This window comes from candidate division KSB1 bacterium, from assembly GCA_034506255.1.
In the GTDB taxonomy this organism is placed as follows: domain Bacteria; phylum Zhuqueibacterota; class Zhuqueibacteria; order Zhuqueibacterales; family Zhuqueibacteraceae; genus Coneutiohabitans; species Coneutiohabitans thermophilus.
The window spans coordinates 1-41386 of sequence record JAPDPX010000018.1 but is presented as its reverse complement, the minus strand read 5'-3'; the positions used below and the strand labels follow the sequence as shown (position 1 = coordinate 41386).

Annotated in this window: 33 protein-coding genes and 1 tRNA gene; 5 read left to right on the top strand and 29 right to left on the bottom strand. The window is 59.1% G+C overall.

The window, feature by feature from the left end:
- The 15 genes from ONB52_22195 to ONB52_22125 all read right to left on the bottom strand — a co-directional run.
- Positions 1 to 242, bottom strand: a 242-nt coding sequence (locus ONB52_22195; GenBank protein ID MDZ7418845.1) for a hypothetical protein, incomplete at its 3' end; no start/stop codon positions are given.
- A 1004-nt stretch (positions 243 to 1246) separates the two neighbouring features.
- Positions 1247 to 5833 (bottom strand): hypothetical protein, encoded by a 4587-nt coding sequence (locus ONB52_22190; GenBank protein ID MDZ7418844.1) that lies wholly within the window; start codon positions 5831 to 5833, stop codon positions 1247 to 1249.
- Between the two features lie 941 nt (positions 5834 to 6774).
- Positions 6775 to 8418, bottom strand: coding sequence for a hypothetical protein (locus tag ONB52_22185; GenBank protein ID MDZ7418843.1), 1644 nt, complete (start codon positions 8416 to 8418; stop codon positions 6775 to 6777).
- A gap of 142 nt (positions 8419 to 8560) precedes the next feature.
- On the bottom strand, positions 8561 to 9397 hold the full coding sequence (locus ONB52_22180; GenBank protein ID MDZ7418842.1) for a hypothetical protein: 837 nt from the start codon (positions 9395 to 9397) through the stop codon (positions 8561 to 8563).
- A gap of 15 nt (positions 9398 to 9412) precedes the next feature.
- Positions 9413 to 9484, bottom strand: a tRNA-OTHER gene (locus ONB52_22175).
- Positions 9485 to 9593: 109 nt separating this feature from the next.
- On the bottom strand, positions 9594 to 10124 hold the full coding sequence (locus tag ONB52_22170; protein ID MDZ7418841.1) for a hypothetical protein: 531 nt from the start codon (positions 10122 to 10124) through the stop codon (positions 9594 to 9596).
- Between the two features lie 471 nt (positions 10125 to 10595).
- Positions 10596 to 12173, bottom strand: coding sequence for a pilus assembly protein PilM (gene pilM / locus ONB52_22165; GenBank protein MDZ7418840.1), 1578 nt, complete (start codon positions 12171 to 12173; stop codon positions 10596 to 10598).
- A complete protein-coding gene (locus ONB52_22160; GenBank protein ID MDZ7418839.1) occupies positions 12170 to 13174 on the bottom strand; it encodes a general secretion pathway protein GspK in 1005 nt (334 codons plus the stop codon). Before ONB52_22160 ends, pilM begins: the two co-directional genes overlap by 4 nt.
- Before the next feature lie 4 nt (positions 13175 to 13178).
- Positions 13179 to 13754, bottom strand: coding sequence for a prepilin-type N-terminal cleavage/methylation domain-containing protein (locus tag ONB52_22155; protein ID MDZ7418838.1), 576 nt, complete (start codon positions 13752 to 13754; stop codon positions 13179 to 13181).
- 294 nt (positions 13755 to 14048) lie between these two features.
- Positions 14049 to 14570: a hypothetical protein gene (locus tag ONB52_22150; GenBank protein MDZ7418837.1), complete on the bottom strand. Its 522-nt coding sequence runs from the start codon at positions 14568 to 14570 to the stop codon at positions 14049 to 14051.
- Complete coding sequence (locus tag ONB52_22145) at positions 14506 to 15009, bottom strand: prepilin-type N-terminal cleavage/methylation domain-containing protein (GenBank protein MDZ7418836.1); 504 nt, start codon at positions 15007 to 15009, stop codon at positions 14506 to 14508. Before ONB52_22145 ends, ONB52_22150 begins: the two co-directional genes overlap by 65 nt.
- Positions 14987 to 15442: a type II secretion system major pseudopilin GspG gene (gene gspG / locus ONB52_22140; protein MDZ7418835.1), complete on the bottom strand. Its 456-nt coding sequence runs from the start codon at positions 15440 to 15442 to the stop codon at positions 14987 to 14989. The genes ONB52_22145 and gspG overlap by 23 nt, the downstream gene beginning before the upstream one ends.
- Positions 15443 to 15592: 150 nt before the next feature.
- The gene (locus ONB52_22135; GenBank protein MDZ7418834.1) at positions 15593 to 16363 is read right to left on the bottom strand and encodes an A24 family peptidase; all 771 of its coding nucleotides are present in this window, start codon (positions 16361 to 16363) and stop codon (positions 15593 to 15595) included.
- A gap of 109 nt (positions 16364 to 16472) precedes the next feature.
- Positions 16473 to 17687 carry a type II secretion system F family protein gene (locus ONB52_22130; GenBank protein ID MDZ7418833.1) on the bottom strand — a complete coding sequence of 405 codons (1215 nt, stop codon included), beginning with the start codon at positions 17685 to 17687 and terminating at the stop codon, positions 16473 to 16475.
- A gap of 5 nt (positions 17688 to 17692) precedes the next feature.
- Entirely contained in the window at positions 17693 to 19228 is a 1536-nt protein-coding gene (locus ONB52_22125; GenBank protein MDZ7418832.1) for a GspE/PulE family protein, read from the bottom strand.
- A gap of 1236 nt (positions 19229 to 20464) precedes the next feature.
- Between ONB52_22125 and ONB52_22120 the strand changes: the two genes are divergently transcribed.
- Genes ONB52_22120 through ONB52_22105 form a run of 4 tightly spaced genes read left to right on the top strand, consistent with a single transcriptional unit; the run spans position 20465 to position 24267 of the window.
- Complete coding sequence (locus ONB52_22120; GenBank protein ID MDZ7418831.1) at positions 20465 to 21163, top strand: response regulator transcription factor; 699 nt, start codon at positions 20465 to 20467, stop codon at positions 21161 to 21163.
- A gap of 25 nt (positions 21164 to 21188) precedes the next feature.
- The gene (locus ONB52_22115; protein MDZ7418830.1) at positions 21189 to 22268 is read left to right on the top strand and encodes a hypothetical protein; all 1080 of its coding nucleotides are present in this window, start codon (positions 21189 to 21191) and stop codon (positions 22266 to 22268) included.
- A gap of 14 nt (positions 22269 to 22282) precedes the next feature.
- Entirely contained in the window at positions 22283 to 22789 is a 507-nt protein-coding gene (locus ONB52_22110; protein ID MDZ7418829.1) for a hypothetical protein, read from the top strand.
- An 11-nt stretch (positions 22790 to 22800) separates the two neighbouring features.
- Positions 22801 to 24267, top strand: a complete 1467-nt coding sequence (locus ONB52_22105) for a HAMP domain-containing histidine kinase (GenBank protein ID MDZ7418828.1) — start codon at positions 22801 to 22803, stop codon at positions 24265 to 24267.
- An 865-nt stretch (positions 24268 to 25132) separates the two neighbouring features.
- Here the strand turns inward: ONB52_22105 and ONB52_22100 are convergent.
- The 13 genes from ONB52_22100 to ONB52_22040 form a co-directional block, all read right to left on the bottom strand.
- Positions 25133 to 27244, bottom strand: coding sequence for an SIR2 family protein (locus ONB52_22100; protein ID MDZ7418827.1), 2112 nt, complete (start codon positions 27242 to 27244; stop codon positions 25133 to 25135).
- 57 nt (positions 27245 to 27301) lie between these two features.
- Positions 27302 to 28459, bottom strand: coding sequence for an SH3 domain-containing protein (locus tag ONB52_22095; protein ID MDZ7418826.1), 1158 nt, complete (start codon positions 28457 to 28459; stop codon positions 27302 to 27304).
- Positions 28460 to 28655: 196 nt separating this feature from the next.
- The gene (locus tag ONB52_22090; protein ID MDZ7418825.1) at positions 28656 to 30683 is read right to left on the bottom strand and encodes a serine/threonine protein kinase; all 2028 of its coding nucleotides are present in this window, start codon (positions 30681 to 30683) and stop codon (positions 28656 to 28658) included.
- Positions 30684 to 30712: 29 nt separating this feature from the next.
- Positions 30713 to 31501: a protein phosphatase 2C domain-containing protein gene (locus ONB52_22085; protein MDZ7418824.1), complete on the bottom strand. Its 789-nt coding sequence runs from the start codon at positions 31499 to 31501 to the stop codon at positions 30713 to 30715.
- A gap of 2 nt (positions 31502 to 31503) precedes the next feature.
- A complete protein-coding gene (locus tag ONB52_22080) occupies positions 31504 to 31818 on the bottom strand; it encodes an FHA domain-containing protein (GenBank protein MDZ7418823.1) in 315 nt (104 codons plus the stop codon).
- A 303-nt stretch (positions 31819 to 32121) separates the two neighbouring features.
- Positions 32122 to 32781, bottom strand: a complete 660-nt coding sequence (locus tag ONB52_22075; protein MDZ7418822.1) for a radical SAM protein — start codon at positions 32779 to 32781, stop codon at positions 32122 to 32124.
- Positions 32782 to 33246: 465 nt separating this feature from the next.
- On the bottom strand, positions 33247 to 35130 hold the full coding sequence (locus ONB52_22070; protein MDZ7418821.1) for an AAA family ATPase: 1884 nt from the start codon (positions 35128 to 35130) through the stop codon (positions 33247 to 33249).
- Position 35131: 1 nt separating this feature from the next.
- The gene (locus tag ONB52_22065; GenBank protein MDZ7418820.1) at positions 35132 to 36472 is read right to left on the bottom strand and encodes a gp58-like family protein; all 1341 of its coding nucleotides are present in this window, start codon (positions 36470 to 36472) and stop codon (positions 35132 to 35134) included.
- Between the two features lie 75 nt (positions 36473 to 36547).
- Positions 36548 to 36997 (bottom strand): hypothetical protein, encoded by a 450-nt coding sequence (locus ONB52_22060; GenBank protein MDZ7418819.1) that lies wholly within the window; start codon positions 36995 to 36997, stop codon positions 36548 to 36550.
- Positions 36998 to 37592: 595 nt separating this feature from the next.
- Positions 37593 to 38132: a hypothetical protein gene (locus ONB52_22055; GenBank protein MDZ7418818.1), complete on the bottom strand. Its 540-nt coding sequence runs from the start codon at positions 38130 to 38132 to the stop codon at positions 37593 to 37595.
- 94 nt (positions 38133 to 38226) lie between these two features.
- Positions 38227 to 38742, bottom strand: a complete 516-nt coding sequence (locus ONB52_22050) for a DUF2293 domain-containing protein (GenBank protein MDZ7418817.1) — start codon at positions 38740 to 38742, stop codon at positions 38227 to 38229.
- Positions 38743 to 38880: 138 nt separating this feature from the next.
- Entirely contained in the window at positions 38881 to 39486 is a 606-nt protein-coding gene (locus ONB52_22045) for a PD-(D/E)XK nuclease domain-containing protein (protein ID MDZ7418816.1), read from the bottom strand.
- Positions 39483 to 40595 carry an AAA family ATPase gene (locus ONB52_22040; GenBank protein ID MDZ7418815.1) on the bottom strand — a complete coding sequence of 371 codons (1113 nt, stop codon included), beginning with the start codon at positions 40593 to 40595 and terminating at the stop codon, positions 39483 to 39485. Before ONB52_22040 ends, ONB52_22045 begins: the two co-directional genes overlap by 4 nt.
- Here ONB52_22040 and ONB52_22035 point away from each other — a divergent pair.
- A complete protein-coding gene (locus ONB52_22035; protein MDZ7418814.1) occupies positions 40594 to 40830 on the top strand; it encodes a hypothetical protein in 237 nt (78 codons plus the stop codon). The two genes, ONB52_22040 and ONB52_22035, sit on opposite strands and share 2 nt — an antisense overlap.
- Before the next feature lie 263 nt (positions 40831 to 41093).
- Here ONB52_22035 and ONB52_22030 read toward each other — a convergent pair.
- Positions 41094 to 41386 (bottom strand): hypothetical protein (locus ONB52_22030; protein MDZ7418813.1); only part of this gene is annotated, 293 nt, incomplete at its 5' end.

Sequence of the window (41386 nt, the reverse complement as noted above, 5' to 3'; positions counted from 1 at the left end):
GAGGGCAAGACGCGCCGCGGGACACACCCGCCGTCTGCGAGACCACATGGGACTCCTCCTGGTGAATTTTGCGCAAAGATACGCAGCGATTCACCCAGAGGAAAGATGCGGTTCACCGAGGGGATACCAATCGGCACGCCTTGTTGCACACACAGGGCATACAATGTTTCGGTCAACACCTGCGGCGTGCGGCCCAGCAGCGCGACCAGGTGATGCCGGAGCTCCGGCACGGAACGGGACATTCTGTTTGGATGAACTGATGGCAATGAGAGAAAGTAATGCGTGATTTGTGCAATAAGCTGTGATGTGGAATTGGCGGGAGAATTTGGAGTGCGACGCAGGCAGCCCTGTCAAACCTGTCGCAAAATGGGCGATTTATGACGCGGAGACCTTTGGACATTCCGACCTCTCTGCTCAAGCGGGCTCTGAATTTGGTCGGGATGGCACAAGCGGACGGTCGCCAGAGAGGATACCGGGCGCTTCTGTTTCCCCATGAGTTGATCGAAACTCTCACTGTTTCGTCAATGACGCGGAACAATATACGGTGGCGCGGAAAAATTTCAAGTCAAAAAAACTGTTTGTCAAAAAAGTATCGTTCAGTGGGCCGGGACAGCGTGGTCTTCCAGCCGGCTGATGGCAGAGTGCAACGAGGAAACGCCATCGAACTCATGCCGGCGGCAATCACGAAAGTTGGCGCAGGCCCGGTGGGATCACTCGGGGCTTTGGCTTTTCACGACATTCAAATGGAATTGGTGTATAGATATAGCCACCAATCCACTTGATCGCAAAGAAATCGCGTGAATTGCCTTGCTGGTCAACATGACTTGTCGGGGATTGTGGGAGGAGACTTTGAGACAGTGGTATTTGGACATGAGCCCAAGTTCGCAACGCTGTGCCCCGCCCGGCCCCTTGTTCCATGGGCCGAAATGAAATCGCTCGGGGGACGTCTTCCGTTTTTCGGCTGATTGCGTAATGCCGGCCTGTGCCGGGGTTTTTGCAGCCGGTGTTGTTGCCGGCGACATGACCGGAAAGGGTTTTGAACAAATGCGAGTGACTTGTTGCCTGGAAGCCGGCCCGAGATAGGGCTGTCAGCAGCGATGGAGCTGCGGATCAGTTCACTGACTGTCGGACAAGTTCTGAGTGTGACAGGATTCCGAAGAGAGATACATGAACAAAAAGGGGCGGACCGAACGGCCCGCCCCTTTCGGGTGTAACGCCTCATACTCCGATTGGCGGAGAGCAAGGCCTATTTGTGCGACTGCACAGGCTTGGCAAGCTTGCCCACGCCATTTTTCGCCCTGGCAAAGGATTTCGCGCTCATGGCAGAGGTTGAATAGAGAGAGGTGCTGCCGGGCGTGGGTACCTTGACCATGCCCAAAATGCCGGTGGGAACGCGAACGATGCTGAGTGAGGTGTTGAACCACTCATAGGCACCCATATCGACCATGCCATGTGAGATCGTCCGCTGGCGGTTGTCCAGATCCGTCAGCGGCGCGCCGGAAGCCGTGGCCTGGCTGATCACCGGCGAGCCGGCCTGCAAATGCCAATCCAGTGCCGTTGGATTCACGAACAGGGGATCGACATTGAGGTTGCCCGCGCCGCTGGTATATCCGCCACGGATGTCGTTGTACTTGACATAGGTGAAGCTTTCCGAGTTGTTGTGGGTCTCCCAGGGCTGATTCAGCGCGGGATTATCCACATGCAGCTCGTCCGGCGTCCACACATAGTTCTCGCCCCAGGTGTAATCCAGATCTTCTTCTTCACCCCCTTCATTGGGCTGGCTGTATTCCAGGCGCCAGTTGTTCCAGATGATGTTGTTGTAGATCCTGGGATCACTGTATCCGGGAGCGACGTAGTAGGAACCGTCGGGATCGTTGTGATTGTACTCGTGTCCGTTGCGCTCGCTGGCGATGGCGCCGCCGGCGGGATGATTGTTGCCGGCAACAATATTCCCGACGAAGGTGTTGTTGTAGACTTTGCCGTAGAAGGTGTCGTCGAAGGCCAGGGCGCCGCCGCGGGCGGTGTTTTCGCCATGGTCATCGGCAATGTTCTCGGCAAAGAGGTTGTTGTAGATATTGACATGGGAGAGGGTGTCTCCGACGTCCTCGAAGCTGACGGCGCCGCCGTCGTCATAGCACCAGTTGCGCAGGAAGACGTTGCCGTAGAGCTCCACCGGCCCGCACTCTTCGAAGAAGATCGCGCCGCCATGATCCTCGGCCTTGTTTTCGACGATCATGTTGCCAAAGACAAAAAGCTTGTCTTTGATCTCGTACAGCGTGATGGCGCCACCGTAGTCGGGTGAGTAGTTGTGATAGATGAGGTTGTTGTAGATTTTGTACTCACCCTCTTCAAGCGGTTGTGCATAGAAGTCATCCTTGACGTGTTCCGGCTGGCTGTGCGGTTCTTCGTACTCATCGGGCTCGTCGTTGACACTGATGCCGCCGCCATAGCCGCCATAGTTGCCATTTTCGGCGATCATGTTGGAGAAGATCGAGACATTGTGGTTGGAGCGATGGAACCAGATGCCACCGCCGTAATAACCGCCGTTGCGGTAAATCATGCAGGTGTTGATGACGATTTTTTCGTTGTGATAGTCACCGAAAATGCCGGCCCCGATGTCGTCTTTCACCGTGCCGCCGGTGATGGTGAAACCGCTGATGCTGATGCTCTTCACGCTGCCGGTCTTGCCGTTGCCGATTTGGATGACCGGGCCATAGCCAAAGTTACCCTGAGCGCGAGGATGGGCGCTGGCCGTTTGCGCAGGATCCGGCAGGCCGCTGAGAATGGTCTCATGGGGGCCCGCGCCGATGAGATGGACATTATTCGCTTTGATCTTCGCGTGGACATTGTAGTAGGTGCCGGCCGCCACATAGACATAGCGCGGTTTCGCCAGGGGCAAATGGCTGAGCGCCTGTTCGATCGTTTTCCACGGGCGCAGCTTGCTGCCATCCGACACGCCGGTGTAATTGGCATCGACATACACCGAACGTGCGGACATGTAGGAGGCGCGACTGGGCTTGTAGTTGATCTCAACCGGCAGCGCATTGGAAATTCCGGTTGATGTCGCGACCACGAGTGGACCGCTGACCGCGCTGTTTGGAATGACGACATCGATGTAGGTGTCGGTCCAATTCTTGATGTTGAGCTTTTGGCCCGCCAGGGTCACGGTCGAATAGCCCTGGCGGTCGCCAAAGTTGTGCCCGTTGATCCGGTAGATTTGGCCCGGCGTCAGCGTAACAACGGAAGTCACTGCATGCCGGTCTTTCGTCGCTGCGCCAATCGGAGCCGGCGGCACGATAATCACCGGCTCATTTGGATTGATGAGCGGGTCAACATTGCATCCGCTGGTAAAGGGTGCGACCGCAGTGGGAATCAGCGACCAGTCCGCCTCGAACTTGTATTTTCCCTGGCCGAATTCATAAGGCAGAGCCATCGGCAGATAGTTCGGGCAATAGCCGGGCAGGGTTGGATCATTGCCCAGATAGCTGTGCACGCCCGGAGCAAAACGCCTTTCCACCTCGGGCTTTTGCACAGGCTCCTCGCCCGCCGGGCATTGGCCCGCCGGTGCGCCGGCAAAGCACAGGGGATTGCCCATATAGCCGGCACCCAGCCGGTAGCCGAGATGATCGTAAACACCGACCGGGGCTCCCGGAATTCCCGCCTTTTCCGCGAACAGCAAGCTTGTCGCATCGCCCGGATCCGCGGTAAACTCACCGCCGCGTCCATCAATGTTGACATCGTCGAAGACACCGCCTTCGATTTCGCCTGCCAAAGGCACCAGCGTGTTGATGCCGAAATTCTGCTCCGTGCCCAGACCACCGGTGACCGTCACTGTAACGAAGTCTGAGCCGACCGGTGAGGGAGAGAAACCCGCCGGCGGAATCACTTTCACTTTGTAGCTGCCCGGCGCCAATCCCCTGAACTCATAATAGCCGGGAAGCGGGCCGACGAACACACCGCCAATCTCATCGGGCGGCCAGGTGTAGGGTTCGTGCCATCCCTGGTTCAGGGTTGCAGTTTTATTGAACGCGCCCGTTGTCGTGGTTTGCAGCAGGGTCGTGCCCGTGGCATCCCACAACTGGACAGTCACGCCCTCAAAAACTCTCTCTTCGTCCTTTTGATAAACACCATCACCAACCCAGGTACCGGTGGCGAGATGGTCGTTGAAAACGAAGCCTCGGATGTCACCTTCGGTGGACGGAATCGGCTCCAGATAGAGATCAGCCTGGTAGTTTGCCGTCAACCACTGGACATAGCGGTTCATGGCATTGAAGGTCACGTTGATGGGAGGCTTGAGAGTATAGTTGGGGTGGCCCGGATCCTTCCCGCCTGGATAGAACGTCTCCGTTCTCATTGTCCCGCGATAATTGGCCGGCATTTCGACATCCACGTATCCGATCACCTCGATCTCCGGCATGTCGTCGTGATTATACCAGCCGTTGGCATCCGTGGTCTCGGTTTTCTGGATGCTGCCGTCCTTGTAGCGGATATGGACGTTCAATCCGGGCATGGGCAGGTTGGTGGAGTTGTCATAGACATAACCCCGAACCCGCGCAAAGAAACGCGGAACGAGCAAGGAATTGAGCGGGAAGGTCACGGCTTGATTCGGCGCGACCGTCACCTGCTGTTGCGTCCAGATGTAATCCAATGGCTTGTCAAACATCATCATCTTGTATCTGCCGGGCGGGACATTGACGAACGTGAAGTCGCCCGTCACCGGATCCGGTTCGACAGTGGCAACCGGATGCGGTTTGATGGTCTCATCATCGGTGAAGAGAATGACCAGGCCGTCGGGTACGCGATCATTCAGGGTCACGCCGGGATGGTCCTCACCCGGAATGGGAAAAGGCTCGGCGGGATCCAGGTTGGCCTTGTCCGCGTCAACCAGCGTGCCGCTGATGCTGCCCGCGTTTGCGAGCGTGGTGCTGGCGGGAAAACGTTTGGCAACGTTGCTGGCATTGATCTGGTCGAGCTTCTCAACGTAGCTGTGCCAAATCAGAAAGCCGCCGGCTTCGGTGCCGGGATCACCGGGCATCAATTTCGGGTCCCAGGCCGGCCCGCCCTCTTCGGTGTAGTTGAGGTACCAGCCGCGGGTCGCGTCATTGGGGTTGTCAAACGTGATGTGCGGATTCGCCGCCTGGGTCACCGTGGAGGGATCGGTCGTGACCACCACTTCACCCGGTGGCAGACCGGTGAAATAATAATAGCCGCGGGTATCCGTAATGACCACCGGCGGATTGTCGGTCGTTGTGATCGTGGCTTGTGAGCCGGTCACACCGGTTGCCAGAAGGTTGCCTTCCTCGTCCCTGACATAAACGGTGACACCATTCAGCGGCTCATCGCCATCACCCACGTCCGGTTCGCCATTAACGATGTTGTCATAGAATACGTAGACCAGCAGGTTTGCCAAAGGCAAAGGCAGGGGCGGGAGATAGGCATCCTGCATGGCACCGGTGCCGTTGGGGTTCGTCACATTGCCAGCCGCGTCCACTGTGAATTCGCGGCTGGTGTTGTCATGGCCGGGGGCACTGAACATCACGACGTAATCCCCGGGCGCCGGCACGGTGGCCGTCCAGGAATTGCCCGTGACGGTTCCATAGGTGATGAACGCGCCGCCCGAGTGCTGGTTTTGCACCATCACGGTGGCATTGGTGATCGGCGGGGTTGCGGGATTGGGCGCGTAGATCGGGTTTCCGCTCGCGTCCTTTGCCCCGGTGTAAATGTTGCCGCCGATGGTTACTGTCTGTCCATAACTGAGACCGGCAGTTGCGATCAATCCCATAATCGCACCAAGCAAACACCTGGAGGCTTTCTGAAAATGCTCGCGCCTCATAAGACGCTCCTTCTCAGTGTTAAGTGATGCGTGATTGGAAGATTGTCCGTTTCCAGTGTTGTGAATTGTCTCGCGCAACAACCTTTCCCCTGATGATGTGACGGACTTGAAAAGGTGTCAGGGCTTGTGTGCGGGAGTGGGAAACATCCAGCCTTCGGTCAGCCTGACAATAAAAACAGCGATTCCTGCCGGACGAGTCTTGGGCTGGCCCAATTTCAGGACTCGTCGCGTTTTGTTTGAAGCAATTACCCGGCACCTCCAATGATGTTGACTGTTCGAATGTCCCCCGCCAGCCGGGCGCGGGCAACAGTTATTTTCCGGCTGATGTATGAAAAGTCAAAAATTCGCGTGAGGTGTTGTGATGTCGCAGGGCAGTGAGGTGGGTAGCCCGTTGTATGACACGGTCAGATTACATGAGGTGTGGTGCGCGTGCGCGATTAATTCGTGTTCAAGTGGATTAAAATTTACTCAGGCATCCCCGCCAACTCACGAGATTGCGGGCACCCGGTGCGTGACGGCTGGGCAAAAATGCCCGCCGGCAACACGCTGTCTCTGCCAGTGCCCGGACACTCCTGCCCTCCCGCTGCACGACCTGTGAGCTCCGGCAAGCCGGGACTCCAAAAGTTGCCGGACAGCGCAGCTTAAAGCGCATGGCCAGCGAGACACCACAGCCAGACAGCCGCACCCGCGCCACGCCGCGATAAAACGCGGCCGTCTCCCGGTGTTGCCTGCCGTCCCCTGGCGGCAATCCCGTCCGGAAAGAACGTGTTGCGGAAGAGACTCGTGCTGACACGCCGGTGCGCGAGTCAGCATGCGCTTCGCATTTGCAGATGGTGTCCTCTTCTTTGGCACGCGAGAAGAATACGCGACAGCCCGGCTGGCTGCAACATTAATTCCTGGTTCACTGGATTAAAATTCATTCAGCCCTTCCTTTCGGACCGTCACTTTTTATTCCCGCCGGTTATGTTTTCGTCACCTGTGATGATCTGCGGTTGCAGCAGTATCACCAGCTCGGTTTTCACCAGCCGCGTGCTTTTACTGCGAAACAAAAAGCCCAGCCCCGGTATGCTTCCCAGCAGCGGGATCTGATTCTCACTCACGATTTTCTGATCCTTGATCAAGCCACCGATGACAATGGTCACGCCATCCTTGACCATGACCGTGGTTTCGGACTCTGATTTGTCGATCACCGGCAGATTGTCGATGAAACTGCCGACCTCGCTGACCTCCGGACGAATTTTCATGGTGATGAAGCGATCCTCGTTGATGATGGGCGTGACGTTCAGCTTGATGCCGACTTCCACGGTGGTCACTTTTTCAAAAGTTTTGAGCACACCCTGATCCTCGCGGGTGTCGATGGTTTTGTAGGGAATGGTGCTGCCCACCAGGATGCGCGCTTCCTCGCCGTCGACACAGGTGATGCGGGGATTGGAAAGCAAATCGGTTTTGCCGACTCCCCGCAGCGCTTCAATCAGACCGGACAACGTTCCCGTGTCGGAGGTGAGGCCGTAGGCACGTGCGCGCCCTCCCGCCTCGGTGTCCGCCAGAATCCGGAACGGCGACTCGAGCCTCACCCCGCCGATTTTCGAGCTGATGGCCTCCCAATCCACCCCCATTTTAAAATTGTCGTTCAAAACGACCTGAATGATTTTTGCTTCGATCAACACCTGCCGGGTTTTTTGATCCAGGGCCTTGATGAAATTTTCGAGGTGGGAGAAATTGTCGGGCAGATCGCGAACGAACAGCTTGTTGGTCGCCTTGTCCGCCACGACCGACCCCACACCGGGCGTCAGTTCTTCCTTCAGCTTGGCCGCCACCTCCTCGGCTTTGGCGTACTGCACAGTGAAAATTTGCAAATTATCGGCGGCTGGAACATCGGCCTCCTGAATAAATTCCGCCACCCGCTGCAGGCGCTCCGCGGCGTCAATCACCATGAGCTGATTGGCAGCCGGCGCCATCTCGATCCTGCCGCCGGCGGAAATCATCGTTTTGACGAGCTCGCCCACGCTTTGCACCGGTATGTATTTGAGATTGAACGTGCGCGTCTGCAGCGGAACATCGACCTGCCGGATCACCGAATCCATGTCGGCCAGCACCCCCGGCAGATCGACGAGGATCAAGCTGTTGCTGCGCGCATCGGCAATCACGTTGCCGTCTTTGGATTTCAGCGGATACACCGTTTTCAATGCCTGCTCGGCATTGGCGTGATGCAGCTTCACCACCCGGGTTTTGATCCGCTCCTTGAAGGGTTTGCCAAAACGGCTTTGGTATTCCTCCGCCGTGACCACGCGGATGATGCCGTGATCCTGATAGTAGGCAAAACCCAGCATCTCCACCACCAAATCCAGCGCCTCCAGCACACCGATATCCTCCACGAACAGCGTCAATGCGCCCTGCACCGCTTTGCTGGCCACGATTTTCAGATTGCCCTCGCTCGCCAGCAGCGTGAAAATGTCCTGCACATCGGTGTTGCGAAACTGCAGGCTGACTCTGTGCTGCCGGCCATTGGGTGTCTGGGCCGGCAAGACACCGGCGGCGACGAACAACAGGCTGAGAAGCACGACAGTGATTTTCCCGGACGCCATGCGCAGAGTCCGGGTGCTGGTAAGGTTCACAGGTATTCTTCCGTGTGTGGGGAGTCCACGAGATTGCATTTGCACCAACGCTCTCCGGAGCCGCCACACCCCGGTTCGTCAACGCCTGCCGGGGTTGCGGCAGGGTTTGCAGTCACATCTTCAGCTCAACCACCTGGCCATTCAACTCCAGGATGACGCGGTCCGCCAGGATTTCCTGCACGCGATAGCCATTCAGGCTCTGGCCTTTCGCAACGACCATTGCGCTGTTGCTGCCGCGGTCGCGGATCATGGCCCGGGGTGTTTGCCCCATCAGGATGCCGACGACGAGATAGCGCTGGGTCAGGTCCGTCGCCTCGCCGGCACCCAGCGGCGCCGAGGCCTGCGCTGCGACACCTGTGCGAAAAAAAGGCCGGCGGGCGGCGATGGCAGCGTAGGGGCTGAGCGGGGTGGCGACGACGGTCGGTTGGGGCAGCGCGAGTGTCGTGACGCTCACCTGCTCTGCGGCAGTGGAGGCAGAGTCGCTGTCTTCCTCCTCGGTCACAGCGGCGTTCATCATGGAATCGGCGGAGGAAGAAAATTCCTGATCGATCCAATCTTCACCGGCTTCTTCAGCGTCCGCTTCAGCCTCGGACGCGTCTTGCCCCTCCCCGGCTGCCGGTGATGCGCCGGTGGCGTCCGACTGGGAACGCGAGGCATTTCGCCCGCCCGCCGCCAGCGTGTCGACAACCGCGGCATCATACCACAACAGGTAAAACGGCGCGGCCAGTGTCAGCAACACACAGCCGAGCCGCAGGACCTGATTGAGGCATGTCAGCGGCGCCTCCCGCCAGGCACGTCGTGTAAACCAATCCGGTTTTGAAAATTTTGGAATCCTGCCGCCTTCTTTCCCGCCATTCGCACCCGCAGGCGTCAGTTCGCCCGCGCTGTCATGCCGGCCGTGATTCAAATTGGCGAGTAATCCCATCTTGCCTGTCGAAGTCTTTTTCATTCGGTTTCTATGTGTTGGACGATGATGGATTCGAACCATCGCCCCTGGTGGGTAAGCCAGTGCTCTGCCTGACTGAGCTAATCGTCCATGTTTTTTGGCGCTGCCCCGCGAGCCGGGGGAGGCAGCACCCAAAAGCAAAGGGCATGCAGCAAGGTGGCGGGGCATGCCAGTGCATGCAACCGGCGGTCAAAGCCGCTCACCACGCCACCATCCGCATGACGATGAGCTGGCAGTGAAGCTGGCCGCCGCTTTCCGGGGTCAGATAAAAATGTCGGAGGCGTGTGAGATCATTGCCGCTCTCCAGCCGCTCGAAGAACGCCATCAAATCCGGCAACCGCCCGGTGCAATCGATTTGCACCTGCAGATTGGTGAACGTGTCGGCGGCACGGTGCCCGTCGCCTGGCGGTCGCGCCATCGACGTTGCAGGCATCGGCCGCAAACGGCGAATGGCCACACCCTGCCCCGCACTTGCAGCAATGTCGCGCAGCAGCGCGACGATCGGGGTGTTGCCCGGGGTCATCTCGCTGCTTGCCGGGCCGGCATCCGTCATGTTTTCGGCCAGGCGCACGACGTTCCGCAGGTGTGTGAGTGCCGCGCGCGCGGCCGCCAACTCCAAATCGATGCTTTGCATGCGGTGGAGCAGCGGCGACAGGAAGAATGCCACCAGCAGATAAAGCGCAGCCATGCCCGCCGCCAGGCCGGCGAGCAGTTTTTCACGTGAGGTCAAAGGTCTGTGCATATCGGAAACGCTGTCACGGGCAGAATGATCACGGGCAAGTTGCACTGCCGCGGGTAAAATGCCAGACTGGCGCCCTCCTCTCAAATCATTTTACCCCGGGCGGACACATCACGACCCGGCAGAGACGATCATGAACGTGTGCCCAGGGACGTGCCGGGAAAGCAGCAGCCTTCATCAGTGTTGTGGCGCGGTTGAAAATATTTGCCGGAAGAGTTTTGCCATGCCGGAGGCTTGAACTGCCCCCACATCGACTCGATCCTTTTCACACCGGCAAACAATCGCAGAGAGAAAGCAAAAGCCGGCGTCCCGGAAATCAACCGGTCGGGACCGGCGCCTAGCGCAAGGGATGTCATCGCGCCTTTGCAAATATGCGCCGGGCCAACTTTCATTTGTTCCCGGGCGCTGCGCGTGGGCGGTTACCTGTGTTCCGCTGGCGCCTCTTGAACAATCGGTGTGCGCTCAAGGGGGCGGCAAATCATCCGGGTTGTGGGTTGCCGATTTGTCCGGAGTCTGCAAATCGATCTTCATCTCGAATTCCACGATTTCGGTTCCGTCGGTTTGTTTGCGACGGTTGGCGGAGTGAATCACGCATTCGCCCAAAGCCGGCTGCGGCGCCAGGAATTGCGGCAGATCGAACACCTCCGCCAGACTGCCGGCCGTCCCGCGCACGAGCAGGCCGTCGCCGCGTGCAAAGGTGAGCGAATTCAACTCGATGCCGGCGGGCAAAACTTCGAGCACTTGTGCGACCACGGCTGCGGTCAAATCCGTGCCCAACTGTTTGGCCATGGCTTCGCGCGCCTGCTGCCATCGCTTGATCGCTTTGACGCGCGGTTGCAGGGTGGCAATTTCCTGGCGAAGCTGCGCCAGCCTGGCCTCGCGCCGGTGCAGCGTCAGCGTCAGGGTGCCCCATATGAGCACGAGCAGGTAGACGGTCAGCAGCGCCAAATAGGTCAATTGCCGCCGCAACTCGCGCCGGCGCAGCGACTGGCGCTCTGCTTCCGGCCGCAAATCCATCAGCGACTGGCCGTTCTTCTCCACCATTCCCAACAGTGCCGCGATCGAGAACCAGCGATGCGTGGTGAGTTCCGTTTCGGTCTGCGCGGTTGCTGTCAGGGGAATGGTCGGATCGAACCAACTGACAGTGAGGCCGAGATGATCCGTCAACCGCTCGCCGATGGCCCGCACCTGCGGCAGCCAGCCGGTGAGAACCACATGCTGGGACGCCGCATGCCAACCATGTCGCTGAAATGCAGCGATGGTATCTGCCACGCCGCTGGCGAGCTCGTCGATCCACTCCACATACGCGTGTTTGGCGGACGGCCCGGTGAGGCGATCCATCAGATCGCTGACGCTTCGTGCCAGGCTGCGGCAAAACACCAGATTGCCGCGGTCGATGATGTTGACGGTGGTCGCGGCAAAATCCACATCGACCAACACCAGACACTGCGAGGCCAGTTCGGGCAACGCCTGCAAGGTCTTGCGAAATTCATGATAGGTGGCCTCGCCGCTCAAGCGCACGGCTTCCACCACCAAACCCACCTGCCGGCACAACCGTGAGTAATGCTCGACTTTCTGGCGGCGCGCCACGACCACCAGAATCCTGGTGTGGCCGTCGGCCTCCTGCGCCACCGGGCGATAGTCGAACACAATGTCCGCCATCGGCAGTGGAATCTCTTTTTGCAGGCGAAAGCGGATCATTTGGCGCAGCTCTGCGGGGTCCTGGCTGGGCAGCCGCCAGAGCTTGACATGCACGTCCTGCTGGGGCACGGTGATCGTGACGCGCGCGCCGCGCGGCAACCCCATCGCCTGCATGTGGGTGCGCAGGGTTTTGAGAATTTCTTCATGCTTGTCCGAGGAAAGAAATTTCACTTTCAAATAGCGCACCTGCTCGCGATCCGGACGGCCCGCGATCATGAGGAATTTCAACACCCCGCGTTCAAATTCAATCGCGACAAAACGCCGGGGCTGCGGCCACAACTCATGGAGTTGCTCCTTCAGCTCGTCGGGGAGCCTGGCGGTGAACGAGAAGGTCTTCACAGCTCTTGCCAGTTGAGAATTTTGACCCGCTCACGGTTCACCCGCTGCACCGTTGCGGTAATCCGTTTCCGGGCCTGTCCGTTCATCGTGACACCAACCACGGAAATGGTGAAATGTGTGGAAGAGACGCCCAGCAGTTGTTCGGCCACCAGCCGGTTGACCAGCATTTGATCCGCCGGTGTCAACGCCTCCTGCTGTTGCAAAACGCTGACGATGGCAGAGGCATCTTTGAAGATGATGTCGTCCGCGGTGCCGGGTTTGCCGTCCGCGCCGCGGCGCCGCTTCACGATTCTTTGTGCCAGCTCCCGCGGCAGGCCGAGTGCCTCCAAAACCGCCGCCGGTGCGGTATTGAGGTTGACCCGCCCGTCGCCGTAAACCGTGACCAGGGGCGACAGCCGTTGGACATCCTCCGCGGTGAAACCGCGCACCAGTGCCAGCTCCTCCACAAAATCCAAATCACCATCCTTGCAGGGGTAGGGTGAGGCCAGTGCCATGTAATACGAATCTTCCGCACCGCCCTCGTGCGGCAGGTTGTCCGCATCACGCCAATCGAGCAGTGCGGCCACTTTCTCCGGATTCATTCCCGGCAGGCGCAGGAGGATGTCGGCCGGCATGCGGTTGAGATTGAGTTTGCGGTTTTCGTCAACCAGACCGTAAACCGGCTTTCGCCCGAGCGAATCCTCCGGCGGCAGATGGGCGATTTCAAAAAATCCTTCGCCGCAGGCAACGTGCTTAAACAGCGCCTCATTCTGCGCCCAGGCGTCGCTCAGCGCGTCGCAGGAGGAGTCTTTTCTCGCCTCTTGCAGGAGTATGGCAATCGCGTGTTGCACGCCGGCGCGGGCGAGCCAGGCTGCCTGGGTGGCGCGAATCTCGAGCGTGTCGGAACGCACACCCAGCAGCGTGCTGCGCATCAAGCCGGCGGCCAACAGCGTGAGCAGGGCCAGCATCCACAAGGCGGTCACGGCAAGCGTGCCGCGCTCCTGTGCGAAACGGGAAGCCAACAGGTTATTGCGCCATCGTCCTGTCATGTGTGCGTATTGGATACGTGAGTTGCAGAGATTGGCCGCCGGATTGGCGGGTGAACTGGAGGCAAACCGCCGGCGGCAAGACACCGGCAGCCGGCCAGTTCTCGACCCAACGGCCACCACCTTTTTCCCGGCGCCAATAGCGGAACTGCAGCCCTGCCAATTCTGTCAACAACAGCCTCGTTTTTTTCCCGCCCAGAAAATCGGTGAGTGTGCGCACAAGCTGCCAGCCTCGCGACAAGGAATCGGGACGAACGCGGTAAACGATGCGGCAGAGCGCGGTGGTGCCGTCCGCCCTTTTGACCACCCTGGAAAAGCACAACGAGTCGGACGCGCCTTGAAAGGGCGCCAGCGCGAAGCTTTGTGCGCCGGCCAGATCGTTTTGGAGCAGCGTGAGAGATTGCTGCCGCTGCCGCAATTCTCCGGTGACACGTTCGACCGCCGTGTGCGCCGCCAGGGCGCGACTCAGCAGCGCGAACGCGGTGAGTCCAACAATGGAGAAGATGGTCAGCGCAACCAGCGTCTCCACCAGGGTGAAGCCCTGCGTGTTTGTCAAACGACCATGCAAATCGTGTGACGGCCTTGCAATAAACTCTTGGCAGAAACACGACTTTCTTTCAGCCACCGTGCAGCGGGCCGCCCAGCTCGGGGGCTGCTGATTCGGTTGCGGCGCGGGGGAGAGCAAAAGAAAAATCTGCGCCCGCAGCACGCGTCCCGTCTTTGCGGGCACCTTTCTGTTTGATGGCGATGCGCCCGCAAAGCAGCGTCCGGAGGATTCGCCTGCCGGCTGCAGCGTTTCAGCATTCTTTTCCTGTAGCGTTGTTGTTTTGGGCACTGACTATTTCCCGTCTCATTGATTTGCATTGACCGCATGTGCCTGCGCCCCAACGGTATCGGGTAAAAGCGTGGTGAGTGTCACGGTGCCGGGCTTGCCGTGATCCATCCAGCTCACCGCGACCCGCACTTGCTGCAACCCCGGCACAACCGGCCAGGGTGAGGTGCTAATTTGGCAAGGCAACCGGTTTTGTTCGGCCGACCAGGTCATGTTGTTTTCCGGAGTCGCAAGCGAGGCTCCCCGCTCCAAATTTGCCAGCACCTGCTCCGCCAATTCGCGCGCCGGCGTGAGACAGTTCCGGCGAAGCTGGGTGAGGCGCAACGCATGCTGAAACGCCGCCATCAGCGCCACCAGACCGAGCGACAAGATCATCACCGCCAGCAATGCTTGCAGGAGGGCAAAGCCGGCAGAGTTTCGCAGCCGCCTCTTGCCGCGCAGAAATTGCCGGCCGCACCCGGGGCTGTCACGGGAATCAGCGCCATGCCTTCTCGCCTGTGGGGTGCAGCGCAAGGCCGCTTTCTTCAATGCGGATTTCATAGGCATTTCCCTCTGCGTCGCAGACGCGCAGGCTCTGATGCGGCGTGACACCATCGGCAGTCCATTCAATCGTGAAGGCGACGGGCGCCAGATTGATCGCTGCGGGCAGGGTGCGACGGATGACGGGCTCCCATTCCGGCGCACCAGTCGCCGCCGTGGCCGGCGGCTCTGCAAACTCGCCACGGTGCTGGCATTCCACTGCATAGCTTTTGCCATCCGGCCGGATGATGAAACGCCAGGCTTGTTGGGAAATCTCGGCGCGCCTTTGAATCATGCGGATCTCGTCCGCAATGCTTTCCGCCGCGGTTTTCAATTGCAAGCGGCGATATGAACGCGAAAGACGCGGACTGGCGGCTGCCACGATCAAGCCGAGAATGAGCAGCGTCAGGCAAAGCTCGATCAATGTCAGCCCGCGCTCATTGCCGATTGCCCGAGTCATCCTGATCCCAATTGTTCACGTCATCACCACCGCCGCTTTGCCGGTCCGGACCAGTGGACGACAGATCGTAGCTCCCGGAATTGTGCTCGCCGGGGCAGCGATAAATGTAGGGCTGTCCCCAGGGATCGTTGAGCGCACCGCTCTTCTTCAAATAGGGTCCCTGCCAGGAAGGTGGCAGAGGCGGAATCTCCGGTGCGCGGAGCAATGCCGCCAGACCCTGTTCAGTCGTCGGATACACGCCGTTGTCCAATTGATACATCTCCAGCGCCGTGGCGAGATTGGCATTGATGTCAGCGGCCGCCGCGGCACGCCGCGCCTGCTCTGTGCGCCCGGAAAATTGCGGCACCACCAGTGCCACCAAAATGCCGAGGATGATGACGACCAACATGACTTCGATCAGCGTCAGGCCTTGTTCGTTTTGCCGGCTTTTCATCGTCTCCTCCGGTTTATGGTACCTGACTTTTGCTTCGGAACTGCGCGAAACCACAAGACAGGGGGTTCGGGTAATTGTTGCGGCTTGGCGGTTCAAAAAATCTTCGCGGTCATTCGCGGTTGCCGGATTGGGCTGCGGCAGAAAGCCGCGTTATGGCGAGACGGAAAAATACCACTGCCAGAACCTGGCGCCCCAGAGAAGATTGACCACGGCACCGAATGCCAGAAAGGGGCCGAAACGGATTTCAACCGGGCCATCTTGCGCGCCGCGTTTGATCATTTCCGCCAGGCCGAACAGCGCGCCGGCGCCTGCCGCAAGCAGTGTGGCGCTCAAGCCCTGCTGCCAGCCGAGAAACGCGCCGATCATCGCGGCAAATTTGATGTCGCCGCCGCCCATCGCGTTGGGCTTCTTGAAAATGTTCTCGACCAGAAACCCCGCCCCATAAAGCAGGCCGCCGCACAGAAAAATTCCCGCCAGCGCATCCCACCATGCCACCTGTCGCCCCAACAAGGCGAGTGCCAATCCGGCGCCGATGCCCGGGAGGGTGATTTTATTCGGAATGAGGCGATGTTCGAGATCGATCAACATCCCGGTGAGCAGCAAGGCAACAAAGAGAACAGCTTGCAAAAACACGGCGGCTTCCCTGCCGTGCCAGTACAACAACAACAGCAGCACACCGGAGGCGGCTTCCACAAGCGGATACTGCCGTGGAATCGGGCGCCCGCAGCAATGGCTGATGCCATGCAGCAGCAGAAATCCGAGCAGCGGCAGTTTGTGCCGCCACGCCAGCCGCGCCCGGCAGTGATCACAGCGTGAAACATCGAACACGACGGGCTTGCCGCGCGGCAGGCGATGCACACACACCCCGATAAAACTGCCGAGCAGCAGACCGAGGGTGAAAAGCAAGCACACGGACAGCATACCGGTCATTGCTCCACTTGGTAACAGGGTTTTGTCGTCATGTCTTGCGGTGCTTCTTTTCGCTGCGCCCGGATTCTGAGAGGATGCTGTGCAGGGGCGCCCGGCAAAATTACTGCACGACGAAATCCATTTGGAAAATCGGCAGCATCATCGCAAACACGATGAAGCCGACGACTGCACCGACGAGAATGATCATCGCCGGCTCGAGCAGGCGCGTGAACAGCGCCACGCGGCGTTCCACCTCCTTCGTGCCGGCGGCGGCAATTTTGCCGAGCACGGGCTCCAGTTGATTGGTGTCTTCGGCAATCGTGAGCATCTGTCCCACGATCGCGGGCCAGTGGCGGCTGGCGGCGAGGCTCGCGCCAATTTTTCCGCCACGCCGGATGGCTTCACCCGCCTGCTGCAGCTCACGCTGCAAGATCAGATTCTTGCAGGCGGCAATCACGACCTCGAAGGCCCGATGAATGGGCACGCCGTGCGACAGCAAAGCGCCCAGAGTGCGCGCAAATTGCGCCACCTCGGCCTGCACCAGCAGTTGGTTCCAAAACGGCAAACGAAGCTGCCAGTGGTCGAGCTTCTCCCTGAAGCCGGGATGCCGCCACATGCGCCGGAGGGCCATGAGCAACACCACCAGCACCACCGGCAATACCAGCCAGTTTTGGGCAACCAGGCTGGAAACGGCCACCAGGATCCGGGTTGGCAGGGGCAGTGCCTGCCCCATTTCATCGAACATGCTGACGAGGCGCGGGACCACGAAGGCGAGCAGGATGCCGATGGTGATCATGCCCAGGACGAGCATGAGCAACGGATAGGCCAGCGCCGCCTGAATCTGCTTGCGGACGTCCTCTTCCTTTTCGAGAAACTCCGCCAGGTGATCGAGCACCAGCTCCAGCATCCCGCCGGTTTCACCGGCACGAAGCAGGCTCACGTAAAATTTCGAAAAGACTTTGGGCCAGGCGGTGCAGGCTTCGGAAAAGCGCTGGCCCTCGCGCAAACGCGCCTCGAGATCGCGCAGGATGGGCTGCATGGCCTCCGCCGGCAACTGCGTGATCAGGAGCTGCAGCGCGGCGTGCAGCGTCATGCCGGCATCGAGCATGTTGGCCAGTTGTCGTGTCAGAAAAATGAGAGCGGCACGCCCCGGTTTGCGATTGCGCCTCAGGAGGCTGCCGTTTCGCACGGCATGTGCGTCCTGCGCCGCGATGTCAATGGGATAAAGCCCCATCGTCACCAGCCGCGCCGCCAGGGCTTCAGCGCTCTCGGCGGCCATCTCGCCGCGCACCGTCTCCGTCGGCGAAGCTTTGGCGAGGTAGGCAAAGACAGGCATGGGGTTCAGTCTCCCGCTTCCTGGGTCACGCGCAGCACCTCGTCGAGCGTCGTGAGACCAAGACGGATTTTTTCCAGACCGTCCTGTCGCAGGGTGATCATGCCCTTGTTGATCGCGATCTGGCGCAATTGATTGGCCGGTGTTTTTTTGACGATGTGCTCACGGAGTTCGTCATCAATCAGGAGAAACTCATAAATCGCCGTGCGTCCCCAATAGCCGGTCTGCTTGCAGTGGCTGCAGCCGCGCCCGTGATACAACAGGGCGTCGTGCGGGATAAGCCGGCGCACCAGCCCGCTCTTGCCGTTGTGTCCGACTTCCACGCTTTTGCATTCCGGGCAGATCACGCGCACCAGGCGCTGGGCGATGATGCATTCCACCGAGGCGGCGATGAGATAGGGCTCGATGCCCATGTTGGCGAGCCGCGCGACGGCGCCGGGCGCATCGTTGGTGTGCAGCGTGCTGAACACCAAATGCCCGGTCATGGCCACCTGAATCGTCACCTCGGCGGTCTCATGATCGCGGATCTCGCCCACCAGCATCACGTCCGGATCGTGGCGCAGCAGCGAACGCAGGCCCTGCGCGAAGGTGAGACCAATCTTGGGATTCACTTGCACTTGCGAGATGCCCGCCAGTTGATACTCGATGGGGTCTTCGACGGTGATGATTTTGCGCGAGCTTTCATTGAGCTTGTTGAGGCACGCGTAGAGCGTGGTGGTTTTGCCGCTGCCGGTCGGGCCGGTGACGAGGATGATGCCGTGCGGCTTTTGCAGCAAACGCTCCAGGCGTGCCAGATCGCGCGGCAACAGGCCGAGATTTTCCAGACCGAGGGTGACTTGTTGGCTGTTGAGAATGCGCAAATTCACGGTTTCGCCGAAGGGCGTGGGCAAAATCGAGATGCGCAAATCCAGCTCCCGATTGCCGGTGCGCACCTTGATCCGGCCGTCCTGGGGCAGCCGCTGCTCCGCGATATTGAGGTTGGCCATGATCTTGATGCGCGAGACAATCGCCGCGTGCAACCGCTGCAGGGACTCCGGCACGGGGATGTCGTACAGAATGCCGTCGATGCGATAGCGGATGCGCAACTGTGCGGCAAACGGCTCCAGGTGAATATCGGTGGCGCGCTCGCGAAAGGCTTCCAGCAGCAATTCGTTGACGAAGCGGATGACGCTGGCGTCGTCGCCCTCTTTGTCCAGATCCGAGGCCGATGACACGACCAGCGCCACCCCGCCGTCCCCGCGTTCCTCCATCAAACGGTCGACCGTCTCCGCTCCCAACCCGTAAAGGCTGCGCAACCCCTCATCTATTTGGGCGGGCTCCGCCTGCACAGCTTCGAGGTCGGTTCCCAGCAGCCAGCGAATTTCATCCAGCAGCGCGATGTCTCCCGGATCAGCGAGCGCAATCTGCAACCGCGCGCCTTTGCGGGCCAGCGGCACAATTTTGTAACGACACGCCATGGCCGCGGGAATCAGCGTGCGCAGTTCCGGAGAAACCCGCAGCGGCTGCCGCTCGCTCGGCACCCCGCCGGCGACGAGTCGATGCAAAACCTCGCGCGGCAAGCGACGGTCAAGTGACGCATGTGAATCAATACTCAGGTCACTCTGGTGCTCCTGGGGCAAGAGGCTGACAAGTTTGTGTCTCATATCGTTGGAGGCTGTCATGCATGCGTACTATAACTGCAATACACCTTAAATGCCCCTTAAAACAGGATTAAAATTCATTTATCTTTGACAGGCGGCGGGTTTGCATGACCAACAGCCACGCACGCCGGAAAATGTATGTTTTGAGCGCAGCAATGCAGAAGGCGTTTTTTATCCCTTTCTGGTGCGTGACTCCCACGCCTTCGAGAGGCAAAAGTGCCCACCCTGCCGCGGGTGTGACTGCTGATTGCATGGGGTGGCACCACACCACGGGGAAAAGATGATGTCGCGCGTTTCCGGAATACATCCGCAAAAATCGGCGTGAATCCGCGGGTGTCCCGCGCAGCTCCCTGCACACAGCCTGAATGATGCCGCGGCCTGCCGCGCTGATCGACGGCACAAGCGGTTGGGCACGCCGATCCCGGCAATGTTCGGCGATAACCTCACGCGATGCAGCCAATGGCAGTTGGCCGCCTATTTGCCCAAATCGCAGCAGCAAGCCTGACGGCAAAAACTGCAAACATCCCGGGGAAACCCGGGAATTTTCCGGCGGCGACCTTCTCTCGTATTTTTACGTCGGTTCAAAACAAAGCTGGACTGTTTGAAGAACATCGGATACAGGCTCGAACACGGTTGGGGGGGGAAAATTCATTCCGTCAGAGAATGCGGCTGCCTTCCTCTGCTTTTTATTCCCAATTCGAATTGCACGCGAAAGAATGGAGCCGCCTGAAGTGAGGGTTTAACGCAGCCCCTTTTCTGCAAACAATGCGGCAGAATGGCGGCGCGACAGAATTGTCGCGGTCATCATCGTTTTTCCAGGATAATTCCCATGCCGCGCACGGCACCCATCAGAGTAAAAACGCACTTTTGTAGTGGTGCCTGCAGGCACCGATCCTGAAGGGTCTTGCAGAAGTATTTTTGTGGTAATTTGCCATGTGCATTTGCACACCCATCTCGATGAAAATGTCGCGCAGACCTCTTGTCTGCAGGCAGGCGGGGAGCCTGCGCTCCGACATTTTCGTGGTAATGTTGAAGAAATTATGTGAAGGGGTGCGCGCAATCCATGGAATTGGGGCGTAGATTAAAACAGGGCGCGGCCCCCAATTCGGGGTGAGTTTCAAATAAAAATTGGAGACCCCTATGCGCGTCTTGATCGTTGAGGACGAAGCGCGGGTGGCGCAATTCATTCGCAAAGGACTAAACGAAGCGGACTACGTTGCAGATATTGCGGCCGATGCTCATCAGGCGGAGTATTTGGCGTCGCTCAATGAATACGACCTCATTCTGCTGGACTGGCTGATCCCGGGTGCCAGCGGCGTGGAGTTGTGCCGTCAGTGGCGCGAACGCGGCATGCTGACGCCGATCATCATGCTGACGGTCAAAGACAACACCACCGATCTGATCACAGCGCTCGACAACGGGGCGGATGACTACCTCACCAAACCGTTCTCGTTTGCCGAGCTGCTGGCGCGCATGCGGGCGCAATTGCGCCGTACTTCGAGCGCGCCGTTGGTGCCGCTGCTCAAGCTCGACGACCTGGTGGTCGATCCCTCGAAACGAGAAGTGCAGCGTGGCGGCAACAAGATTTTTTGCTCCAGCCGGGAATATGCGCTGCTGGAATATCTTCTGCGCAACGCCGGCAATGTCGTGACCCGCACGGCGATTGCCGAGCATGTCTGGGGTCTGCTGTTTGAAACCAACACCAATCTCATCGAAGTTTACATCAATCATTTGCGCAAAAAATTGGACTGCGGTTCCAGACGGCCGCTGATTCATACCGTGCGCAACATCGGCTATGTCATGAAGGTGCTGGAGATCGACCAGAAGGCAGCGCGATAAACTGCGGTTTAATCAAGGTGGACTGATGCGCGGAAAAAAAATCCTGGCTGCGCCCCTGCAGATTTCCATCCTGGTGCTCGCCGTCGTTTTGCCGGCGGCAGACGAGGCGACGGGCCAGGAATTCATCGGCCCGCACGGCTATCTGACCTTTGAGGCCGAGGTGAGCAACCGGGACTCCGTGGGCTGGCACGGCACTTTCAGACTGCATCATTTCAATCTTTTCGGCAACTATCTGCTCGGTGCACGGGCGCGGGTTTTCGGCGAAATCGAATTCGAATATGGCGCGGACACCGGGAACGATGAGTATGACAACCGGCCGGCCGGCTTCATTCGCCTGGAGCGCGCCTGGTTCGAATATGCCTTCTCGGAAAAGCTGAAATTATTGCTGGGGAAATTTCTCACCCCCTACGGCATTTACAACGAAATTCACGACGCTGCGCCGGCCTATGACACGTCGCTTTTGCCCCAATCGCTTTATGGCAAGCACCAAAATCCTTTTGGCGACCTGCAACGATTTTATCCCAAGTTTTCCCTCGGCGTGCAGGCGCTGGGAAGCTTCGGCATTCGCAGCGTCTCGCTGCAATATCAATTTATTCTCGTCAACGGCCGTGGCCGGCAGGCCTTCGAGCAGGACGACAATGGCGACAAAGGCCTGGGCGCGCGTTTCACCGCCGAACTGCCCGCCGCGGGGTTGAAGCTCGGCTATTCCTTCTACACTGACAAAAACGGCCTGGCATATCACACCCGGCAAAGCACACACGCCGGCGACCTTCGCGGGGAGTTCAACGGTTGGCGCGTGAGTGTAGAGGCGGCACAGTTCCGCCTGGCGACCGGCCAGGCGCAGGCGGCGGACAGGGTGGCCACCGCTTGTTATGGCGAGCTGGCCCGCGAGCTACTGGGCCGGCAAACGGTACTGATTCGATATGATATTTTCGATCCCGACCGCCGGCGTCCACACGACTGCGAAAAGGATCTTACCGTCGGCACGAGCGTGCAAATTCTCAAACAAGCTGTGGCCAAAGCCGAAGTGCACTGGCAGCGCCGCGCAAACGCCCCCCGACGCAATCACATGCTAGCCATCACCTCCCTGGCGGTAATCTTCTAAAGACGGAACGGGAGATGCGGCTGGCAAAGTTCTTTTCGGCAAAATCCTGGATGCTGGTGATGACGATGACCGCGCTGCTTGCGACAAACGCCCCGGCGCAGATCGTCATCGTCGTTCCCGCACGCAGCCGTCTCGACAGCCTTGCCATAAAAGATTTGCAAAAAATTTTCAAAGGCCAGCCCATGGAGAGCCGCGCGGAAAATCCCCTGCAAATTGTCGAGTATGGGCCGGCCGGCGACGCATTTTATCTGCAGCTTTATAATGCCAACGCCTATGCCATCGGCAAACACTGGCTGCGGCTGATTTTTTCCGGCGAGCGTGTGCTGCCCCCCAGGAGCTTTTCCACGCCCGACCGGTTCCTAAAATTCCTGACGGCCCACGACAATGCCATCGGTTTCCTGCCGGCGGAGACGTTTGCGTCCCTCAAAAGCGATTCTGTCCGCGCGCTGGTAATCGAGGGCCACGATTATCGCCATCCGCACTATCCCTTGCGCGAAAAAAAACGCCACCCCAACAAGTAAGAAACAGCGGCATGACATCCTGTTTCGCCAATTTGCCCCTGCGCTGGAAAATCGCCGCGCCGATGATCACGGCACTGGTGCTGATGCTGGTCGCGACCTCGATTTATTTCCCGCAGCGGCACAAACAGGCGCTCCGGCAGGCGCAAAACCGCGAGGCGCAGCGTACCGCGGAATTGCTCGCCGTCGCGGTGCTGCACGTTTTGCAGGAGCGCGACTTCGGGATTTTGCAAAGCGCCATGGAGAGCATCCAGCGCGACTCGAATATCTTGTTCCTGATGCTCTTCAGCGAGAACGGCAGACACCTCGCGACCTACAACCCCGCGCGCCTTCCCGGCCTCGATTCGGTCACCAGCGGGCCGCCCGTCCTGCCCGCCGCATCGCACGCGACCGTCATTGCACATGACATCAAGGACCAGGAGCAAAAAATCACCGGCCGGCTCATTCTCGGCTACAGCACACGCGAGGTGGACCGGCAAACCCACGAATATCGCCTGGTCACCGCGATGTTCACCCTGGTGATGCTGCTGCCCGGGTTGTTCTTCATCAACGCCATTGCGCGGCAAATCACCCAGCCGATTTCACAGTTGCAGGTGCAAATGCACGAGACCATCACCAAAGGCAGTTATGCCGGGGAAGTGCGTGTGGCTTCGCGTGATGAAGTGGGCCGGCTGGCGGACGCCTTCAATCAAATGATGGCGGAATTGCGACTGCGCCATCAACACCTGGCGGAGTCACAGCAAAAATATCGCGCGCTCTACGAAAAACTGCAGGAACTGTACCGTTTGAAATCGATTTTTGTCGCCGATGTGTCACACCATTTGCGCACACCTCTGACCGTGATCGGCGGCGAAATCGAACTGGTGCTCCGCCAGCAACGTTCGCCGGAGAAATATCAGGAAGTGCTGCACATTGTCGCCGATGAAACCAAACAACTCGCCAGGGTCGTCGACAATCTTCTGACCCTGGGAAAAGCCGAAGCCGGAAACCTGGTGTTTATGCAGGAGGGCGTCGATTTGGCGGAAATTTGCATGCGCCAAATCAGGCAGGCACGGCTGCTCGCCAAAGCCAGGGGTCTGCACCTCGAGGCGGCGATCGCGAATGACAGCCTGATCTGCGGCGATTCCAACCGGCTGGCCGAAATGGTGTTCAATCTGCTCGACAACGCTGTGAAGTACACGCCCCAGGGTGGCACCATAACCGTCACGCTCCACAGCACGCCGGACACCCTCGTGCTCCGGGTGACGGACACCGGCATCGGCATTGCCGCGGAGGAACGCGACAGAGTTTTTGAGCGCTTCTATCGTGGCAACAATGCGTGCGCACAAGCAAGGGGGGTGGGATTGGGCCTGGCGATTTGCAAGAGCATCGTCGAGGCGCACGGCGGCAGCATCGAGGTTGTCAGTCAGACGGGAAAAGGCAGCACTTTTGAAGTCCGCTTGCCGCGGGCGCCAGATACCAATTGCGCATGCCCGGGCTGAACCATGCCTTCTTGCGGTGAAACGCCTGGTATCGTCGTGCAACCTTCATCGGGGAGCACATGTTGGCTTTTGGGCAGCGGACACGCCAGGTTGTTCACACGCCTTCGGTAATACCTGAATTTTGCACCCGGATTGATCCCATCAGTGGGGAACGCCGCTTTGATCGCGATGGCCGACCATCCAGGGGGTGGTGCAAAAATTTTGCAGGCAAACGTGCTGTCAACTCCGGCAGGAATGAACTGTTTTTAGTGAAGCGGCTTCCCACATTTCCCAAAACTCCGTCAGGAGTGACCTGCTTGGTTCTCCTGAAAAAACCGCGTCAGATCATGAGAAATTACCATGCCCTTATGGGGACCCATCAGAATGAAAAACGGGCTTTCGTAGTCGTGTCTTCAGGCACCGACCCTGAAGGGTCTACGACAAAATTCGCCGTATGCCTGCTTTCATTGGTTTCACGTTCCAGTTCGATAAGAACCCCGGGTGGCAGTCGCGTCCTTTCAAGCAGGTCGGTCGTTGGGCCTCGTGTATGGACAGCAGTTTTGGATACAACCTTCAACGAGCCGGTCACTGCGGCAGCCGGCATCAATCTGCTGGCCGTCATATGGAGTCGGTGGCGATCCTTCGCCATCCACTTGTAAACCGCGCTCGCACAGTTTTCAAGCAGAACGTTGTTGGCAGGTCGACTCCAACGCGTGAAGCCAGCCATGCCATGCTCTTTGTGTCGCTGGCGCCCTTGGCGGTTCAAAAAAATCTTCGCGATTGTGATAGTTTTTCCAGGGTAATATATGTTGCCTCACAGCTTTGCCTGCTACAATTATCGCCCTGGTCTTTGTACACGTCACTGCGGCACAGGGTCATGCCAGGTTCAATCAATTACTCCCGGCTTCAACCGCAGGACGCCATCGCGTGAGGCAAGATAAACCGCGCCTTGCGGGGACACCGCGATGTGGCGGGGCTTGTTGAGACGGTCGAGAACGAGCCTGGGTTGTGGTGTACTTTGAAAGTTGCGCACTAGATGCAGTCTTCCGCCGGGCCGCGGCAAGCCCTCGGTGTAAAGCAAATCCTTGCGATTGGGAAGAAGTGCAATGCCGGAAGCCGCGGTGATGCCCATGATGATGGTCTCAAGCTGGTCAAGTTCCAGATGATACCAGGAAATATTGCCACCCCCGGCGCGCGCTGATTCCAGCAGGATCAGTTCGGGATAATTCCATTCCACGGCATCCACCAGATTGAAGAAGCGTGGCGGTGACAATGCCAGGGTCCTGCCACTGGCAGGGTCCAGGATGCGGAGGCGGCGCGCTTCGACGACGCACACTTTCCGCCTGTCTGTCAGCGGTCGTATTGAGCTCGGCCAGTTCAGCAGTCCTGCGAGATCGCGGATCTTGCTGATCAAACTGCTCGCGGATTGGGCGCGGGCAAACCTGTCCATGAGATTGCCCATAAACCAAGCGGGAGGAAAAACGCGCCAGCGTTTTTGCGAACGCAAATCCACTGCATAAAGCACGCCTGCCCCTTCAATCCCCCAAAACCAGCACTGAACAACGTACGCAATCCCGTCAGCGACGGCCAGACCGCGGGCGTTGGTGAAAGGCGGACCCGCCTCTCTACTCTGCCATGTCTTGACATCATAGCGCAAAAGCCGGCCGGTGTGTCCGGAAATGACAAAGAGATCATCGCCCTGCAGATGGATGCCAAAGCACGAGGGCGCGCGATAATCATGCAACAAGTCGGCTGCCTGTTGCAGGTGTTGAGGCAACTTCTGCAGGCTTGCGGGATTCTGCAAGAGTGCGAAAACAGGGTCCAGCGGGGATTCCACTTCGGCGGGCAACGGTCGGCTGCCACGCAAACTTGTTGCCAATTGTGCACGTTCGACCCTGGAAAGCGCCAGCCGGGCGCTGAGGGTGCGTGCCACACTGCGCAACAATTCGGCCCCTTCCGGTTGTGTCATTCGCGCAAGGGCATGTTCCAAAAGTTCCTTTTCATCCCGGTGGCCGCACACGAGGGTCTCAAGAGTTTTTTCCAAATCACCCTGCAAGAACGCGCCGCACGTTGCTTCCATGCAATGGACTCTGGATTCCAGTTGCGGCAGTTCGCGTGTGATCTGCACTGCGGCAGTGCTGCCGGGATTTGGATCAACGAGCAACAAGTGAAGCTTTGGATTCGCAAACAGCGACTGCCGGATTGCACGACTGAGATGCAGGTCACGCAGACTGCAGCCGATCACCACGAGCACGTCGATTTCGCTGAGTCTGCGCAGAAACAGATGAAACAATTCGAGCAGCGCGGGCTGCAGGATATCCTTGCTATGCGCGGGAAAAAGCAGGGCAACATCAGGCACGGCAGTACGCGCCACGCGCATGGCCAGCGAGACGCGACTGCCGCTGGCAGCACGGGCCAGCAAATCGGTATCCTGATCGCGATACCAGTTGATCGAGCCGTGCAACTTGTGGAGTTTCACGGTCACATCGGGATCATCGAAGGTGCGGATATCCCATGCGCCTCGTGCATCGAAACCATCACAATAGCGCAGGTGGTGGTGCCGGCACCAAGCTTCGATAACCATGTCGTTGTTGAGCGTGAAAATTTCCAGCGGTCTGCGGATTGCCAGGATTTTCTGCAACGGGGCGAGATAACCGAGAGGGCCGTGCCGAGCGAGCGTGGTCCAGATGAATTTGCGCAATTCGTGTTGCAGCACAGCGGCATCGCGCCGCTCGGCCTGCAGCGCGGGCGTGTGCCATTCGCTCACCCGCTCCAGTAATCCCAGCAAGCTCTCAGCGTCAGGCAGGCCGGCACTCGTACTCCCACCGGCATCGATATGGCAGAGTCGTACAAGGCTGTCATGCAAAAGCGGTTGCCGGGTTGCAAGCTGCGCCAGGAAGCCGGTGGAGAGGGCTTGCAGCGTGGGCAAGCCGGCTTCAACCGAGGCGCCGGCGCCCAACAGGAAGGCACAGCGCGGTGCCGGAATTGGCATGCTCATGTGGCAAAATCGAAGGCAGGCGGTGAAGGCCGGACAGGACTGGCGATGCCGTACGGCTCAATCAGAACTCACCCACATGGCTGCAAAAGGTTCACCGGGCGCCTCCGGATCCAGAAAAAGCTCTCCGTTCATCGCATTCAACTCCTCGTTCAGGCGTGCCTGCCACCGGCCTCCGGATGTGACGTTGTTCACGTCATTCATCCGCAGTATTCTGTCGACCGGGTCAAAACGGCCCTGGCACTCCATCGTTTCATGCTCCGGCAGCAGCAGGGTGGCTGCGATGTAATTCAGCCGGCCCCGGGCAAGGATCAACTCACCTTCGGCACCCGCCCATTGCACGCGCCAGCGACCGTAGGGAAAGTGGACCGGCCGCAGCGTCTGCTCAACGATGGTCATCCCCCCTGCCGGCGGAGCGGTCTGCTCGATCTGCAGCACGTCATAGCCCTCCGCCTCGAATCGAATATGCAGCTTCTCGCCGGGTGTGGCGGCATGGCGGACTTCGGTCCAACCGCGATATTCACCATTGATCATCACGCTTGCCGGGGGATGACTGCGCACCACGATCTGTGCCTGCGTGAGTGGAGCCGTGTCGCTGCCGGTGTCTTCCTCGTCCGCGGCGGCTTCTCTGGGCGACCCCAACGGAGCGAGCAGGGTGCGATGCACGTAACCGCGCAGCGTGCCACTTTGAATTTGATACCAGTCACCCGACCGGCCGAGGAGATTGACCTGCTGACCCTGACGCAGGCTGCCGAGTTTTTGCGCCGAGGTGGAGGGGGCCGCCCGCAGGGTCACGTGATCACCGGTAATCATGCCACGGCTGGTGCTCTGCCCTGCTCCTCCCGACGACATGCCGGATTGGCGCAGCATTCCCTTGATCTGCGCGGCCAGCGCGATGCGACCATTGGCCTCACCGATCCACCATACGGCGCCGAGCAGGGAGAAAAGGATGACCAGTTTGCGCAGCGGACCGGGCGGTAGTTGGCGGACGGTGCCGATGAATATGCCGGCCAGGGCGCCACCCCATGCCCACGCCAGCAGTGGCGGCCAGGCCGGCAGCACACGCTCCAGCATCAGCAGAAGCATTGCGCCTGCCGAGACCAACACCACCGGCAACTCGGGGCGGTCGCTGAAACGAACAATCAAATGAGCGAGGCCAAGGCAAATCAGTGCCGCCATCAGCAGCACACCCGTTTGTTTCGCAATTCTGTCAGCCATGGCATTCCCGGTTTTGGTGCAGTTGCAATCACGCAGGGTTGACAGCTTTTTTGCATGAAAATCGGAACAGAATCTTCCAGACGAATGCCGCTCCCTTTTCACAGAGACGGGTCAGATAAAGCAGGATGCCGGGGGCGGGTTGTCAGCACTCTACATTTGTGTGGCAGCAGCTCGCCCGGTCAGGCCGCGTGCCGGTTCACTTCCTGGCCGCCCGTCGCCACGCCCATCCCGCCAGGAAGAGGGCAAACAGCAGGAACGCGACATAATGAACAGGCGCGCTCCGGCCAAATTCGAAGCTGCGCTGCATTACGCTTTCCCAGCTCTGGCCGGCAAAATTCATGGTGCGGCGCTGCCAGACCGCCGGGTTGCCGAACATCACGGCGAGGCGCAGGAGGAAACCGAGCAGCGCGCCGAAAAGCATTGCCTGCGCCACCTGCCGCGTATGATTCCCAAACAACGCTTTGGCCAACCTTGCCGTGCCGCCACCGGCACGCGCGGCCGCCGCAGAAATGACGCGATAGGTGCAGGGAATCAATATCTCACTCTCACCGGCGTTGGTCTTGAGGCGCAAGTCGCATTGTTGTTTACCCGGGCCGGCGGTGGCACTCACGCGCAGGGTGACAGTGACTTGGTTCTGATTGCCTTCGAGTTCGGCGGTAGACAGTCGCAACCCTGTCGGCGCGCCCTCGCTGGTGATTTTGCCATGCAGATATCCACGGCCAGGGTTCGCAATGGCAAGGGAAAGAGCTTTTTCCTGGCCGGCGCCAATCTTGCCGAAATCGAGTTTTGCCGGCGACACCGCGATTTGTGGCGGCGGCAAGGTGCGATCGAGCAGGCGGACAAAGTAATCCAGGCCCTGATCCTTGTGCTCTTTGAAGTCTGCCTTGTGCCGCTCCCATTCCGCGGCAAAGACGCCAAAGCGCGTACGCAGCCAGATTGGAAGCAAGCCGTTGAAAAGCTGATCGCGACCCGCTTGCCAGGTGCGTTCGTTGCTGTAGATTTGTTGCGCCAGTTCCTGCGGGGTGGCCGCGCTGTAACCGGGTGCAAGCAGATAGGGCCGTCCGGGGTCCAGCCAGCAGATCACCTGCATCAGCTTTTCATCCCAGGAGAGCTCCGGCTGTTCGATGGCTGCACGAATTTCCCGGGCGCGTTGTTCGTCTTCTTCCTTCACCCAGGCGCACAGCAAATCGGCCTTGCGGCCCAAAATTCCGAGGCCATGCTGCCAGTTGTGGTGCAGCATCTCTGCCAACTCTGGCAGCGTATGGGCAGAGAGGCCCGGCCCGACCAGGAAGGGCTGAGCGTGGCGCTCGGTTCGGGCGGGCCGCACTTCCACCTCCTCGCCGTTCAACCAGCGCGTCACCTGCTCATAGCCCCAGCGATCGTCAATCGCTTTGGTCAACAGGCCTGCCAGCAAGGACTGCAGGCGCGGGCTGCAGCTTGCCGGAATGTCGACTTTTTTCGCCACGTGTGCCGTATAGACGGCTTCATCGGTCCAACCCTCAAAGGGACTGCGTCCCTTGAGCAACGTCAAGATCGTGATGCCCAGGGCGTAATAATCCGTCTTCGGATGAACCTGGTTGAGGTATTGTTCCGGTGCGGAAAAATGTGTGGTATGATGCGCCGTGGTTTTGTGCAGCTCCTCGCCTTCCTCCATGATCGAGCTGATGCCGAAATCGCCCAGCACCACATCGGTTTTATCAGGATTGCGGTAAAAGAGATTCGTGGGTTTGAGATCGCGGTGGATGATGCCGCGGCGGTGGCAGAAGTGCAGCGCATTGTTGATCTCTTTCACGATTTGAATGACCTGCGCTTCACTCATGCTCCTGCCCGGCTCGTAAACCGGGCCGCCGCGGGCATATTCCATCACTTCATAAAAACGGCCGCTCCACTCGCCGAAGTCGAACACGGCGATGATGTCCTCATGTTTGAGCCCCTTGAGCTGCTGCACGACGTCGCGCTTGGGTTTGAAATTGCCGCGATAAAGCTTGACCACCACCTTGCGGCCGTCGCAGGACAAATCATGACACAGATAAACCTCCGCCTCCCCGCCGGCATCCGAAAGGGCTTTGACGATCTCGTATTTCCCGTCGATGCGCTCGCCCGGCCGCATGCTCACCGCCGCAGTGGGCGTGAAACCCTCCGGCATGCGTTTGGTTTCCGCTGCACCGCCTGGCATGCGTTTGGTCGGATCGGCTGCCGGCATGCGTTTCGTCAAATTCGCCATCTCGCTCCCCTCGTTTCAGAGTGCAGTGATTAAAGTGCTTCGATCAACACCACGGTAATATTGTCGCTGCCACCGTTGTCATTGGCCAGCTTCAGCAACAGCTCGCCCCGCTCGGGCAGGGTTGCCTGCGCTTGCAGCGCTTGCTCCATCGCCTCCACGGGAACCAGCTCGGAAAGGCCATCGCTGCAGAGCAGTAAGATATCCCCACTGGTGAAGCTGATACCGCTCTTGATTTCCGGCGCGCACGCCCGGCCCGGTCCGCCGCCCAGGCTGTTGAAAATTTCCCGCGATGAACTGTTGACCATGACGCCGTGGCGTTCCATCATGCCCGCGGCAGAATGATCCTGGGTGAGTTGCTGCAGGTAGCGCTGGTGGTAGCGGTACAGCCGGCTGTCGCCGGCGTGGAAGGAAAAACACGCCTCCTCGCGCAGCAGGATGCCAACCAAAGTGCAACCCATGTCCGCATGTTCCGGAACGAGCAAAGCCTGCTGCCGGAGCACATTATCCGCATGCAGGATCAATTGGTCGAGCTGGTGCACAACTTCCTCCGTGCTCATCTCCGCTTTGAGAAAGTATGGCACTTGCTCCGCGAGAGTTTGCAGGACGATGCGACTGGCCAGCTCGCCCGCCGCATGACCGCCCATGCCGTCCGCCACCGCCACCAACAGACCGGGATGCCGCACCAACTCCGCACCCGCAGGCAGATGCAACGTCACCCCGCCGAGGTTTTCATGAATGCCGGCGAGGAGAAACCGGTCTTCATTCACCGTGCGCACTTTGCCCGTCGCACTGGTGCCATAAACGTGAAGCGCATTCATGCTCATCCCCGGAAAGTGAAGGTCACCATGCCCAGCCGTAGTTTGTCGTTGGCCTTGATCTCGCGCGGCTGGCCCTCCGGCAGCAATTCCTCGTTGAGCCAGGTGCCGTTCGTGGTGCGCTCGGGCCGCACCAGCCAGCGCGTGCCTTGCAGCAGGAAGGTCACATGCCGGCGCGAGATGTAATCGCTGTTGGGCACGGCCGAGACATCGACATCCCCGGGTTTCTGAATCTCGCGGCCGACGGTGGTGTTGGGCAGGATGAGAAAGGGCGGAAAGCCGGGCACCTCACACACGAGATGGGCGCTGGGCACGGCCATGCGCCGGGTGGCATCCCGAGGTGCCGCAGGATTTGAAATCTCCGGCTGTGCCGGGGCCGGGACCGTCGCGGTTGTCGATTCTGGCTTCCCGGCAATGGCCTCTTTGCGCAAGGGCCGAACCGTGCTGATGTCTTCCCCACACTTGCTGCAAATGGCTTCCTGGGGATGATTCTCGTGTTGACAGTAGGGGCAGATTTTCACCAAGCCATCCACGACATGCGCCTCCTCATGTTCCAACCATGTTCGAGATTGCAATCGGTGAGGCAGAGATCCGGCGGCAGAGACGCACAGCGAGGCGCCGGCTCAATCTTGTTTGACTTCCGCCTCATCCGACGGTAGTGCCGCCCGCAGCTTCCTCCGCAAAGCTGCCGTCACGCCGCGCGCCGGCAAACCGATTAAACTCACCTTCCCGTCTCCCAACCATTGCAATTGCAGCAAACGCCGGGCGGGAGATTTGGCCTGGCAGAACGCGGCATACTTTTGCGCACGCTCGCTGAGCAGCAACAGCCGCTGATTGTCCGAGCCGCGCCAGATCTTTTCATGGCTCGTCCCGACTTCGAACCGGCCGTCCATCAGCAGGTCAATCCAGCGCAGGACCGCGCGCTTGTCCGGATCGCGCCAAATTTCCTCGATGGTGAAACCGGAGTAAACCAGCACGTCCCTGTCCGGAAATTCCGCGGCAACACCTTGCAACAAAGCAGCCAGTGCCGCGGATTGCTCGAACGGCTCGCCGCCGCTCACGGTCAGACCGTCACATTCCCGCAAGCCCGGCCGCAGTTTTGCCAGCAGCGCCGCCACCGGCAGGCGCTGCTCCGGCCGGCGCACGAAGAAGTGAGGCGACATGCAGCCGGGACAGTGCAGCGTGCAGCCGGTGAGCCACAATCCGACGCGCCGCCCCGGACCGAGCACCGTGATCGGCCAGGCGTAATAACCAACGTAGATGTCATGGTGCAGGGTGCTCATGGAACCCCTGGAATTTTCACAGCTCCCATCGCCGACAAAATACTTCAGTGAGGCGTGAAGCATGCCCACGCCTGCCGGCAGGATACCTGATGCGGCAAATTTTTGGGAAAAGCAAAACGGAATCCTTCAGTAACGTGTGGAGGGGCGCAGGCATCTCCGCTTGCAGACAAGATGTCTGCGCTACGCCCCTGCACGCAGTTGAGCCATTACGGCAAGACATCTGTTTTCACCGCGAAGTCGCAAAGAATGCGAGGCTCGAAAAAACTGGTTTGTTAGATTGGGGACGGCGACCGGAAGGCAAACCAGATTTGATCATAGGTGCTGCTCATCACGAACCTGATGCCTTCGCGGTTCTGGATAATTCCAGCCCAAAAGTTGGTGCCCTTGGGCAGGATGCCTGCGCTGCTCCACCCGGCAAAGGCGTTGCAACACCGGTCGCACCACCCTCGGAAGAAATCATGCCTCTCACGCGCTGCATTCCAATTCATACTGCCCGTGTTGATTTTGGTGTATGCCGGTGATGCCCAGCCTGTTCGGCAACTTTTCACCATAATCAAAGAGCCGGCGCGCCAGGGGATTGACGATCACGGTTTCGATCAGATTGCCGGCGCCGCGGCCTCCCATTTCCAAATTTTGCACCGCCGCGTCATGGAGATGCTGGATCACCGCCGGTGCGAAGTCGAGCTCCAGATGCAGCCGTTCGCGCGCGTCTTTCACAATCTGCCCCAAAATCTTCTTGATGATTTGGGCCATCACCTCCGGCTTGATGTAGTTGAACACCACGAAGTTGTTGCCAAAGCGGTTGAAGATTTCAGGCCGGCCGAGCTTGTACTTGAAATGATTCTCGATGGCGGCCAGGATTTTTCCTTTGACGTCTTCAGGTTTCATCCCAGGATCGGTCAGCGCTTTTCTCTCGCCGCCGGGCAGCTCTTCCACGGTGCCGAGGTTGCTGGTGAAGATGATGAGTGTTTCGGAGAAATAGACGGTCTCGCCCCTGCCGTCGGTCATGCGGCCGTCCTCGAGAATCTGCAGGAACTTGTCCAAAATGTTGCGGTCGGCCTTCTCGATCTCATCGAAGAGCAGCACGCAAAACGGATTCTCCTTGACCTTGTTGGTGAGCTGGCCGCCCTCTTCGTAACCCACGTACCCCGGCGGCGCGCCCAGCAGTTTCTGATCGGAATGCTGCTGCGAATACTCGCTCATGTCAAAGCGAATGCACGCCCGTTCATCATGAAACAGCAGTTCGGCCAGCCCCTTGGCCATCTCGGTTTTGCCGACGCCGGTGGGGCCGGCAAAGAACAGGATGCCTTTGGGCTTGTTGGAACGTGCAGAATGCTGGATGCCGGAGAGGCCAAGCTTGGCGCGCTTGAGAATGTCGGTCACCGCATTGATGGCCTCCTCCTGTCCCAACACGCGCTCACCGAGGATTTTGGGGGCATCGTTCAAACGCGCCGGATCGAGCTTGTTCCACTTGCTTTCGATCTTGCCGAACTTGTAACGCTCGACGATCTCGCGCGGCTTGTGCAGCGGCAGCTTTTCGCGGTGCGACAGGGTGCGCAGGCTGAACAACTCGCTGTTCGACAAACCCTGGGTGAAATCGACGAAGGCCGCCAGCGTTTCCTTCAGATTGAAGGCCTTCCCCTCTTCTTTGTAAAAAAGACGCTCGGTGGCTGCAAGAAAGGCCCGGCGCTCGTCCTCGTCGGGGAAATCGATGTGCACCGAGCGGCCGCGTGGATTGTTGAGATAGAGCCAGGCCGGCAGATCATTGAGCTTGTCGCAGATGAGAAGGGTAAGATTGCTTTTGCCCTGTGCCACCGTGGCCTCCAGCGCACATTTGAGCAGGCCGAGAAAATAAAGCCGCTCATGATCCTGAAGCTGCTGCGGCGTGGCCAGCAGACGCGAGGCATGCTCGAAAATCAAGACACTGCCATGCAGGCTGTTGCGCATCAACGCGCGTGCCGCCGCGATGGTGTGGTGAATGTAGCCGGTCGTGGTTGGCCGGAAACGCTGCAGGGCATCGCGGCCGCCAGCGCCCGCTGCTGTGACCTCCTCCTTCGGCAGCAGCGAGAGAAAGGTTTGCTGCATCTTCACCTCGGGCTCGCCCAATTCATCGGGAAAGCACAAGCCATCCAGCGGATCGAAAAAGCCGATCAGCTCGTAGCCCCGCTCGCGAAAGAATTTGAGCAGATACTGCCGCAGGGTCAGCATTCTCAGGGAGGCCTGGGGGGAGGCGGTCGCCGAGAAATCGCACACCCGATCGTGAACGTTGCCATGCAAATAAAATTGCGTCTTGATGCCAAGATAGCGGTCGATTTCCCGCACCCAGCGCGGTGCGTGGTCTGATGTCATGCTATTGCCTCGAATATTTTGGGGATCGCACGGCAACAGCGCCGGACTGCCGGCGCTGCACCCGGGCACTCTGGCGAATTTCTTCAGGGCGCAACTCATGCAGGCTCTTGAGCTCGCGCGCATCAACCGTGAGCTGCACGCCCTGCTGCGCCAGGCGCTCGGCAATGCGGTCGTAGTCGCTGCACCATTTGTCGCGTTGCTGTTCGAAGGCCAGGGCCTCGGCCTGGTCAGGCAGGGTCGGCGGGTCTTCCGGAACCAGATGCACGACGTGGCTGATCATGCTGCCGTCCGGGCCGATGCTGATCTCCACCATCTCGCCGCCGGGAATGTAGGCTTCGAATCTGCCGGGCTGATCGGGCATGACGACCACTTCATAGCCCATGTCTTCGAGATGTTGCTGCATGAGGCGCATGAGCTGCTGACGTTCGCGCGCATGGCGTTGCCACTCGCCTGCCGTTCGCTCCAGCTTTTCAACCTGTGGCTGCTGTTCCTGCAGCGTTCGTTCCCTGGCCGCCGGATCGGCCACGGTGAGCGCTGCCATGATCCGCTGTTGGCACTGCGCGGCGCGCTCGCGCAGCGACGCCGGTGGTTCACTCGCGAGCAGCAAATCGAGACGCGCCTGCAGGTTGATCAGGCGCTCCGTGCACTCTGCGTCACGCTTCGCTTCCGCCACAGCCTTCGCCTGACAGGCCCGCGTCACTTCACGCAGGCGTTGCTGCAGGCCCTTGAGGGTCGCGAGATTGTAGGCATAGTCCCCGGAATTGTCGCTAACCAGACTCTGCGCCGCCTCTCTGATTTCGCGGAGATCCCCGGGAGCGAGACGTTCCAACAGAGCCTCTTGATCGAGCAAATCGGCTTCGAATTTGCGGATGGCCTCCAGCCATTGCGCCTGTGCCTCCAACTGGGAGGCCGGGCGTTCGTGCTGGGGCTGGCCGAGCGCCGCTTCGATTTTGCGCACGCTCTCGTAGACTTCGGCGTAGCTGCTGGACTCATCGGCCTGCAACGCCTTGATCTCTGCTTCCAGGCGCTGCCGCTGCACCATGCTCAAAGTGGACTGCGCCAGTTTTGCCCGCAGCCGCGCCACATCACTTTGAACCTGCGCGCGCTGCAGTTCCAGTCCGATCTGCACCGCCTGTTGGGAGAGCGCCATGCGACGCTGCGCCGCAGCCTCGCGCTCCCTTTTCTCGCGCTCTTGCCGCTCGCGTTCCTGCCTTTCACGCTCCAGCCGTGCCCGCAATTCCGCCTCGCGACGCTCGCGCTCGCGGCGCTCCCGCTCTTCGCGGCGCCGGCGCTGTTCTTGGGATTCGTATGAACTGGACGAGGAATGAGTGTAATTGCTCATGGCCTCACCATGAAAATTGTGCAATCGTTCGCAGCCGCCTCAATGCGACGGTCACGGGAGGAATGACAGCCTCGATCAGGCGACCGCATAGCGCCTGGTCAGCAGCGTGAGCGAGAAACCAACACAATAGCCGGCGAGATGAGTGCCCAGCCGCCGTCCCGGCGACCACACGCTGAACAGAATGGCCAAAACCATCAAGAGGATGATGAAAGAGAGAAATCGTCTGAAACCCGGAAAGAAACTGCGCAGCAACAAACCGCCGCCGGCCAGCATGACCAGCAGCAGCACAAAAACGCCCTGCCAGGCAGCCCACGCCAGGCGCAGACCCTCCACGATCAACTCAAAGGCCTTCTCAAACAAAAAACCCGCGACCAGAAAGAGCAGAGCCAAAGGCAGGTCACGCAAGCGCGGCGGGGCACCGGCAGCGGCAATTTCAGCCAGAATCGCGAAGCCCCAACCCCACAGGAGAAAAAGCGCGGGCAAAACCCGCGACGGCCAGCTCAACTCGGACCCCAGTGTTAGCATGAGAACGGTCGGGAGGTCCAGGATTACACAGATAAACCCCACCGCGAAGATGACGGCGCGATTGCTCACACGTGCTACCCCTAAATGGTTTCATCCGGCCGCACACCACCGGACATGATTCCGGCGTGCAGCCTGCCTCTGAAAAAAGACAGCCACCCAATTACCGCATTTTATTCGGATGAAGGGAAGTCCACTTCTTGTCATTTTGCGGGAGTTTTTCCGCGCTCACCGTCCGATCTTCAAAGATCGCAATGATGCCAGTGCCGGAGAAAAGACTTGCCACAGGACAAACAGGCAGGCCCCCTTCGCACAACCGAAAATGCTGCAAGTTATCAACGCAACCGGCGCCTGTTCAAGCGGGATGCAGTGCAAATGTTGTGGGAGAAAACTCGAAGTTGCGGGAAGCACCGGGATTTGGGGCACCCATGTGTATTGTGCGTGGAATATTGCAAAATCGTGTTTGACGCACAAGAGAAAATTTCGGTATCGCAGCAGGGGCAGATATACCGTCAAATCGCGGCGCCGGGCAGCCTGCGATTCGAACCGGTGGGTACCTTCGTCACCTTCACTTCGTCAGGCCGGGGTGGTGCGGCATTCAGCGAGTTGATGCAAGCGGGCCCGGGAAGTACGGCCACGTTGTCTTACTATTCAATGCGCTCATCTCTTGCACCTTCTCCCTCATCCCCGCCGCATTCGAATCTTCGATCTCGGCGTAAATTCCCGGCGCCGTTTTCGCATGCTTCAGCGCTTGCGCAAAATCGCCGGGTTCGAACGAGGCGATCACCCAGCCCACGCATGAGTTGCAGCGCTTCTCCGTGATGTTTGGTGGTGTGACACGCAGTTTGCCGGCTTCATAGTGCAGCGCTGCGGCGCAAAAAAGCCGGCGCCTTGTCGAACTCGCCGAGGTTCGCGCACGCCAGCCCCCACGTTGTTGCAAAGCCTGGCTTCGAGCTGTTTCGCGGTGAGGGCTTGCGCAAATGCGCAAACCGGAATCGCCGCCTCGCCCGACGCCGGCATTGTAATGCCTCAAGGGCAAAAACAAAATCGAGCCAAAGCGTCCTCTGTTCCGTTTGCGTGCGAGGCCATTGCCAGCCGCTGCGATGCGATTTGGCCTCGGCGAGACAATGGCGCGCATGCCGCTCGCAGGCCTGGTCGAGGGGGAGGATTCTGCCCATGCTCATTCACCGCCAGGCGTTGAGCTGTTGCTCGGCCATACCGCGCACCATCGCTCACGCCTCGTAACGTTGATAGCCGCGCGCGAGCAGCTCATCGTAGTCGGTGAAGTGATGACACACATGCGCCTGAAGCGCCAGCTGGATCGCTTCGTCATCGAACCGTTTGGCGGCAGCCCTGCGTCCTACGCGGCCGCTGTATTTGCGGCAGGCATACTCCGCGATCTTTTCCGCAGCTTCAGGCGGACATTTGGGAAACAAACGGAGCACGTGCTTACCGAAAGCCTTCACGTATTCGGCATCCAGCTCGGCACGGCGTTCGGCTTCGCGCTCGCGCCGGCACACTTCCTCGTCGGCCAGACATTCTGCTTCGGCCTTGTCCAGCGCTTCGGATTCCACCAGAATGCCCTGGCGCTCGTATTGTTTGCGCGTGCGGCTCCCTTGCAAAACTTTTGCATGCAGCCGCGAGTGCTTGGTCGCGCGCCGTGTCAGGGCGGCATCGCTGCGTGGGAGGTAAACGAGATGATCCAAATCCGCACAGGAAAGGCAGCGCGCGCCTTTTTCTTTTTCCAACGTGATGAAACTGCCCCGCTACAACTCCCTGCCGCATTCGCCGCATTGGGAGTCGTTGGGGATGATGTAGACCAGCAGGTTCCAGGATTTTGGTGATGAGGTGGACACGGCGGGAATCACGCTATTCATTTTGCAATTTTAATGACCTCCCGATTGCGATTCATCGGCTGTCCATTCCTTCACCCACACTTGCTTGCCCTCAAACACGATGGCGAGTTGCCGAATCTGTTGCACGCCGCGCGCACGTGGCTCGCCCGCGTATTTCCTCCCCGCAATCTGCTCGAAGGCTTTGGCCATGGCGCTCTCCCGCGTCTCCCCGCGCCGACTGTTGACCTTTTTAAATTCGATGATGATCCCCGCCTGGCTCACCTCCCGCGGAATCAGCATCACATCGTACCGCCCATAGCCCGATTCCTGATTGTTCCTCACCTGGTAACGGTCGGAGAGCCACACCAATAGACCAATGGTGAAAGCTTGATAAACTTTCTCCGCATCCCGGCTGGTCGCATCCCAATAACTGAAGCTGCGTTCCACCAGCTCGGCAGGCAATTCCTCAAAGGTCTCCACATCCCCGTTGAGAAACGCCTGCAGCAAAATTTCGAGCTTCTTGTTCTCCAGCCGTTTCGCAAACCAACGCTCGACAATGTTGATATAAATGCTGCGAACCTCCCAATTCGGTACCGTCAACTGGCACAACGTCTTGGCAGGGTCAAAATCGTCCGGCCGCTGGGAAGAATATCTCAAATACCCCCAAACAGCAAAAAACTCCACAGCAAATCCTCCCGCTGCTCGATCTCGGCAAACACGATGTTCTCCTCCACGAGTTTCTCCACGCTCCCCCCGGCGATCAGGCTCTCCAGCTCGACTTTCAGCTCCCGCCCACCTCGCGTCAGCAACTGCTCCACGATGGCGTTGTCCGAAGTATTCAGCCAATAGGGACGGCACTCCTTGTCGGCACTGTTCAAGTAATTGACCAGTGACCAGGGATTGTAGACGACCCGATCGCCAAAGGTGTAGCCATTGTACCAATCTCTGACACGGTCATAAGCCGCGAGCAGGTCGAATTCTCGCAAAGCCTGCTCGACTTCTGCCTCCTTCAGGCCAAAAGCCCCGGAAAACTCGGAACGCAGCAGCGTGAATACACCCAGGTTGTTCAACCCCGAAAAGATCGATCCCCGCGCCACCCGCATGATCCCGGTCAGAACCCCCTTCTTCCAAAAGGGATTGTCCTTCAACCCGCCACTGGGAAAATTGCGCATGAACCCGATGATCTCATTGTAATAGCCGTTGACGTATCCCGCCTGGATCGGCGTGTCGTATTCGTCGATCAACAACATCACTCTTTGCCCGTGAAAACGCGCCAAAAGCTGTGACAGTCGCTCCAGGCTCTTTTCATATCCGCTTTGCGTTGCATTCAAACTGACAATGTCACCATAGTACTTCCTTTCCTCACTCTGCAGTTCTTTGGCATTGCGCAAATAGTCATGACGCAAAAACTCCATCTGAATGGTCACTTGCATCTTCTCCCGCGCACTTTGCCAATTCGATTCCTTGATGTCTTTGAAGGTCAGGTAGATCACCGGATGCCGGCCCTGCATGGCGCGATAGGCCTCGCCCGCCTGCCAAATCCGCAAATGCCGAAACAGGTGACTGGTATCACTCTCGCTCTTCTCGAAAAAATAGCGCAGCATGGAGAGATTGAGCGTCTTGCCGAAGCGGCGCGGCCGCGGAATGAGCAGCGCCTGCGCGCCGTTGTCCATCTGCTCCTTGATGAACAGCGACTTGTCCACATAATAGTAATTCCCCTCGATCACGTCCCGGAAATCAGAGCGGCCGACTGGCAGTTTCTTCATGGCAACACCTGGATCTGGACTGGGGCTTGGCTTAGCGTTGCTTGTGATGATCAAACACAAATTTTTATTTTGCACGGGTCAATTCCTGCCGGCACAAATCATTGATGCCTGGCACCGGAATGTTTTGTCGTGTTCCTCTGGAATTGCAGACCAGCACATGCTGAAGCATTTTGGCCTGATTCCGGTTCCGTCGCGTGATGCGCGTGGCACGCGTCTCATCTCCGCCAATCTGTAGCTTTTCCGGGTCAATCTCGATGCCGTGAATTTTACAGCGCTTGCACTCGTCGGCAAAAGCGACAACGATAAACCGGCTCCCAATCGAACCTTTACTGCGCCACCAGTTCGCATTACTTTTGACACAACATCTGCGCATGGGCCCCCAGCAACGTGTGCATCTGAGAACGACTGCCGGCCGCCCCCCGCAGGCGGCGCTTGAACAACTCGCGCACGACGGGCCGGGCATCTTCAACCTGCCACACGGCCTGCAGCGCCGCAGGATCAATGTTGCCGACTGTGATACAGTGGTGAATTGTTCCATGCAGGTCCATAGCGCTGCCCACGAGCCTGCCGAATGACCAGCGCCAGCGTGACGAAGGCCGCCACCCCGAAAACCAGCCACAGCATTCTCCGATACCGCTGCAGTACAATCTCGCGTCCAGTGGCGGTATCCACCCGGTGAACCCATCTTGAAGCTTGCCACAGTAAGAGATATTTTTGAACTTTTTTCAGCGCGCGCTTTTGTGGCGACCAGCCGGAAATGGCAACCGAATGGCAATTCAGCCAACAACACT

Bases quoted from the DNA above. Each gene is read 5' to 3' on its own strand.
- ONB52_22190 (MDZ7418844.1), bottom strand. From the start codon at position 5,833: ATGAGGCGCGAGCATTTTCAGAAAGCCTCCAGGTGTTTGCTTGGTGCG.
- ONB52_22185 (MDZ7418843.1), bottom strand. From the start codon at position 8,418: ATGGCGTCCGGGAAAATCACTGTCGTGCTTCTCAGCCTGTTGTTCGTC.
- ONB52_22180 (MDZ7418842.1), bottom strand. From the start codon at position 9,397: ATGAAAAAGACTTCGACAGGCAAGATGGGATTACTCGCCAATTTGAAT.
- ONB52_22150 (MDZ7418837.1), bottom strand. From the start codon at position 14,570: ATGAAATCCGCATTGAAGAAAGCGGCCTTGCGCTGCACCCCACAGGCG.
- ONB52_22145 (MDZ7418836.1), bottom strand. From the start codon at position 15,009: ATGACTCGGGCAATCGGCAATGAGCGCGGGCTGACATTGATCGAGCTT.
- gspG (MDZ7418835.1), bottom strand. From the start codon at position 15,442: ATGAAAAGCCGGCAAAACGAACAAGGCCTGACGCTGATCGAAGTCATG.
- ONB52_22135 (MDZ7418834.1), bottom strand. From the start codon at position 16,363: ATGCTGTCCGTGTGCTTGCTTTTCACCCTCGGTCTGCTGCTCGGCAGT.
- ONB52_22130 (MDZ7418833.1), bottom strand. From the start codon at position 17,687: ATGCCTGTCTTTGCCTACCTCGCCAAAGCTTCGCCGACGGAGACGGTG.
- ONB52_22120 (MDZ7418831.1), top strand. From the start codon at position 20,465: ATGCGCGTCTTGATCGTTGAGGACGAAGCGCGGGTGGCGCAATTCATT.
- ONB52_22115 (MDZ7418830.1), top strand. From the start codon at position 21,189: ATGCGCGGAAAAAAAATCCTGGCTGCGCCCCTGCAGATTTCCATCCTG.
- ONB52_22110 (MDZ7418829.1), top strand. From the start codon at position 22,283: ATGCGGCTGGCAAAGTTCTTTTCGGCAAAATCCTGGATGCTGGTGATG.
- ONB52_22105 (MDZ7418828.1), top strand. From the start codon at position 22,801: ATGACATCCTGTTTCGCCAATTTGCCCCTGCGCTGGAAAATCGCCGCG.
- ONB52_22100 (MDZ7418827.1), bottom strand. From the start codon at position 27,244: ATGAGCATGCCAATTCCGGCACCGCGCTGTGCCTTCCTGTTGGGCGCC.
- ONB52_22095 (MDZ7418826.1), bottom strand. From the start codon at position 28,459: ATGGCTGACAGAATTGCGAAACAAACGGGTGTGCTGCTGATGGCGGCA.
- ONB52_22090 (MDZ7418825.1), bottom strand. From the start codon at position 30,683: ATGGCGAATTTGACGAAACGCATGCCGGCAGCCGATCCGACCAAACGC.
- ONB52_22085 (MDZ7418824.1), bottom strand. From the start codon at position 31,501: ATGAATGCGCTTCACGTTTATGGCACCAGTGCGACGGGCAAAGTGCGC.
- ONB52_22080 (MDZ7418823.1), bottom strand. From the start codon at position 31,818: ATGGCCGTGCCCAGCGCCCATCTCGTGTGTGAGGTGCCCGGCTTTCCG.
- ONB52_22075 (MDZ7418822.1), bottom strand. From the start codon at position 32,781: ATGAGCACCCTGCACCATGACATCTACGTTGGTTATTACGCCTGGCCG.
- ONB52_22070 (MDZ7418821.1), bottom strand. From the start codon at position 35,130: ATGACATCAGACCACGCACCGCGCTGGGTGCGGGAAATCGACCGCTAT.
- ONB52_22065 (MDZ7418820.1), bottom strand. From the start codon at position 36,472: ATGAGCAATTACACTCATTCCTCGTCCAGTTCATACGAATCCCAAGAA.
- ONB52_22060 (MDZ7418819.1), bottom strand. From the start codon at position 36,997: ATGCTAACACTGGGGTCCGAGTTGAGCTGGCCGTCGCGGGTTTTGCCC.
- ONB52_22055 (MDZ7418818.1), bottom strand. From the start codon at position 38,132: ATGCGCGCCATTGTCTCGCCGAGGCCAAATCGCATCGCAGCGGCTGGC.
- ONB52_22035 (MDZ7418814.1), top strand. From the start codon at position 40,594: ATGGCAACACCTGGATCTGGACTGGGGCTTGGCTTAGCGTTGCTTGTG.
- ONB52_22040 (MDZ7418815.1), bottom strand. From the start codon at position 40,595: ATGAAGAAACTGCCAGTCGGCCGCTCTGATTTCCGGGACGTGATCGAG.